At 48.2% G+C, this 57588-nt stretch carries 41 protein-coding genes and 1 riboswitch; of the genes, 18 read left to right on the top strand and 23 right to left on the bottom strand.

The window, feature by feature from the left end; translation table 11 throughout:
* Positions 1-123: 123 nt before the first annotated feature.
* The 4 genes from HMPREF3091_RS21445 (at position 124) to HMPREF3091_RS21460 (ending at position 5069) form a co-directional block, all read left to right on the top strand.
* Positions 124-1689, top strand: a complete 1566-nt coding sequence (locus HMPREF3091_RS21445) for an MFS transporter (RefSeq protein ID WP_070718937.1) — start codon at positions 124-126, stop codon at positions 1687-1689.
* An 11-nt stretch (positions 1690-1700) separates the two neighbouring features.
* Positions 1701-3170, top strand: a complete 1470-nt coding sequence (locus HMPREF3091_RS21450; protein WP_070718939.1) for a mannitol dehydrogenase family protein — start codon at positions 1701-1703, stop codon at positions 3168-3170.
* 10 nt (positions 3171-3180) lie between these two features.
* Positions 3181-4206 (top strand): 3-dehydro-L-gulonate 2-dehydrogenase, encoded by a 1026-nt coding sequence (gene yiaK, locus HMPREF3091_RS21455; protein WP_070718941.1) that lies wholly within the window; start codon positions 3181-3183, stop codon positions 4204-4206.
* 155 nt (positions 4207-4361) lie between these two features.
* Entirely contained in the window at positions 4362-5069 is a 708-nt protein-coding gene (locus tag HMPREF3091_RS21460; protein ID WP_118937827.1) for a GntR family transcriptional regulator, read from the top strand.
* Positions 5070-5105: 36 nt separating this feature from the next.
* Here HMPREF3091_RS21460 and HMPREF3091_RS21465 read toward each other — a convergent pair whose 3' ends face one another.
* The 5 genes from HMPREF3091_RS21465 to HMPREF3091_RS21485 all read right to left on the bottom strand — a co-directional run bounded on the left by HMPREF3091_RS21465 (position 5106) and on the right by HMPREF3091_RS21485 (position 13013).
* Positions 5106-6062, bottom strand: coding sequence for a LysR family transcriptional regulator (locus HMPREF3091_RS21465; RefSeq protein ID WP_070718943.1), 957 nt, complete (start codon positions 6060-6062; stop codon positions 5106-5108).
* A gap of 225 nt (positions 6063-6287) precedes the next feature.
* On the bottom strand, positions 6288-6965 hold the full coding sequence (gene narI, locus HMPREF3091_RS21470) for a respiratory nitrate reductase subunit gamma (protein ID WP_004091873.1): 678 nt from the start codon (positions 6963-6965) through the stop codon (positions 6288-6290).
* Complete coding sequence (gene narJ / locus HMPREF3091_RS21475; protein WP_070718948.1) at positions 6962-7684, bottom strand: nitrate reductase molybdenum cofactor assembly chaperone; 723 nt, start codon at positions 7682-7684, stop codon at positions 6962-6964. The genes narI and narJ overlap by 4 nt, the downstream gene beginning before the upstream one ends.
* Positions 7684-9240, bottom strand: a complete 1557-nt coding sequence (gene narH, locus HMPREF3091_RS21480; RefSeq protein WP_070718950.1) for a nitrate reductase subunit beta — start codon at positions 9238-9240, stop codon at positions 7684-7686. The genes narJ and narH overlap by 1 nt, the downstream gene beginning before the upstream one ends.
* Positions 9237-13013: a nitrate reductase subunit alpha gene (locus HMPREF3091_RS21485; RefSeq protein WP_070718953.1), complete on the bottom strand. Its 3777-nt coding sequence runs from the start codon at positions 13011-13013 to the stop codon at positions 9237-9239. Before HMPREF3091_RS21485 ends, narH begins: the two co-directional genes overlap by 4 nt.
* Positions 13014-13485: 472 nt before the next feature.
* Between HMPREF3091_RS21485 and HMPREF3091_RS21490 the strand changes: the two genes are divergently transcribed.
* Positions 13486-13938 (top strand): hypothetical protein, encoded by a 453-nt coding sequence (locus HMPREF3091_RS21490; RefSeq protein ID WP_070718954.1) that lies wholly within the window; start codon positions 13486-13488, stop codon positions 13936-13938.
* A 99-nt stretch (positions 13939-14037) separates the two neighbouring features.
* Here the strand turns inward: HMPREF3091_RS21490 and HMPREF3091_RS21495 are convergent, their stop codons facing one another.
* Positions 14038-15453, bottom strand: coding sequence for a NarK family nitrate/nitrite MFS transporter (locus HMPREF3091_RS21495; protein WP_070718958.1), 1416 nt, complete (start codon positions 15451-15453; stop codon positions 14038-14040).
* Positions 15454-15781: 328 nt separating this feature from the next.
* Here HMPREF3091_RS21495 and narX point away from each other — a divergent pair, with 328 nt between their 5' ends.
* Both narX and narL read left to right on the top strand, forming a co-directional pair.
* Positions 15782-17560, top strand: a complete 1779-nt coding sequence (gene narX / locus HMPREF3091_RS21500) for a nitrate/nitrite two-component system sensor histidine kinase NarX (RefSeq protein WP_070718961.1) — start codon at positions 15782-15784, stop codon at positions 17558-17560.
* 31 nt (positions 17561-17591) lie between these two features.
* Entirely contained in the window at positions 17592-18254 is a 663-nt protein-coding gene (narL, locus tag HMPREF3091_RS21505) for a two-component system response regulator NarL (RefSeq protein WP_004091859.1), read from the top strand.
* Between the two features lie 66 nt (positions 18255-18320).
* Here narL and HMPREF3091_RS21510 read toward each other — a convergent pair whose 3' ends face one another.
* Positions 18321-18956, bottom strand: a complete 636-nt coding sequence (locus HMPREF3091_RS21510; RefSeq protein WP_210403583.1) for a DsbA family protein — start codon at positions 18954-18956, stop codon at positions 18321-18323.
* Between the two features lie 234 nt (positions 18957-19190).
* A complete protein-coding gene (locus HMPREF3091_RS21515) occupies positions 19191-19652 on the bottom strand; it encodes an inhibitor of vertebrate lysozyme family protein (protein ID WP_035503059.1) in 462 nt (153 codons plus the stop codon).
* 196 nt (positions 19653-19848) lie between these two features.
* Here HMPREF3091_RS21515 and HMPREF3091_RS21520 point away from each other — a divergent pair, with 196 nt between their 5' ends.
* Positions 19849-20703 carry a hypothetical protein gene (locus HMPREF3091_RS21520; RefSeq protein WP_070718971.1) on the top strand — a complete coding sequence of 285 codons (855 nt, stop codon included), beginning with the start codon at positions 19849-19851 and terminating at the stop codon, positions 20701-20703.
* A gap of 68 nt (positions 20704-20771) precedes the next feature.
* Here HMPREF3091_RS21520 and HMPREF3091_RS21525 read toward each other — a convergent pair whose 3' ends face one another.
* The 4 genes from HMPREF3091_RS21525 to HMPREF3091_RS21540 form a co-directional block, all read right to left on the bottom strand.
* Positions 20772-21650: an endonuclease/exonuclease/phosphatase family protein gene (locus HMPREF3091_RS21525; protein WP_070718973.1), complete on the bottom strand. Its 879-nt coding sequence runs from the start codon at positions 21648-21650 to the stop codon at positions 20772-20774.
* Positions 21651-21870: 220 nt separating this feature from the next.
* On the bottom strand, positions 21871-22671 hold the full coding sequence (thiD, locus tag HMPREF3091_RS21530; RefSeq protein ID WP_004091852.1) for a bifunctional hydroxymethylpyrimidine kinase/phosphomethylpyrimidine kinase: 801 nt from the start codon (positions 22669-22671) through the stop codon (positions 21871-21873).
* Positions 22668-23504: a hydroxyethylthiazole kinase gene (thiM, locus tag HMPREF3091_RS21535; protein ID WP_070718977.1), complete on the bottom strand. Its 837-nt coding sequence runs from the start codon at positions 23502-23504 to the stop codon at positions 22668-22670. Before thiM ends, thiD begins: the two co-directional genes overlap by 4 nt.
* A 32-nt stretch (positions 23505-23536) precedes the next feature.
* Positions 23537-23633, bottom strand: a riboswitch (TPP riboswitch).
* 455 nt (positions 23634-24088) lie between these two features.
* Positions 24089-30391, bottom strand: a complete 6303-nt coding sequence (locus HMPREF3091_RS21540) for an adhesion domain-containing protein (RefSeq protein ID WP_168168202.1) — start codon at positions 30389-30391, stop codon at positions 24089-24091.
* A gap of 948 nt (positions 30392-31339) precedes the next feature.
* Here HMPREF3091_RS21540 and sinH point away from each other — a divergent pair.
* Together sinH and HMPREF3091_RS21555 are read left to right on the top strand one after the other, a co-directional pair.
* A complete protein-coding gene (sinH, locus tag HMPREF3091_RS21550) occupies positions 31340-33538 on the top strand; it encodes an intimin-like inverse autotransporter SinH (RefSeq protein ID WP_070718985.1) in 2199 nt (732 codons plus the stop codon).
* 53 nt (positions 33539-33591) lie between these two features.
* On the top strand, positions 33592-34560 hold the full coding sequence (locus HMPREF3091_RS21555; protein WP_070718987.1) for a SinI family autotransporter-associated protein: 969 nt from the start codon (positions 33592-33594) through the stop codon (positions 34558-34560).
* A 129-nt stretch (positions 34561-34689) separates the two neighbouring features.
* On the opposite strand, the gene hda is transcribed toward HMPREF3091_RS21555, so the two are convergent.
* The 3 genes from hda to upp form a co-directional block, all read right to left on the bottom strand.
* Positions 34690-35397, bottom strand: a complete 708-nt coding sequence (gene hda, locus HMPREF3091_RS21560) for a DnaA inactivator Hda (RefSeq protein ID WP_004091837.1) — start codon at positions 35395-35397, stop codon at positions 34690-34692.
* An 81-nt stretch (positions 35398-35478) separates the two neighbouring features.
* On the bottom strand, positions 35479-36771 hold the full coding sequence (gene uraA, locus HMPREF3091_RS21565; RefSeq protein WP_004091836.1) for a uracil permease: 1293 nt from the start codon (positions 36769-36771) through the stop codon (positions 35479-35481).
* Positions 36772-36991: 220 nt separating this feature from the next.
* On the bottom strand, positions 36992-37618 hold the full coding sequence (gene upp, locus HMPREF3091_RS21570; RefSeq protein WP_035503097.1) for a uracil phosphoribosyltransferase: 627 nt from the start codon (positions 37616-37618) through the stop codon (positions 36992-36994).
* A gap of 302 nt (positions 37619-37920) precedes the next feature.
* On the opposite strand from upp, the gene purM reads away from it, so the two are divergent.
* From purM to speG, 3 genes are all read left to right on the top strand, one after another.
* Positions 37921-38961 (top strand): phosphoribosylformylglycinamidine cyclo-ligase, encoded by a 1041-nt coding sequence (purM, locus tag HMPREF3091_RS21575; protein ID WP_035503095.1) that lies wholly within the window; start codon positions 37921-37923, stop codon positions 38959-38961.
* Between the two features lie 12 nt (positions 38962-38973).
* Complete coding sequence (gene purN / locus HMPREF3091_RS21580) at positions 38974-39612, top strand: phosphoribosylglycinamide formyltransferase (RefSeq protein WP_004091830.1); 639 nt, start codon at positions 38974-38976, stop codon at positions 39610-39612.
* Positions 39613-39778: 166 nt separating this feature from the next.
* Positions 39779-40336 (top strand): spermidine N1-acetyltransferase, encoded by a 558-nt coding sequence (gene speG / locus HMPREF3091_RS21585; protein ID WP_035503055.1) that lies wholly within the window; start codon positions 39779-39781, stop codon positions 40334-40336.
* A gap of 67 nt (positions 40337-40403) precedes the next feature.
* Here speG and dld read toward each other — a convergent pair whose 3' ends face one another.
* The 4 genes from dld to cysJ all read right to left on the bottom strand — a co-directional run bounded on the left by dld (position 40404) and on the right by cysJ (position 46608).
* Positions 40404-42149: a D-lactate dehydrogenase gene (gene dld, locus HMPREF3091_RS21590; protein ID WP_070718991.1), complete on the bottom strand. Its 1746-nt coding sequence runs from the start codon at positions 42147-42149 to the stop codon at positions 40404-40406.
* 155 nt (positions 42150-42304) lie between these two features.
* The gene (cysH, locus tag HMPREF3091_RS21595; RefSeq protein WP_070718994.1) at positions 42305-43036 is read right to left on the bottom strand and encodes a phosphoadenosine phosphosulfate reductase; all 732 of its coding nucleotides are present in this window, start codon (positions 43034-43036) and stop codon (positions 42305-42307) included.
* A gap of 39 nt (positions 43037-43075) precedes the next feature.
* Entirely contained in the window at positions 43076-44806 is a 1731-nt protein-coding gene (gene cysI, locus HMPREF3091_RS21600) for an assimilatory sulfite reductase (NADPH) hemoprotein subunit (protein WP_070718996.1), read from the bottom strand.
* On the bottom strand, positions 44806-46608 hold the full coding sequence (gene cysJ / locus HMPREF3091_RS21605) for an NADPH-dependent assimilatory sulfite reductase flavoprotein subunit (RefSeq protein WP_070719001.1): 1803 nt from the start codon (positions 46606-46608) through the stop codon (positions 44806-44808). The genes cysI and cysJ overlap by 1 nt, the downstream gene beginning before the upstream one ends.
* Before the next feature lie 557 nt (positions 46609-47165).
* Here cysJ and queD point away from each other — a divergent pair.
* Positions 47166-47525 carry a 6-carboxytetrahydropterin synthase QueD gene (gene queD, locus HMPREF3091_RS21610; RefSeq protein ID WP_008814216.1) on the top strand — a complete coding sequence of 120 codons (360 nt, stop codon included), beginning with the start codon at positions 47166-47168 and terminating at the stop codon, positions 47523-47525.
* 64 nt (positions 47526-47589) lie between these two features.
* Here queD and HMPREF3091_RS21615 read toward each other — a convergent pair whose 3' ends face one another.
* Positions 47590-47904, bottom strand: a complete 315-nt coding sequence (locus tag HMPREF3091_RS21615) for an ElaB/YgaM/YqjD family protein (RefSeq protein ID WP_070719003.1) — start codon at positions 47902-47904, stop codon at positions 47590-47592.
* A gap of 291 nt (positions 47905-48195) precedes the next feature.
* Between HMPREF3091_RS21615 and alaC the strand changes: the two genes are divergently transcribed.
* Entirely contained in the window at positions 48196-49410 is a 1215-nt protein-coding gene (gene alaC, locus HMPREF3091_RS21620; RefSeq protein WP_070719006.1) for an alanine transaminase, read from the top strand.
* A gap of 58 nt (positions 49411-49468) precedes the next feature.
* Here alaC and HMPREF3091_RS21625 read toward each other — a convergent pair whose 3' ends face one another.
* Together HMPREF3091_RS21625 and dcuC are read right to left on the bottom strand one after the other, a co-directional pair.
* A complete protein-coding gene (locus tag HMPREF3091_RS21625; protein ID WP_070719010.1) occupies positions 49469-51163 on the bottom strand; it encodes an NAD-dependent malic enzyme in 1695 nt (564 codons plus the stop codon).
* A 28-nt stretch (positions 51164-51191) separates the two neighbouring features.
* On the bottom strand, positions 51192-52559 hold the full coding sequence (dcuC, locus tag HMPREF3091_RS21630; RefSeq protein ID WP_070719013.1) for a C4-dicarboxylate transporter DcuC: 1368 nt from the start codon (positions 52557-52559) through the stop codon (positions 51192-51194).
* Positions 52560-52911: 352 nt separating this feature from the next.
* Between dcuC and HMPREF3091_RS21635 the strand changes: the two genes are divergently transcribed.
* Positions 52912-53805 carry a MurR/RpiR family transcriptional regulator gene (locus tag HMPREF3091_RS21635; protein WP_070719016.1) on the top strand — a complete coding sequence of 298 codons (894 nt, stop codon included), beginning with the start codon at positions 52912-52914 and terminating at the stop codon, positions 53803-53805.
* A gap of 45 nt (positions 53806-53850) precedes the next feature.
* Here HMPREF3091_RS21635 and HMPREF3091_RS21640 read toward each other — a convergent pair whose 3' ends face one another.
* Positions 53851-55221, bottom strand: coding sequence for a class-II fumarase/aspartase family protein (locus HMPREF3091_RS21640; protein ID WP_070719018.1), 1371 nt, complete (start codon positions 55219-55221; stop codon positions 53851-53853).
* Positions 55222-55629: 408 nt separating this feature from the next.
* On the opposite strand from HMPREF3091_RS21640, the gene HMPREF3091_RS21645 reads away from it, so the two are divergent.
* Positions 55630-56670 carry a porin gene (locus HMPREF3091_RS21645; RefSeq protein WP_070719025.1) on the top strand — a complete coding sequence of 347 codons (1041 nt, stop codon included), beginning with the start codon at positions 55630-55632 and terminating at the stop codon, positions 56668-56670.
* A 10-nt stretch (positions 56671-56680) separates the two neighbouring features.
* The gene (locus HMPREF3091_RS21650; RefSeq protein ID WP_070719029.1) at positions 56681-57457 is read left to right on the top strand and encodes an SGNH/GDSL hydrolase family protein; all 777 of its coding nucleotides are present in this window, start codon (positions 56681-56683) and stop codon (positions 57455-57457) included.
* The last annotated feature ends 131 nt before the right edge of the window (positions 57458-57588 follow it).

Below are 57588 nucleotides of genomic sequence, written 5' to 3' on the forward strand. Positions count from 1 at the left end.
CGATGAGCTTACTCTAGTCAGTGATTCGGGTAAGTGAACATAGCCAACAAAAATACAGCTTGAAGTATGACGGGTATACACAGAATCGAATTCATATCGACATTAACCAGTAAAGGATTTTATATGTCGCGTATCACTCGAAAAATAACCATCCCCGTCAGTATTGGTTATGGACTTACCGATATTATGGGCGGTGGCGCTTTCACTATCATTGGTGCATGGCTGTTGTTCTTCTATACCACTTTCGTTGGGTTAACCCCCATTGAAGCAGCCTCAATTGTAGCGATTGCGCGCATTGTCGATGCGATAGTCAGTTTATTTATGGGTAGCTTTACCGATCACTTCTATAAAACCTATTTAGGCAAAAAATTTGGTCGCCGCCGTTTTTTCCTGTTAATTGGTGCTCCGCTGATGCTGGTGTACTCGTTGCTATGGATAACGGGAATGAACTACTGGTTTTATCTCACGATCTATCTCGCTTTTGAAATTATCGCCGCTATCGTGTTGATCCCTTGGGAAACATTACCCTCTGAGATGACTAAAGATTTCAACGCCAGAACTAAACTCTCCACCTGCCGGATGTTTATTTCAGCGTTAGGTACTTTTTTAGCGACTTTTATTCCTAGTTTGCTGATTAAACATTTTGGTGAAGGAAATGCCAATGCTTACTTATTCAACGGAATCGCCTTTTCGATTGTCTTTATGGTATGCGTATTTATTTCTTGGAAGGTCACATGGGAACGTGAACTGACGCCTGAAATGTATGCAGAACTGGAGAAATCTCAAATAAAAAGATCGGCCAAGGAGAAAATAAAAGCGGTAGGAAATTTATTTAAAGACTATATTTCAACCTTAAAAGTGAGAGCCTTCAGAAAACACCTATCCATTTATCTACTCTCATTCACCGCCAAAGATGTCTATAACACCGTTTTCGTATTCTTCTGTGTCTATTGTTTAAGTATTTCCTCGTCATTTGCCGCAAGTCTACTTTCTCTGAGCATTGTTGGATTACCTGTCACCCTGCTCGCTGGGGTTGCCATGATTCAATATGGCCCTGCTAAGCTGTATGTTTTCGCCTATTCAATCATGCTTCTCTGTCTTGGGGGATTGCTCTGCGTCTATCTGTTCCCAATATTAAATCAGGCCATTGTCCTTATTGCGCTAGCGGCATTCTATCAGGTTGGCCGCTGCATATTAGAATTCACCCCGTGGAACGTTTTCCCATTCATTCCTGATGTGGACGAAATGATCACACGCCAACGCCGAGAAGGGCTATTTGCCGCTGTAATGACCTTCTCACGCAAAACCACCGTCGCTATCGCCACTTTTATCGTTGGCATCCTGCTGCAAACTGGCGGTTTTGTAAAAGGCAGCTTGGTACAGCCCCCTGAGGCAACTCATACCATCGCCATGGTGTTATTTATCGGCACCACGTTGCTGTTGGTCGGCGCACTCGTTCAGGCGCTTTCGTTCCGCCTAAATAAGACCACCCACAAAATTCTCGTGGATGAAATCGATCGCCTAAAAGCCGGTGGGTCAAAACTCAGCGTGGAGGCAAAAACCAGAAGCGTTATAGAGGATCTCACCGGCTATCGCTACGACACGCTGTGGTGTGGAGAGCCCAATAACGCCACTCAAGATGTCGCGGTTCCTGAGTTAACAATCCCAGCATCACTTCGTCAAGATTAATGGATATCACTATGAAACAGACCTTATTGCAGGCTAACGCCGTCGTTCCCACCTACTCTCGCGAACGACTGACTCCGCGCATTGCACATATTGGCTTTGGTGCCTTTCATCGTGCACATCAAGCGGTCTATGCCGATCGGTTAGCTGCCGAACACGGCAGCGACTGGGGATACTGCGAGATCAACCTAATTGGCGGCGAGCAACAGATCCAAGACTTGCACCAGCAGGATAACTTATTCAGCGTCGCAGAAATGTCAGAGCAAGGTTGGCAATGTCGGGTAGTGGGCGTGGTTCGCGAAGCATTACATGCGCAAATTGACGGTATTGATGCCGTTCTTGACGCTCTCTGCCAGCCGGAAATTGCCATTGTCTCTCTGACAATCACGGAAAAAGGCTACTGCCACTATCCCGCCAGCGGCGTGCTTAATCTTGAACATCCGTTGATCATTCATGATATTGCGCACCCACAGCATCCACTCTCTGCCGCAGGCGTTATCGTCGCCGCGTTGGCTAAACGTCGCGCCGCTCATTTGCCCGCATTTACCGTGATGTCATGTGACAATATGCCGGAAAATGGTCATGTCACCCACAATGTCATTTGTGGATTAGCCGCTGCCCAGTCGCCAGATTTGGCTGAGTGGATCGAGAAAAATGTGACTTTCCCGTCAACCATGGTCGATCGCATCGTTCCGGCAGTCACTACCGCAACGTTAGCGCAGATAGAACAACAGTTAGGCATGGCCGATCCCGTTGGCGTAGCCTGTGAGCCATTTCGCCAATGGGTCATCGAAGACAATTTCGTCGCAGGTCGCCCCGCATGGGAAAAAGTGGGGGCTGAACTGGTAAGCAACGTATTACCTTATGAAGAAATGAAGCTGAGAATGCTAAACGGTAGCCACTCATTTTTAGCTTATCTCGGTTATCTGGCTGGTTATGAACACATTAACGACTGCATGCAGGACGAAAACTATCGCCTCGCCGCTCGCACTCTGATGCTGGATGAACAGGCCCCCACCCTAAACGTGCCAGACATCGATCTCACCGCCTACGCGGATTCACTGATAGCTCGCTACGCGAATCCAGCGTTGAAACATCGCACCTGGCAAATTGCCATGGACGGTAGCCAAAAACTGCCGCAGCGCATGCTGGACTCTGTACGTTGGCACCTCAGTCACGGCTCTAGCTTTGAGCTGCTGGCGCTGGGCGTGGCCAGTTGGATGCGCTACGTAGGCGGTATCGACGAACAGGGTAATCACATTGAGATCAGCGATCCGCTGCTGGCTGAGCTCCAAACCGTCGTCAATGGCTCTTCGCAGGGGGTGAACCGCATAGATGCCTTGCTGTCGCTAACCGCTATTTTTGGTCACGACCTCGCCAAACAACCTCGATTCACTCAAGCCGTTCACGCAGCCTATCGCGCCCTGTTGGAAAAAGGGGCAAAAGCCACCGTCGCACACTATCTGGTTCTGCTCAAAAAATAAGGTGTACAACATGCAAAGAATTACATTCGATGTAATGAAAAACACAGTCAAACAAGCCTTCATGAATGCGGGATTAAACGCAGCACAGGCCGATATCTGTGCTCAGATCCATACTGAATCTAGCTGCGACGGCATTTATTCTCACGGATTAAACCGCGTTGCGCGTTTTGTGGATTACGTGAAGCAAGGCTGGATTGCTATTGATGCCGAACCCAGCTTGGTTAAATCGCTTGGCGCTATCGAAATTTATGACGGTCAACGTGGAATTGGCGTCACAAATGCCCTGTTTGCCACAGAACAAGCCAGTAAAATAGCGAAAGAGAACGGTATCGGTATTGTCGCACTGCGCAACACCACCCACTGGATGCGCGGCGGAACCTACGGGTGGAAAGCCGCTGAAAAAGGGCTGGCGGCAATTTGCTGGACCAACACCGAATCCTGTATGCCTGCTTGGGGCGCGAAAAATACTCGCCTAGGCAATAATCCGTTTGTGATGGCAGTACCGCGAGAAAGCGGCCCTTTGGTGCTCGACATGGCAATGTCACAATATGCCTATGGCAAACTACAGGTCACACGCTTAAAAGGTGAAAAACTGCCCTTCCCCGGTGGCTACGACAAAGACGGCAACTTAACCGATGAACCGGGTCCGATTGAGCAATCCATGCGTATCTTACCGACGGGCTATTGGAAAGGTTCGAGCATGGCAATACTGCTGGATGCGATGGCGGCGCTACTGTCTGCCGGAGAGCCCACCAACGGGATAGATAAGATTCAAAAAGGGAGCTGCACCGGCGCTAGCCAAATATTTATGGTTTTTGATCCGAGCCAACTGGGTGGTCATGACTTTACCAATAAAATGGCCGACAGCGTGGCCGCCTATGTGAAAAGCTCAGATCCCGCAGAGGGACAAACTGCCGTTTATTATCCGGGTGAACTCGAAATCAAAACGCGCAGAGAAAATCTCGCCGAGGGCATTCCAGTAGACGATGGCGTTTGGGATGACGTTCTCAAACTCGCGGCGACAAACGCGCGATAAAAGCACACACATTCCGGCTCCTCATACGCCAGTGAGGAGCCATGATCCAAGCGATTTATTCTCGCTAAATCCCTGTATCAACAACGGCAAATCTTTAGCAAACTTATGCTAGACTGATGCGACTTCCCCCTTAAATACAAAATGACGCCATACGCATGTCAATGCTTACTCCGCAGCAGAATTATGACCTAAATGGCAATTTGCCAGTCAATCAGCAAATTTATCGCTACCTGCGTAAAGACATCGTTGAATGCACGATCCCGCCGGGTACATTGTTGTCAGAAAAGGAAATATCGACCCGTTTCAATGTGTCACGTCAGCCGGTACGAGAAGCATTTATCAAATTAGCTGAAAATGGTTTAGTACAGATTCTGCCCCAGCGTGGCACTTTCGTGCAGAAGATTTCCGTGAAACGCGTTGCTGATGGACGTTTTATCCGCAGTGCCATTGAGTGCAGTATCGCACGGCGAGCCGCTGAGTTAGCCACCGCCGAGCAGTTGCTGATGCTGGAACACAATATTAGTCGACAAAAACTCGCGGCTCAGCATCATCAAACCAGCGAGTTTCTTGCGCTTGATGACCAATTTCACCAGCTATTAACGGAAATAGCCGATTGCCCACTCGCTTGGGAAACCATTGAAAATATAAAAGCAACGATGGATCGGGTCCGTTTTCTCACGCTTAGTAAAGTCTCCCCTCCTGAAAGCCTGATTACGCAGCATGAAAAAATCTATCAGGCGATTGCCGATCACAATCCAGAATCCGCTGAAAAGGCTGTGCTGGTGCATCTTCAAGAGATGATCCACACCATCACCCCAATCGAACAGCAGAATCAGGATTGGTTCGAGCAAGAAAATTTATAGAACAACCGTTAAGTTTATAGTGTCTTGATAACAGACTTAGCTATCTTCAACTGGCCTATTTAACGTTGTCGGGATCTCTCTCTTTAGACGATCCAACATGTGTGTAAACGCTCGGTTTTGCAGAGAGCTTTTATTATAAATCATATAAATAGTGGTTTTTGGCATATCAAACTCGGTTTTTAGCGTGCGAACTTTAAATGATGAGCCAAAGCGATCCAATAAACTTTGTGGAACGATACCGATGGCATCGGTATTTTCAATAACGCTAATAATCCCCAACATAGAATTACTAGAAAATAAAAAGTGACGTTCCCCTAAAAATTCGCTCAACATTACCTTATGCGTTAACAGTTCAGCTTCTTCCAAATTCATCGAAGTAAAACGCTCATTGGCCACATCATGTTTAGTTAACGTATCGCCAAGCCGTGGGTGATCATTGCGGCATATAAATGCCATCGGTTCTACTGAGCATGGCGTACAAACCGTTGAGAAGCTCACATACGGGCTTGGGCTAAAAATAATATCGGCTTTACGGAAGTTCAGTAGTTCTTCTGTACCACTACGTTGGGTGTAAGAGCTGTAGTGCACGATTTCATAATCCATCCCATCATTTTGCAAACTACGTACCACGGTAGGTAACAACGCCATACTCATAAAAGGTGGCGCGTAAACCACAAATTTAGTTTTTAGAGCCATATCTGGCGTTGGGTTAATCGCCTTATTTAACTGCCCCATACTCTGAGCCAGTTGCTCATGCAGGTTCGCCGCCACGGTGGTCGGTGAAATCCCTTTACCTTCTCGAATAAACAGAGGATCCGAGAAATGATTACGCAGTTTTTGTAGCGACTGGCTCACTGCTGAAGGCGTCATCCCTAAGGAGGCTGCCGCATTGCTAACACTGGAATGGATATAAACCATCTCAAAAATGGTTAATAGATTAAGATCAAAAACCTTAATTTTATTAAGTGAATTACGTTCAGTACGCTCAGCCATATAGGATATGCTCTTATTTAAATGATCATTAATTTGATTGGTTTCATCCTAATTGATAATTAAATTAAATCCATTAACTGGAACTACATGTCTCATTAAGCAATTATAAACAACTAAACGAGGTTCAGTAGCAAGAGCAATGAGCAAAAGTCACTAAGTTTTATAAGAGATAAAAAAAAGCCCCGTATTCTTAATGAGATACGAGGCTTGTTAAAAATCAGAGGATTAATGGCGATTACGAACGAGCTGGTATCGACGCGTTAAATATTCCACAGGAACACTCCAGATGTGCACTAAACGACAGAATGGAAATAGCACAAATAGCGTAAGTCCCAATACAATATGTAGCTTGAAAATGAGTGCCACGCCGTCTAAATGTTCTGCCGCACCGGTATGGAAAGTCACAATTGACTGTGCCCATGCCACCAGCTTCATCATTTCACTACCGTCCATATGCTGAGCTGAGAATGGAATCGTCAGCAGCCCCAAGCACACTTGCACCACCAGCAGCGTCAAAATCAGAATATCGCCAACGCTTGAGGTCGCGCGTACGCGTGGGTTAGTTAAACGACGTTTCAGCAGCATTACGCCGCCAATCAACATCATCACACCACATGCACCACCTGCAAACATCGCCATTTTCTGCTTAACCGGCACGGGAAGAAACGACTCATACATCCAATGCGGCGTCAGCATGCCAAGAAAATGCCCTGCAAAAATGCCTAAAATCCCAATATGGAATAGGTTAGAGGCCAGACGCATTCCCTTTTTATCCAGCATTTGGCTAGAGCCCGCACGCCAGCTATATTGCCCATAGTCGTAGCGTATCCAACTGCCAATAATAAAAATGGCACCCGCCATGTAGGGATAGATATCAAAAAAGAACTGGTTGAGATAATTCATTGGCGTTCTCCTGCCACCGGCGTGGCGTCCAAACTAAGATACTGCGGCGCTACCGCTCCGGCAAAGCGACGTTGATGTGCATTTTGCTGTGCCGAAGCACAGCCTTCCTCACCAAGAAACTTCACTTGTTCCTCTTCCCACACCGCATCCAATGCCGCTGGAGTATCGTCCCGCGCTTCCTGAGCTACTTTGTCGCTAAGCTGTTCACTTTCAACATGAGTGCCGGAAACCGCCAACAACAGATCTAATAGCGTCGCGTAATGACTTTGACGATCTTTTAAACGCGCGCCCAGCAAAGCAAGAATTGGCACGATATCCAGTAAACCTTGGCGCGCCGTTTCACGATCGCGGCTCGCGAGGAACTCGAGATACATTGGCAGAAAGTCCGGCAGTTCACGGCTATCGATCTCTAAACCTGCCGCGCTGTATTGCGCCATTAAATCAACCATCGCCTGACCGCGATCTCGAGACTCGCCGTGCACATGCTCAAACAACAGCAATGAAGTGGCACGCCCGCGATCGAAGAGCTCACAGTACTGCGCCTGTACATCCATCAGATCATGGCTTGTGAAGTCAAGAATGTAAGCCATCAACTGAGCGGATTGCGCCAGCGTTAACTCATTCGCATCATCCAGCGCGGCGATCAGCTCCTGCTGGTTTTCCCATAGGGCTTCATCGGGATAATCCAGCAGACGAGCCACAATGCGTAGCGTCATCATCAGCGTTTCTCCCCATGAATATCCGCATCACGCGGCGTTTTTTGCGTCACGTCGATGGCATCAATACGGCGGCTATTAAACAAATTAAACTGGGTATCACTGCCGTGGCAGCCATCACCAAAGCTGAAGCCACAGCCCTTACTTTCAGGGAAGGCCTCACGCGCCTGTTCACGATGGCTTGATGGGATCACAAAGCGATCTTCATAGTTGGCGATTGCCAAATAGCGATACATCTCTTGTGCCTGAGCCTCCGTTAGCCCCACCTGTTCCAACGCGCTGGTGTCGATGACGCCGTCCACGGTTTCAGCCCGTTTGAAATGACGCATTGCCAACATACGTTTTAACGCCAGCAACACCGGCGCGGTATCACCAGCGGTCAATAAGTTGGCGAGATACTGGACGGGAATACGCAGACTTTCGACATCAGGCAGCACGCCAGAATGAGGTAACGCCCCAGCATCCGCCGCCGACTGAATAGGCGACAACGGCGGCACATACCACACCATCGGCAACGTACGATATTCAGGATGCAATGGCAGAGCGAGTTTCCAATCCATCGCCATTTTGTACACCGGTGATTTCTGGGCAGATTCAATCACGCCCTGCGGCACGCCATCTTTTAACGCCTGTTCGATCACTGCAGGATCGTTAGGGTCGAGGAAAATATCCAACTGACGCTGATACAAATCCTGCTCATTCTCTGCTGAAGCGGCGTCGGCAATCTTATCTGCGTCATACAGCAGTACGCCCAAATAACGAATACGCCCCACGCAGGTTTCCGAACAGATCGTTGGCTGTCCGGATTCAATGCGTGGATAACAGAAGATGCACTTCTCCGATTTGCCACTCTTCCAGTTAAAGTAGATTTTCTTGTATGGACAGCCGGTCAAACACATGCGCCAGCCGCGGCATTTATCTTGATCGATCAATACAATGCCGTCTTCTGAACGCTTGTAAATTGCACCACTCGGGCAGGTCGCTACACACGCCGGATTCAGGCAGTGTTCACATAGGCGCGGCAAATACATCATGAAAGTGTTTTCGAACTGACCATACATCTCTTTTTGCATGTTGGCGAAATTCTGGTCTTTAGCGCGTTTTTCAAACTCACCGCCCAGAATGTCGTCCCAGTTCGGACCATTTTCGATTTTCTTCATGCGCTGACCGGTGATCAATGAACGCGGGCGCGCAATGGGCTGATGTTTGCTTTCTGGCGCGTTTTGCAGATGATGATAATCGTAGTCAAACGGTTCGTAATAATCGTCTAAGCCCGGAACATCAGGGTTGGCGAAGATTTTAGATAGTAAACCAACGCGGTTCCCCATGCGTGGTTCGAGTTTACCGTTGATCTTACGGATCCAGCCGCCCTTCCACTTTTCCTGATCTTCCCAGTTGTGGGGATAGCCCACGCCCGGTTTACTTTCGACGTTGTTGAACCAGGCATATTCGGTGCCTTCACGGCTAGTCCAGACATTTTTACAGGTCACAGAACACGTATGGCAGCCAATACATTTATCGAGATTTAGCACCATACCGACTTGAGAACGGATTTTCATTTGGCCTTCTCCTGCTGGCTATCCTTTTGATCTTGCGTGTAATCGTTACCTTCATCGTCTAACCAGTCGATACGATTCATCTTACGTACCACGACAAATTCATCGCGGTTAGAGCCCACGGTGCCGTAGTAGTTAAAGCCGTAGGCCAGTTGAGCGTAGCCGCCAATCATGTGTGTCGGCTTCGGTGAAATACGTGTCACGGAGTTATGAATCCCCCCTCGCTGGCTAGTGATTTCCGAGCCCGGAATATTCACGATACGTTCTTGCGCGTGATACATCATGGTCATACCCGCAGGGACACGCTGACTGACCACCGCACGTGCAGTCAGGGCACCGTTGGCGTTAAAGGCTTCAATCCAGTCGTTATCCTCGATACCTAACTCTTTGGCATCTTCTTCACTCAGCCAAACAATTGGGCCTCCACGGCCTAGGGTCAGCATCAACAGGTTGTCGCTGTAAGTAGAGTGGATCCCCCACTTCTGGTGCGGCGTCAGGAAGTTCAACGCTTTCTCTTTATTACCGTTGGGCGTTTTCCCCATGACCGGCGACGCAGCGCGAGTATCAATAGGCGGACGATATACCAATAGGCTTTCCCCAAAGGCACGCATCCACTCATGATCCTGATACAGCTGCTGGCGGCCACTCAGCGTACGCCAAGGAATGAGCTCATGAACGTTGGTGTAGCAGGCGTTGTAAGATACATGTTCGTCTTCTAAGCCAGACCATGTTGGACTAGAGATAATTTTGCGTGGTTGCGCCTGAATATCGCGGAAACGAATTTTCTCGTCTTCCTTGTTTAACGCCAGATGCGTATGGTCGCGACCCGTAATATTGCTTAAGGCCTGCCATGCTTTCACCGCAACTTGGCCGTTAGTTTCAGGGGCTAGCGACAAAATGACTTCCGCGGCATCAATCGCCGTTTCAATTTTAGGACGGCCGGCTGCTGCGCCGTCTGGCTGGGTGTAATTCAGCTGTTTGAGGAAATCGACCTCAGTCTGTGTGTTCCAACTGATGCCTTTACCGCCGTTGCCCAGCGTATCCATTAATGGGCCGAGAGACGTGAAGCGCGCATAGGTGTTTGGGTAGTCACGCTCCACTGCGATAATGTGCGGCGCGGTTTGCCCTGGAATCAGGTCGCATTCACCTTTTTTCCAATCTTTCACGCCAAACGGCTGCGCCAACTCTGCGGCAGAATCGTGCTGAATAGGTAAGGTGACAATATCGGTTTCTTTACCCAGATGTCCTTCACACAGGCGCGAAAACGCGTCGGCGATACCTTTATAGATTTCCCAATCGCTTTTAGATTCCCAAGCAGGATCGACGGCGGCAGACAATGGATGAATAAACGGATGCATATCCGAGGTATTCATATCGTCTTTTTCATACCATGTTGCCGTTGGCAGCACGATATCCGAATATAAACAGGTGCTCGACATGCGGAAATCCAGAGTCACCACCAGATCCAACTTGCCTTCACCGCCGTTGTCTTTCCATTCAACCTCTTCAGGCTTGACGCCACCCGGCTGCCCCAAATCCTGCCCCTGAATTCCGTGTTCGGTACCCAGCAAATATTTGAGCATATATTCATGCCCTTTACCGGAAGACCCCAACAGGTTGGAACGCCATACAAACAGGTTACGAGGGAAGTTTTTCTCATCGTCAGGCTGCTCAGCGGCAAAGCGAATTGAACCGTCTTTCAGGCTTTTTACCGTGTAATCAACCGGAGACATCCCTGCCGCGCGCGCCTGCTCGGCAATGTGCAGCGGGTTAGTTCCCAACTGTGGTGCTGATGGCAACCAGCCCATGCGCTCGGCGCGCACGTTCAGATCAATCAGGCTGGCGCTGAAGCGGGTTTTATCCGCCATTGGCGATAACAGCTCTTCGGTACCCACCGTTTCATAACGCCACTGGCTTGAATGGTTATAGAAGAATGAGGTGCTATTCATGTGGCGCGGTGGACGCTGCCAATCTAGGCCAAACGCCAGCGGGGTCCAGCCGGTTTGCGGACGCAGTTTTTCTTGTCCAACATAGTGAGCCCAACCGCCGCCGCTCTGCCCCACGCAGCCACAGAAAATCAGCATATTGATAAGACCGCGATAGGTCATATCCATGTGGTACCAGTGGTTGACACCGGCCCCCACGATAATCATCGAGCGTCCGTGCGTTTTTTCTGCGTTTTGTGCAAACTCACGCGCAATACGTACGATGTTTTCTTTGCTTACGCCGGTGACCAATTCAGCCCACGCCGGAGAATAGGCTTTCACATCGTCATAGCTCTGCGCGCAGTTGTTATCGTTTAAGCCGCGCTCAATGCCATAGTTCGCTAATGTCAGATCGTACACGCTGGTCACTAAGGCACTTGAACCATCGGCTAACTGAAGGCGTTTTACCGGCAGTTTATGCAGCAGAATGTCCTGCAGCTCAACGCTGTTAAACGGATCGCTCTCACCGGTTTTGATACCACCAAAGTAAGGGAAACCGACTTCAGCAATTTCGTCATAATTATCCAGCAGACTGAGCTGTAGCTTAACCTCTTCACCGCTGGTGCCATCGCGTTGTTCTAAGTTCCATTTCCCTTTTTCGCCCCAGCGATAACCGATAGAACCCTGTGGAGCGGTCAGTTCGCCATTTTGGTTAATTGCCACGGTTTTCCATTCAGGGTTATTTTCCTGACCTAAACCATCAACCAAATCTGAGGCGCGCAGCATACGACCAGCGGCATAATGTCCGCCCTCGCGCTGTTCCAACAGCACCAGCATTGGCATATCGGTGTATGTACGCACGTAGTCGGCAAAGTATTCTGTCTGACGTTGTACGTGGAACTCTTTCAAGATCACGTGCCCCATCGCCAGCGCCATCGCGCTGTCGGTGCCCTGTTTAGGGTTAAGCCACTGATCGCAAAGTTTGGCAATTTCTGCGTAGTCTGGTGTCACAGCTACGGTTTTGGTGCCCTTGTAACGAACTTCGGTAAAGAAGTGCGCATCAGGAGTACGCGTCTGTGGAACATTCGAGCCCCATGCGATGATATAAGAAGAGTTATACCAATCAGCGGATTCAGGAACGTCGGTCTGCTCACCCCAGGTCATCGGTGATGCCGGTGGCAAATCACAGTACCAGTCATAGAAACTCAAGCATACGCCACCGATTAATGACAGATAGCGAGCACCAGCGGCATAGGAAACCATCGACATCGCTGGAATCGGTGAGAAGCCGATAATACGGTCTGGGCCATACTGTTTGGCGGTGTAAACGTTAGACGCCGCAATCAGCTCGTTGACTTCTTTCCAGCTAGAGCGAACGAAACCACCGCGGCCTCGCGCCTGCTTATATTCTTTCGCCTTTTCGCTGTCGCTGACGATAGAAGCCCATGCATCCACCGGATCGCTATGCTGTGCTTTTGCTTCGCGCCAAAGCTTCATCAGGCGTTTACGCATCATCGGGTATTTCACGCGGTTAGCGCTATACAGATACCAAGAGTAGCTTGCGCCACGCGGGCACCCGCGAGGCTCATGGTTAGGCAAATCAGGGCGTGTACGAGGATAGTCCGTCTGCTGGGTTTCCCAAGTGACTAGGCCATTCTTGACGTAAATCTTCCAGCTGCATGAACCTGTGCAGTTTACCCCATGGGTAGAACGAACGATTTTGTCATGCTGCCAGCGGCTACGGTATCCGTCTTCCCAGTCACGATTTACGTTCAATTCTTGGCCGTGGCCGTCAGCGAACGTTTCACCTTTCTGTTTGAAATAACGGAACCGGTCAAGAAATTTGCTCATCCGGAGTTCTCCTGATACGGGGATTAAAGCCCCTGTCATTATTGTGAAATATGCATGATGCATTGCTCAGATTGGGCTCAGCCTACCGACCGTTACGCGCGCGGAACTTGATTGCGATCAAGGCAGAATGGGAGGTCATAACGTCAAGGTGCGCGAAATACCACCAAAGGATAACAACAGAAAAATCATGTATTCATATGAAAAATAAAGATTATTTAAAATCATTTAGATTTTATTGAGTGAAATTTGAGGTAGGAGACTATTTGGGGGTAGGTAGCCGTTTTTAACGCTGAAAATAAAAAATGGGGGGCTGAATTAAAGCAAACTCAGATAATATTGGTCATAATAGTAACAGTATGAAAATAACGTATTGTGTTTTTTCGCCAGACATATCAGCATCTCGCGGCAAAATATCCGTTTCTGGACAAAATATCTCTTCCAGAAGCTGTTTTCATCCTTGAGGTTGATCCTAATGATCACGATAAAACCCGTGCTGCTATCCTTTTTAATCGTGTTTCCACTGTTCGCCAGTGCTATTGAACCCGATACGAGTGCGCCCATTGAACGCCAGAAGTGTGGCAAAAATATCAGCCTGACGGTGCGAGACGTCGATAGCGGTCATGCCGTAATAGGGTTGATTAATCATAAAACGAAGTCATGGGATTACTTCTATTCACAGCATGGTTTTATTAACTACCGTAAATATTCCCAATACGTCCCCGTTTGGTATGACGCTAAAGCGAATAAATATGAACTGGTTAAGCAAACGTCTCCCACTAGCACCAATATCTTTTGGGGAGCAGATAAATCCGGTAATTATTTGCTTTCTCTCGGGGGGCATAACTATCGCTGCGGCGCTTTGAGCGCGCCTGAAGCAAACTCACGCACTACCAACGAAAACTTAAACGCGGTCTACGGCGAATAATAAGTGTGATATTAGATAAAAGACCCCAAACAATTCACGCTAGCTATAAAAAATCCCCAGCCATTTTAGCCGGGGATTTTCTATATATTGATGAAAAAATTAGCGTGGTTTTTTAGTCGCTAACGTCTTCAAATTACGCCCGTAAACAAACCAAGTAATCAGAATACAGACCACATAAAACACCACGAAAACTTTCATTGCGCCTGCAGGTGACCCCGTCAGCGCCAGAGAAGTACCAAACGCTTTCGGAATGAAGAAACCACCCGCTGCCCCAATCGCAGAGATAAAGCCCAATGCTGCCGCAGTGTCAGTGACCGCTTCGCGTTGAGCCTGCTCATCGCTCCCTCCGCGTGCCTTGACGCTATCTATCGTGATTTTACGGAATACCACGGCGATCATCTGGAAAGTAGAACCACTGCCCAACCCCGCGGTTAAGAACAACAACATAAAGACGCTGTAGAACGCGATAAATGATCCACCGATACCATGCGTTGGTAAGGTCAAGAACAGCAGCGCGGCAAAAATTGCCATCAATACGAAGTTAATCAGAGTGACGCGAATCCCCCCAAAGCGATCGGATAACGCCCCACCCACTGGGCGAGCTAACGCACCTAAGAAAGGCCCAAAGAACGCATAATGCAAAATCACCACATCCGGGAACTGTGTTTTCGACAGCATGGCAAAACCGGCAGAAAAGCCGATAAATGAACCAAAGGTCGAGAGGTAGAGCACGCTCAGTATCCATAGATGTGCACGTTTTAATACCGGTAACTGCTGGCTCAAAGACGCTTTAGAGGCCGCCAGATCGTTCATTCCAAACCAGGCAAACAGCGTGGCAATGATCAGGAAAGGAACCCAGATCCAAGCCGCATTCTCCAACCACAAACTGCTGCCGTCGGGCTGAGTATGACCCGTACCACCAAAAATACCGAAAATGCTGATTGAAATAGCGATAGGCGCAATCAACTGCATCACGCTTACGCCCAAATTGCCCAAACCACCGTTTAGACCCAGCGCTCCGCCCTGTTTGTTTTTCGGGAAGAAGAAACTAACGTTAGCCATACTGGAAGCAAAGTTTGCCCCAGCAAAACCGCACAGCAGGGAAATCGTCACAAACACGCTAAACGACGTCGAGGGGTCCTGCACGGCAAAACCCAGCCATACGCATGGGATCACTAAGAAAATGGTGCTGATTGCCGTCCAGCGACGCCCGCCAAACATAGGGATCACAAAGGAGTATGGCACTCGCAAAATAGCGCCAGAAACAGACGGTAGCGCAGTTAACATAAACAGTTGGTCGGTCGTGAAGTTAAAACCGACTTTGTTAAGATTTACCGCCACTGCGCTGAATAACATCCAGACGCAAAAAGCGAGTAATAAACAGGGAATTGAAATCCATAGATTACGCTGAGCCGTTTTCTGGCCGATTTTCTGCCAAAACTCAGGCTCTTCAGGGCGCCAGTCCTGAATCACGCCCCCTTTTTGCTTTAAGTCTGGAGCGGATGCTTGTGTCATATAAACCTCTGCGTTTATCCGGTTAAGTAGCGGAGTTGTACGCATCACGCACCTGAGCAAACTTGATACAAATCAAGCTGCTGTAAGGTAGCAATTTACCGTAATTAGCCATAACTCCCTTAATGAGTAGTCGGCTTTATGGTAAATATTTCTGAAGAATCATCTGGTTAAAAGCGGGAAAAAATGGCATTCACTGTGTGAGTAGCATAGGCAAATATTAAGGGTTACTTCCTTATGGGTATGGGGTTATGCGCTAGGATGATTTAAAAAGACTTTTTAAGGGCATCTTTTCCCTTTGTTGACTCATTTCGACTGCCGGTAAATCGCTATGAAACATTTCTGTGCCCGTTTTTCAATTGTCAGTCAGGTGGCAGTTTTAATGCTGTTGCTGGGTGTCATCGGCATTGCAGGAATGAGCGTTTCAGGTTGGATGGCACAAAGTATTCAGGGTAATGCCCATGCGATTAATACGTCTGGCTCTCTGCGTATGCAGAGTTATCGCCTGTTATCGATGGTACCGTTAAACAACAGCAATCAACGCTATCTCGATGAGCTAGAGAAATCGTTAAATAGCCCAGTCTTGCTCTCTGCGGTTAGAGAAGAACATCTCAACGATCAGTTCACTGCGCTACAGCGTTACTGGCAAGAGCAGCTGCGCCCTGCGCTGATTGCATCTAAACACCCCGCTGACGCCAGAGAAAATGTAGTGAGATTTGTTGGGCATCTCGATGAGTTGGTTTCCTCTATCGATCATCAAACCGAACAACGTTTAACCATGGTCGGAGTGGTACAGAAAATCTTTATCCTGCTGACGTTGCTACTTCTGGCTGGAACCGTTTTCTATTTACGCCGCCGTTTGCTACACCCTTGGCGTCAGTTGGTGAGCATGTCGCAAACTATCGGGCAAGGAAACTTCAGCCAACGCTTTCAGCAAACCGCGCATCAAGATGAGATGGCCATCCTTGGTTCAACGCTGAATGCCATGTCATCAGAACTTTCGCTGATGTATGGCAAACTTGAGCAGCTCGTCGAACAAAAAACGAATGACCTGCAAAAGAAAAATCAGGTGCTTTCTTATCTTTACCGAGCCAGTCGCCAGTTACATTCGCGTGCGCCACTGTGTTCCCGCTTACTCCCTGTTCTGACCGAGTTACAGGAACTCACTCCGCTGCACTCGTTACAAATTCGCCTTTATGAAAATAACAGCGATGAGCAGTTTGATGAACTGAACTGTGTTGAGACGGAGCGCCCATTGCGCTGCCCCGATACGCACTGTGTGCAGTGTCTCAATCAGCCCGAGCGCCTGCATACTGCGCCGAGTCACACCGTAAGCTGGCGGCTCAACGATCAGGCCGGTAAGTATGGTCTGATACTTGCGCAACTGCCTGACGGATTTAGCCTTCAGCCAGAGCAACAACAGTTGATGATGACACTGGCAGAACAGATCACCAGCACGTTGGCGTTAGAGCAACAGGCTGACCAGCAACAGCAGCTTGCGGTGATGGAAGAGCGCTCCGCCATCGCGCGCGAACTGCATGATTCCATTGCGCAGTCTTTATCCTGTCTCAAGATGAAAATCAGTTACTTACAGATGCAATCGACGACTCTGCCCGATAATATTCGGGAGCAGCTTCAAGAGATGCGTGAGGAGCTAAATGCAGCTTACCGTCAGCTACGCGAACTGCTCACCACTTTCCGACTTAAGCTCAGCGAACCTGGGCTGCTGGCAGCGTTACAGGTCACCGTAGCCGAATTTAATCAGCGCTTTGGCTTCGATATTCATCTGGATTATCAGCTTCCCGCTAAGTCTGTACCACCGCATCAGGCAATTCATCTAGTACAAATAGCCCGCGAGGCACTCAGCAACATTCTTAAGCATGCGCAGGCAACGCAGGTAGATATCAGCGTTGCGATGCAAAATGACGACATTGTTATGTACGTTCGAGATAACGGCCTAGGCATAAGCGACACACCTGAGCGACACAACCACTATGGGTTAGTGATTATGAGTGACCGCGCCAATAGCCTAAACGGGGAATGTACCATTTCGCGCCGAGAGAGCGGCGGCACGGAAGTGCGCGTCATCTTCCCGCAGGAATCACGTTAATTCCGCGGCATCTGGTTTAGAGGAGAGAGTGATGAATTCCGAATTAGCCCCAGACGATCAATACACCATTTTATTGATTGACGATCATCCGATGCTGCGTAGCGGCGTAAAACAGCTCATTAGCTTAGAGCCACAGCTCAAGGTGATTGGCGAGGCCAGCAATGGCCAACAAGGTATCGAATTAGCTGAAAAACTCGATCCTGATTTGATTTTGCTCGACCTCAATATGCCTGGTATGAATGGGCTTGAAACGCTGGATCAACTGCGCACCCGCACGCTTTCTGGCCGTGTGGTGGTGTTTAGCGTTTCCAACCATGAAGACGATGTGATCAGCGCGCTAAAGCGCGGTGCCGATGGCTATCTGCTGAAAGATATGGAACCAGAAGATCTGCTGCGCTCTCTACATCAAGCCGCCGCTGGACAGGTGGTGCTCAGCGAGGCACTCACCCCCGTTTTAGCCGCTAGCCTGCGTGAAAGCCGACCTTCCTCTGAGCGTGACGTCCAGCAGTTAACACCGCGCGAATGTGACATTTTGAAGCTAATTGCCCAAGGGCTACCGAACAAAATGATCGCACGCAAACTCATGATTACCGAAAGCACGGTAAAAGTTCACGTCAAACATTTGCTGAAAAAGATGAAGTTAAAATCACGGGTGGAAGCTGCCGTTTGGGTGTTACAAGAAAAAGTATTTTAGTTTGAGATTTAAATAACCAAAAAGCCCGCTAGATGACCTAACGGGCTTTTTTATTAAAAGAGGGTTTTATTTATTGTGATCGATTAGGAATTTCACTACATCGGCATACTCGGTGCGGTAGCCTTCTACCGTCTTCGACTGCATACCATCATTTTTAATCTGATATTGACCATCGACGTAGAATGACGGAGTGCCGCGCACACCGAAGGCTTCAAGTGCATTTTTTTGCTTAGCGGTAATCGATTTCACCATAAAGCTATGCGCTGCCCCATCATATTCTTCGGCAGGAATACCTGCTTTAATAAATACCTGGCGGATATCTTCTTTGCTATTAATTGATTTATTCTTCTGCACGGCGTCAAAAAGTGGCTGTTCAACTTTGTCTTCAACGCCTAAAGCAATCGCAATAGACCATGCTTCGGTAAGCTCTTCTCCCATCACGCCCAAGAAGCTAGCGTGATACTTCACCACCTTTTCGCCCTGAGGTAAGCGCTCATTCACCGCTTGCCCTACTTTGTATACGTTGGCAAATTGGTTGCACGGCGGACAATAAAAGGAGAAAAACTCAACAACTGCTGGGGCATTCGGTACTTTATTCTGCAGTTTTACGTACTGTTTGCCTTCTTGGTAATCCGCTGCATGCGACGCAAAAGCGAATAATGAGAATGCGCTGAACAACGCCATCAAAAGATACTTTTTCATATGTTTGAGCATTACCGTTATTAGAGAGTGAAACAACGGCAAAAATGTTAGCATCAACACGAAAAAAACCACGCCTTATTTACGGTTAATTACACAGAAATACAAACCTGAGTATTAATTGCTCGCTGATAATTTCGATAGAAATAACCATAAAAAGAGTCGAAATTTAAAACTTTTATTTCCCGAGCACTCTTAATACTCGGGAAATATATAACAAAAGTACGTTATGACAGATTATTTCCAGTCTGGCTTGCTTTCAATTTGGTTAGTGAGCATCGCCTTCACCTGCTCGTTCGGCTTACCCAGCCACTGATATTTTGCATACTTGCTTGGGTGTTCAAGCGCATCTGGAGTATCCGTGATTTCCACACGAACGCCCCATGCCTGCTTCTTATCGCTACTAAATGCCACATACATAAAGTTATTGGCGCAGTCGTGGGGTTTGCAAATATTCCCGATCTGATATTTTTTGCCCTGCCACGTTACCCACTCAGGAGGGCTTGAGGTACCAGCACCTTTACGGGCCCAAACGGGCAAATTTTTCTGCCCCTTCACCATCTTTTGCCACGTTTGTTGATAGCCTGATTGCTGTACCAGCTCCGACGTTGAAATAGGGATATCTACAGCAAAACTGGACGAACTGATCCCCAGTACGGCACCAAACAACGCGATTCTAAGCATTTTTTTATCAATCATAGTCAACATCCTTTGCTGCTTTAATATTGAATGCAAATCTAACCATTAAAAACATACAGATATTCTATATGACCACGCGACGAGTCAAAAGTTGATCCATACCACGAAAGTTAGGACAAAAAAGCGGGAAATTCACGTTGGTATGACAACTTAAGGTAAGCTATCAACCAACAGAATCGACTTGAGAAACAGGAATATGTTCACGCTCCCATCGTTGCCACCACTTGATAAAAGCCTTCACAGCGCCGAGCTTGCGCACCCACTGAATAAGCTCGAGGAAGATAAGATCTCACAAATGGTGGCCGATCTGGATTTGAACGGCTCGATGAAAGAACATTATCTAACGGGTTGGATGGGGCTTTGTCCACTGGTGATGATCCGCAATTACCAAGATAAGCGCGGTACCTCAAACGGTTTCATGCTTACTCGGCCGGGGCATTTTCGCTTTAGCGTGCAGGCCATCACCTTCCGTATTCCCAAGTTTCTACTGTGGGCAACATTTCGACGTAAGCCTCGCATCATGGCATTAATTGCCTACCAGCAGCTAGGCGAAAACGGTGGCGGACTGATCCAGTATCGCAATATTCTGGATGCAGAGATGAAAGAAACCGTGAACCAGCAGTGGCGAGATATTAACGACTATCTTGGTGCCGCCTGTTATCAGGTTGAAAACGACTACCCGCTCTGGCAAGCGCTTGAAACGGAAGTTACCGAAGATAAGGCTGATGCTCTCGCGAATACGTTGGCCAGTAATGGGAAAAAGCTGCAAAAAGACGATGAATTTAGTGGTCTATGGCAGGGAGAGCTTTTTATTGCAACCCGACCGGCTGGAGAAACCTCGCCGTGCACATCGGTCATTATTAGCTGGCACGACGGAGACGAAATTGGCAGCTATCTTTATGGCTGGCTACGGGATGAACAGGGGAAGAAACAGTTAGCCTTGGCGATTCGCCCCGGGAAAAACGAGCAATTTTTCACGCTCAATCGTTTCGATGCAGCACACATACAAAGAGCCAAAGCGCTATTTAGCTTGGTGACTACCCGGGAATAAAGGCTGGGCATGAATATGTCTGAGGAAATTCTCGATGAAGAGAGAGATCCTCAGACAATCACGTCATCTTATTGCTCTAATAGCTTCATCTTAACAATCACTGGAATATGATCGCTGGCAACCGGCCAATTCACGGCCTTCCATTCTGCTTTCTTATTCGGAACCGTAAGCTCTTCAATTTTCCACTGCTGTCCACGGAAAGCAAAAAGGTGATCTAAGTCGAGAGCAGGATTCGCTGCAGGCCACGTTCTCATATCAGCCCCTTCAACAACCAACGGGTTCCAATAGCGTTCAAGCTCTTTAATTGCAGGCCCATTGTAAGTATCGTTGAAATCACCAGCCAAAAGTTTAATCGATGAAGCGATATTATTGAACGACGAGTCGGTATTCCCGATCGTCACATTTTCTATCTCACGTATTTGCTGTAAACGGATCGTAGGGTCTTCTTGCCAATCAAGATGCGTACTCATCATGATGATAGGGGAATCAAAATGTGGCACCTGAATTTGGGTCACGAGTAAAACTCGCTGCTCCCCATCTCCTGATGGCAGAGGAAACACCTGTTGCTTATCGATTGGATATTTGGAAAGCAGCGCAACGCCGTACTCACCGCCTTCGAAATCAATCGCCTTACCAAATGCAGCATGCATACCCGTTAACTTAGCGAGCTCGGCAACTTGATCGACCTTTCCGCTGCGCTGTGTATTTTTATCGACCTCATTCAACGAAATAATGTCAGCATTCATCGCCTTAATCGCTTTAGCAAGCGTGCTGAGATCGGATACTCTTGCCGCAGCCATATTGTAGTTAGCAATAGTCAGTTGAGGAGCTTGAGATTCGCTATAGATTTTATTTGGCGTGCCATTTTTTTCCGGAGTCAGAACCTTTGTATCGGCATGGGCTGCAAAAACAACAAATGGAATAAGGCCTAGAATTATTTTTTTCATTAATGTCACCTGGTTAATTTATTTGCCAGTACATGATAACCACGATTTCCAAGCGAAAACTGTTTGGTATCAAAGATGAAGAAAGGTCACACTTAACTCGGAGGGCTAAATATCTAAACCTCGTGTTACATCACAGTTTTCATGCAATTTCGCTTAAATTTACACAATATAAATCAGCGAGTTACACAAAAATCCTCTCTTCATTTGGCACCTCAGCCTTTTACCACCACTGATGAAAATGATGCACCGGCCCAATCCCTTGCCCGACCTCTAATGAATCCGCGGCTTCCAGCGCATTTTGTAGGTAATTTTTCGCCATGAATAACGTTTCACTCCAACTATGGTGCCGAGGACGCAGCGCAGCTAGCGCCGCAGATAACGTGCATCCGGTGCCATGAGTATGTCGGGTGTTAACTCTGGGAGCCGTAAACCGTTGCTCACCGTCAGCGCTAAACAGCCAATCAGGACTTTCGTTATTGCTTAGGTGTCCGCCCTTCATCAACACCGCTTGGCATCCCATCTCAAGCAACGCGTACCCTTGTCGACGCATTTCATCTTCATTTGTCGCCATTGGACAAGCTAACAAGGCCGCGGCCTCCGGCAAATTAGGGGTAATCAGTGCCACGTTGGGCAGTAGCAGTTCACGGACCGCTTGTACGGCCTCAGGTGCCAGTAGTGGATCGCCGCTTTTTGCCACCATAACGGTATCTAAAACCACAAAGGGGATCGTGTAGCGCTCTAACGCCTGAGCAACCTGCGCAACAATTTCAGCATTCGCCAACATGCCGATTTTCGCGCTGTCGATACGAACATCGGTTAATACAGAATCTAGCTGTGCCCCAACAAACACGGGATCAATCTGGTAAACCGACTGTACTCCACAGGTATTTTGCGCCACCAGTGCGGTAATCACGCTGGTGCCATAGGCTCCCAGCGCTGAAAAGGTTTTTAAATCAGCCTGAATACCCGCACCACCGCTCGGATCCGTTCCTGCAATAGTCAGTGCATTAATTCGCTTCATTGAATATCTCCTGAACGTGAAAAATCCTGCGGGGAAAGTTGATACAGAGAGTCGAGAAAAGCGGGAATGAAACTGCCGGGACCGGATGAATGACGCACCGCTCGCTCACCGGCCAGCGACATCACTCGGCACGCAGTCGCCACCGCCAACAACCTATCTGGCTGTTGAACGCTAAACGCCGCCACCACGGCGGAGAGTGCACAACCAGTGCCGACAACGCGCGTCATCAATGCATCACCACCGTTAACCGCGTAGGTTTTATCTCCATCAGTGACGTAGTCCGTCACGCCGGTGACAGCAACGATAGCGCCCGTTTGCTGCGCTAAAGCCTGCGCTGCAGGCAAGGCATCCAAAGAGCCATCAATACTATCAACACCGCGGCCACCGGGAGCTGTTCCGCTTAACGCGAGAATTTCAGAAGCATTCCCGCGAATCACCGCAGGTTGCAGAGATAAAAGATGATTAGCAAATTCGGTACGATAGGTCAGCCCCCCAACGGCTACGGGGTCTAAAATCCAAGGTTTTTGATTTTGCTTGGCCGAGGCAATGGCTGCCAGCATCGACTGCGCTCGTTGCGCATGCAGTGTCCCAATATTAATCAACAAAGCGTCAGCTATGGAAGAAAACTGAGCAGCCTCTTCAGGCTCGACCACCATTGCGGGTGATGCTCCCAAAGCCAGTAAGACATTGGCGGTGAACGTCTGTACGATTTCGTTGGTGAGACAGTGCACCAACGGGGCACAAGCGCGGAACTGAGTAAAAACGGCTACGGCACGGTCTGCGGGAAAATCGATGGGTAAGTCGGTGGGGCATATATTGGACGTGATAGACATATTCCTCCCAACCGGCGGTCAAGAAGACGATGCCTTAAAGCATCTGACTTCCCTACGCTGGCATTATCCAGATCAGGTAATACGGGTATTTCTCAGCCTTCACAAAGAAGGGCACCCCGAGTCATTTAAATCAAAATCAACGTATTGCGATTAATGCTTCTCATTAATCCTTGCTCAGGATAGTAATGCCAGCGGGAAGTCTTGTAAACCAAGTTAAGCTAATCTCAGTTCATATGGATTTAGCGTATTTTTATCACACCGTAATGTTTGTTATTCAGACTATTTAAACGAAACGACGTTAATCTTTCTGCCCTAAATACGCCTGTGGAACTCACCACATAGAGCGTTACAAGAAAAATAAAGATAGGGGGTGGGTTACTGAATTGAGGTGTTTCGTTAATAATCAGAACCCTGTAGCGCAATATATCTATTACATGACTTTCAAGAAAAAAACCTTTCTTTAATCACATCATGTTTGATGGCTAAAACTTTTTCACTTTTAATTTGCGTAATACATTACCGCTACGAATGACTGAAAACGAAGAGCGAATAAATCGCTCTTCGTATATTCAGCACATAACAAATTACTTCGCTGGGCAAGTGACCAGTACGCTATCGTTCGCCGACACGGTCGTTACTGCACCAAACGACATATCAACAAGTTGATATCCATCGGTATCCGAGTTCCAAGCTAGGTACCGTCCTCTATTGTCGCCATTCGCAGCATAAGGCCATCCCGCTGCGGCACCGCTTCCAATCAGTTTACTACTATACATCGCTTTGATATCCGCTATCTGCGGGTGAGCATTTTTATTGGAAGAGCCACAGGCATCACTCACATCCACTTTCGATGAACTCGGCAATGTGAAAGTCGCCCACAACTCCTCTGAAATTAAGGCGCTAGACGCGGTTTTCCCCGCTGGGGGCGTACCAAACTCTGCCGCCAATACGGGACGTTTATAGGTCACGCCATTGACTTCTATTGTCTCCGCCATTGAGCCCCAATTGTTGGCATACGGTGAGTCGGGACTGTTACTCGTCGTAGCAATGAAATCCTGTGTTTTAACGTCACTTACCGTATCAAGAGAAAATGTCAGCGTTGCTTTCGACGCGGAGTATGGCTGGTCGATATCAAAGACAGCCTTACCATCATCGCCAGTAATGCCGTTATAGCCCCCCCCGGGGGACACATACCCCATCCCCTGTATCGGCAATGTTTCCGTCACTCTCTTGTAAGTATTAGCAATAGAGACGCCTTGACGGTTAAAAGTTGCTCCCGACGATATTCTGACAAGAATGCCGGGGATCGGCTTCCCAGAGGCATCTGTTACTGCCACAGTCGCGGATACTTGTTCATTAGTCTCTACGACAGTCGCCTGTTTTTCCGTGCTCCATTTATCAGCAGGGAACGAGACCGTAAATTTTGCTCCGCGCGGTTTCGCCAAACACAGCGGCGCCAATTCTGCTGACGTGGAAGTTGTTTTTCCGACTGTCCCCCGGCTCAAGCTCGCATACTGATAATTTAACGCTGAAGCCGACACGCTGGTAGCACTCTGGTTTGCCGCCCACACAGGTTCATCAACGGGCAGCCCCAGATCTGTCTTTATTTTGCCATCTGGGTGATCGTTATACAGCGTTTGAAGATCGCTTAGCAGCGGCATTTGATCTCGACTGCACACGCTCGGACCTAATTGCCCATAGGTAACCAGTGGCCATCTTTCATTGCCTTCATAGGAACTAAGATCGCTGACGGCGGATGCCGGATATTCGCCATACAGCAACGGGCGGCTGAAAACAGTGCCGTTGCTAGCGGTAAAGGTTTCCGGCATATGCCCCCAGTAATTCGCTTTGTCGGAATCTGGGCTGGTGATGACGGTAAAAATCACTGGCATGGTCTGCGTCACGGCAGCATTGCTATCAAGTGTTGCCGTAATTGGGGTTTGCAACCCGGTTGAGTTATCCTGCGAAATATCCAGCTGCGCCTGACCGCGGTTATCAGTCGTGAGGTATAGCGTACTATAAGTGCTTTGCCCACCTGCATAGCTGGTCGTGATGAAGGACGCTGACGTTGTATTCTTGGTGCCGGCGCGGTTAGTCGTGGTGCCACGCGTCAGAATAAATGCGGTATTGGGCGCAGGCTTGCCCTGAGCGTCTTTGGTGGTCACTATCAGCGTAATTTTATCCCCTTTTGGCGCTTTGGCTGCGTTGAGCGTATCGACATATTGCGCCGAGGAAAGCACTAACTGGCTGGCTACAGGGTTATTGTTAGCCTCGCTCTGGCAAGTCAGCAACGAATATTGAGTTAAAGATACTTTGCTACTCACATCGTTACCCAGATTCACTACCTTATAATAACGACTCGTTACCGACGTATCATCAACGGTATTACTCAAGTAGCTGAGGCTTGACGGCCATCCCTGAGTGCTTGTTATCGCACCATTAGGCCAAGCACTATACAAGGAATCCAGCGCATCCTTATCAGGAACGTAACCTGCACCGCATCCACCCGCGCTGCTATTCTGCGCCAGCGCATATTGGAAATCCGCCCATTTCTCACCATTAATTAATGAGTAGGAGACACCGGTCGTTTGCGGTATTTCGTCCGACAGCACCGGGCGTTTAAATACTGTGCCGTTCGCGGCGGTCAGGGTTTCTGGCATATGGCCCCAGTACTGCGCTTTGTCGGAGTCTGGGCTGGTGACGACGGTAAAGATCATCGCCATACTCTTTGTCACAGAGGTGTCATCATCAAGCGTGACGTTCACCGCTGTTTTCAACCCTGAGGTATTATCTTGGCGAATGTTCAACATCGCTTGGCCGCTATCATCGGTAACACCGAAAAATTTCGTGGTGGTTGTCGATAATGACTGCACCTGTCCACCCGTATTAGCCACGGTGATATAGCTATTTGTGGTGGTATTGGCCGTTCCCGCACGGTTTACGGAGGTGTTGCGGGTCACATAGAACGGTACATTAGGAATCAGGTTACCCTGCGCATCTTTAGTTTTTATCAGCAACGCAATGTCGCTGCCTTTTTGCGCTTTAGCGGCGTCCAATATATCAACATACTGCGTGGATGAGAGTTCGATCTGCTGGACGGCAGGTTTCTCCTTGCTCAGACAGGTGAGCAAGCGCGCCTGTGTAGGTGCCTCACCGGAGCTCGTATCGTTGGTCAGATTCACCGTTTTATAATAACGGCTGCTTCCACTACTGCTATCCGCAGTGCCGCTCCAGTAGTTCACATCTGCTGGCCATCCCTGCACGGAAGATATGCCACCGTTCGGGTAGGCGCCGTAGAGGGAATCCAGAGAACTTTTTTCCGGTATATAGCTATTACCACAGCCGCTGGCGCTGCTGGTTTGCGCTTGGGTATAGGTGAACCGCGCCCACTTCTCATCATTGACGGTTCCAGAAGAGAAACCGCTGGTCTTCTGTAATTCCTTAAACAGTAAAGGCCGTTTAAAGACCGTCCCATCCGCTGCGGTCAGGGTTTCCGGCATATGGCCCCAATAGGCGGCTTTATCTGAATCTGGGCTGGAGGACACGGTGAAAATAGTGTTCACATTTGTACTCACCTTAGGGTTATCCAACAGCTTTGCAGTAATATTTGTCTCCGTACCTTTTTTATTGGAGCGCTCCACGTTCAATATCAGGCTACCGTCATCACCGGTTGATGCATATAGCAGGCTGGTGGTGCTCGCGAGCGACACGCCATTTATTGTGATGGGCAGAGGTGAGCTTTCTTTGACGTACTGGCGGGATTCATCATCGCCGCGCGAGATAACCAGCGGTGTATAGGCGACCGGATTCCCCGCACTATCTTTTGCGGTGATTTTGAGTTGCAGCGTGTCGTCCATTTTGACCTTTGCGGCGTTCAGGTCATAGAACCACTCGGCGTTATTTACCGCCTCTGGAGTTAACCGCACTGCCGTGGGGTTGGCGTTTTTCAGGCAGGTAAAATAGTCATACTGATTACTCGCATTAGGCAGGACTTTACCGGATGTCAAACTGACGGCATCCCAGTTGTCCGTCGATCCAGCCGATAATACCGATGACCAGTAGCTGTAAGAGACTGGCCAGCCAAGTTCGGTATGAACCTTATTATCCGAGTAAGCATTGTATAGCTTGAGCAACTGGTTGGTGTTCGGCAGATGACCAACCACACATCCGCCAGCATCCGAGCTAGCGCTGGCATTCGGGTGAGTCAACCTGCCCCAGGTTTCATTAGCCTCTGTATTCGTGACTCCCGGCTGAGAGGGAAATTCATCCGCTAGCCTTGGACGGGAAAACGTATCATCCCCTACGGTAACGGTTTCGGTCATATGTCCCCACATATGCGCTTTATCGCTATCTGGGCTAGTGGGTACGGTAAATATCACATCATAATTCACCGCGCTGGCAACGCGAGAATCGTCCAAACTGATCGTTAATGGCGTTTTGACACCCGGCCCTGTCGGCTGCTCAATAACCAATTGCGCCTTCCCCTGCGCATCCGTTACCCCTTGAAACGTACCCGTCGCAGCACTGTTGTTGCCAAATGATTGCCCGTTAATGATGAGCGGACCGCCAGAATCAAATCCCGTCGCCTGTTCCCGACGATTGGTTGAGGCTTTCGAGGCCACAGTGAAGGCCACTTCAGGTGCCGGACTGCCGTTTATCGCATTGATGGTCTGCACCATCAGAGTCACGGTTTCACCCACTTTAGCTTTCGCCAGACGCTGACTCGCATCTCCGTTTGTCGTCACCTGAATTTGAGCCACCAGCCCCGTTTCTGAGCAAACCAGCGCGTTTGCCGATTTGCCAGTAAAGCTACTCTCACTGCCGTTTTTCAGATCAACACGGTGATACTGGGTTCCATCCGTGTTTGCCGCCAAATAACTGTATGTGTTGGTCGGCCAGCCCCATTCAGTTGCAATCTTATTGCCAGAATAGGTGGCATAAAGATGCTTTAATGAGGCAACAGAGGGCACCTGCCCGTGTGCGCACATGGATTCAGCATTATCGAGCGAATCAAATATCGCCCAAGATTCATTGTTTTCCTGAAAAGAACCTGAGGTATATTGCCCCCCCTCGTCGACCAATAATGGGCGGGTGAACAGGTTCCCCTCTTCTACAATCCCGTTTTTCATATGACCCCACATTCGAGCCTTGTCCGTATTTGGGCTCGTCAGGACGGTAAAAATCACGTCCTTGGTGTCGGTGGTGTCATACCCCGCGCGCATTTCTGCGGTGATTGTCGTGCGAACCCCCGCCCCCTGCGGCTGGCTCAGGGTCACGGTAGCCTCGCCGTTAGCGTCGGTCACTCCCTGATAATCATGGGGATCTTGCACGCGAATATACTGACCGCTCACCACCACCGGCGTCGTATCCCAGACAGCATCGGTTTCATTACTTCGGCTGTGTGCGGTGCCAATATTTAGGTTGTAGTAATAGTAGGGCAGCGACTCCCCAGTAGTACTGTCCGTCACCGCTACCTTCATCAGAATAGTGTCGCCGACTTCGGTTTTCGAGGCATTCAACGTAGTGTCGAAATTATCTGGAGTCAGAGTGATCTTTGGAACCACCGCCGGTACGGCTTTGTCCAAACAGCTAACGATATAGCGTTCGCTGTCCGCAACGGGCTGCGCGCTTTTATGGCGCATGTCCACGGCCTGATGCTGTCCCGCCTCTCCTGTCGAAGACGACCAGTAATCATCGCCCTCCAGTGGCCAGCCGAGGGTATCCTGAATACTTTGTGCTCCCTGTGCCGCCACCAACGCGCTCAGCCGACGGATATCCGGCAGTTTTGCACTACAGTGACTGTCGGCGCTGCTCCAATCAAACTGTGCCCAGATTTCATTATGATCGGTAACCGTTACGTCCCCATCAGACGTCTCCTGCGCTAGCACCGGACGAGAAAACGTGTAGCCCAGCACCGTGGTACTTTCCGGCATATGGCCCCACATCTGCGCCTTGCTGCTGTCTGGGCTGGTCAGCGTGGTGAATATCACATCCACATCCTCTTCCAGTGCGCTGCTTTCCGACGGTTTTACCCTCAGCGTAGTTTTCACCCCCGGCCCGTCATCCTGAGTCACCGTTACGGTCGCCGCACCGTTAGCGTCCGTGACACCATGATATTCGGTGTCGGCGCTGGTCAGTTCGGTATTGCCGATATGCACCGGCTCGCTATTGTTAGCCGCACCCTGTCGGCCAAGCGCATTACTGCGGGTAATAACAAAGGGGACGTTGCTCAACACATGTCCAGCGCAGTCATGGGTGGCAATGGTCAGAACGATGCTTTCACCCGCCTTCACTTTTGCCGCTTTCAGCGTCTCATCATAGTGGCTGGCGCTGACCGTCAGCGGCGCATTCTGCGACGGCGCGATATCAATCGTCACCCGCTGATCCTTTAGCTCAACCGTGCCCGTGGTGGGCGTGCCGGTGAGGCTGGAAAGGAATAGCTGTGGCAGCGGCGTAGATTGATCTACCGTAGGCCACACCACTAGATGTCTTCCCGCCAGATGCTGAAAGCAAAAAGTTTTATTGTTCAGTGGCTGCGGGTCCAGAGGTACATCCGGCGTAGCCGCATCGGCCCACACCAGCTCTACACCGGGTTCCTGCTGATTTTCCCACTGCAAATCCGGCGGCGTAGAAAACATATCGCCTTCGATATCGTGGGGATTATTCAAAATAAGACGATTAGCCGCCGTATCCACGCTGAAATCGCCGGGCATAGCGCTAAAGGGAACAGAGTGAGGTTGTGTGGGATCAAGCTGTACGCTGCCCTGATAAACAGGGATAACTGCGCTATCGGCCAATGGTCGAGTACCGTTGATTTCACCCGTGGCGTCGGGCGTCATTTGCCATGTGCCGGATTGTAGCGCCGCTTGTACAGAAAATATCGACATGCCCCAAAAGACAGCCAGTAAAGACAGGAGTACGAATATTCTTTTAGTTTTCCGATACCTAAACATAAATAGTCCCTGCCTTACCATTTGATTCTGTTCAGTTGTCCGGTAGCACTGTGATAAAAGGCAATATCCAATCAACAGGTAGCACTAGACTAATTTTAGTCAGATATTTTAGGTAAACAATATTCACCACAAATTCATATAATGAGTGCAACGCTCGAGCATCATAATGCGGTCATGATGAGTGGCTGAATAAGTTAGCCAACGCCACTCGCCAAAAATGAACAGGCCACGATAAGATACCGACAACAAACTGAAGGATAACGATATCAGATTGCCCTGTTGCATGCAGAAAATATTAACACCATGAAAAACAGCAGACATGTATCTGTAAATAAATCCACAATTCATCAATATTAAATACAACAGAATAACTAATGTATGTTGCCCCACTAGAGCTAAAATCGGGTGATATATCTAACGATCATCAGCGGAAAAGAGGATAAATCAGGCGACGGTATATGTTGCTGAGTGTGCGCCAAGATTGAAGCTAGAGCTGGAGAGCATGGCGCGAGTTGTCCCCTGAACGGCTCGTTCTGCCTGCCAGTCATGAAAAGTTGAAGGGTAACTGAGTAACATTCACAGTTCGGTGCGGAATTTATGAATCTAAAAATGAATAAACAAGTCGTAAAATGAGAAGTGTAAATGTAGCAAAAATAACACCAGGCAAAATATGGCGAAACTTAATTTATTAAGGCGTTATTAAGAGATTATAAAGAGGCAGCAAAAACAGATTAAGATATTACAAACTTATTATTAAGTTAGCCTAAATAGAAAACAAATAAGACTGAATTATATGATGCCTTTACATTGACTAATTATTATACTTAGCCCACTATCTACACCGCGATTTACTTTCATAATATTTGTTTTTTGAAAAAATGAATGAATTACTTTAATTTTTTTATTCTTCTAACTTTTATTTCGTGGACTGCAACTGCAGCAGAAGATTCCCCCACAATAAATAGTACATTGCCAGCACAGGCATCAACGCCAGATTTACCCGATCTGGGCAGTCAGGCTGCGCAAAAAGCAGAGAAAGAAGAAAAAGGTAAATCGTTTAAAGAACAAACCGCAGACTATATGACAGATTCGGCAACCCAAGGTTTTGAGAACCTTACGCCGGAAGCGCTGGAATCACAGGCGCACAGCTATTTACAAAATCAAGTCACCTCCTACACACAGTCCTATATTGAAGGGCTGATGTCGCCTTATGGCAAGGTACGCACTAGCCTATCCATTGACGAACGCGGCTCTCTGGAAGGCAGTTCCCTCGATTATTTTGTTCCTTGGTTTGACGATCAGAAAACAGTGCTGTTCAGCCAGTTTTCTACGCAGCGCAAAGAGGATCGAACTATTGCCAATGCGGGACTAGGCATTCGCCAGAATGTAGGGAGCTGGCTTTTAGGTAGCAACGTCTTTTATGACTACGATTATACCCGTGGCCATCGCAGGCTAGGTTTAGGCACCGAAGCTTGGACTGATTTTCTGCGATTCTCTGGAAACTACTATCACCCGCTCTCCGGCTGGAAAAACTCGCCGGATCTCGATTTTTACGAAGAGCGCCCTGCACGTGGCTGGGATGTGCGCGCTGAAAGCTGGCTGCCGTTTTATCCGCAGATAGGCGGGAAACTGATCTATGAGCAGTATTACGGGGATGAAGTCGCATTATTCGGCTCGGACAACCTGCAAAAAAATCCCCGTGCAGTCACGCTAGGATTAAGTTATACCCCCGTTCCACTATTCACGGTAAGCGCAGACTATAAAGCCGGTACGGGAAATAATAACGACCTGAGCGTTAGCGCTATGCTGACCTACCAGCCGGGTGTGCCACTCAATGCCCAGCTTGATCCTGAGAACGTCAAAATCCAGCATTCTTTGGCGGGGAGCCGCCATGACTTTGTCGATCGTAATAACTTTATCGTTCTCGAATACCGTGAAAAAAATCCACTGGACGTGACTCTGTGGCTGAAAGCCGATGAGATCAACGAACATCCGGAATGCGTACTAAAAGATACGCCGGAAGCAGGTGTTGGGCTGGAAAAATGTAAGTGGACTATCAATGCGTTAATTAACCATCACTATAAAATCGTCACCGCATCGTGGCAGGCGAAAAGCAACGCGAGCCGTACCTTAGTGATGCCCGTAGTGAGAGCCGACACGCTGACCGAAGGCAACAATAACCGCTGGAATCTGGTGCTTCCCACTTGGCAAAACGCGCCGACAGAAGCCGAGCGCACGGCCATGAATACCTGGCGCGTCCGGATTACACTGGCGGATGAAAAAGGCAATAAACAAAACTCAGGCGTTGTGGAGCTGACCGTACAGCAAAATCGTAAAATCGAACTGGTGGTCGATAACGCCACCGATGCCGATCTCAGCACACATAAACATGAAGCCAGCGCTCAGGCCGATGGTATCGACGGCGTGGTGATGGCGCTGCTGCTGACGGACGCTTATGGCGACAATACAGACAGCAAAGGCGATAAGCTCACAGACGACGCAATCATGCCCGAGCTGTACGACAGCAACAATAAAAAAGTGACGCTCTCCGATAAGCCCTGCACGAATGAAACCCCCTGCGTGTTTATCGCCAGCCGCGATCAACACAGTGAAACCATCACACTGGCAAGTACGCTGCCTGGCTCCTTCCGCTGGAAATCAAAGGCCAACGGCTACGATGACAGCAACTACGTCGACATTACCTTTCTCGGGCAAAGCGCTGACGACGTGAGCGCCATTATCTATCAAACCAGCATCAGCCATCCGGTGAATCTGATTGATAAAGAGAATATGCATCTGCCCTTGAATAACACCTATCGGTTTGTGCTTTGGCGAGACAACAACAAGGATGGCGTTTTCCAGATGTCGGAGCAGCTTAATGCCGAAGAGATGGCGCAGTACGATTATCGCTGGGAGTTCTTTGGCAAAAGCGTCAGCGGAGATACCGGTGCGCAGGCTAACACCGAAAACCAAGATTTAGCGCTTCCGAGTACAAATCTCGAAGCACAGCAAAAGTTCGGAGCCAGCGAAAAAAGCGGCATCCAAGGATATGGGGTGCGCGTGGCGTACCGTAAAAAATAATGGCGTGGCGATGCATAAAAGCGAGTCGCGAATATGTCATAGAGGAGTATTTTATGAAGCAAACAGCAAAACGACGTCTAACCAGCATCGCGTTAGCAATAACCGTCGCTGGATATTGTGCTGTACCTACCGCGATAGCTGCCAACGAAGTTGGAAATCTGAAGGATGCGGCTGGCTGGCAGATCAGCGGCAACACCGGAAGCATTCTAGGTACCGTTCCGAAAATTAAACTGCCGGGTGGAGCACCTACCGACGACGGTCAGCATGTCAAAGTTGAGATTGATCGTTCTGGCCGCACCGGCGGCGCAACGGCGTCGACCGATGGCGAGAAACAGCTGCACGTTGGCGATAAAATTACCGTCTCTTGGGATATTAACGATACCGAGGGCGATACCGACGCCACGGGGTTAACCAAAAAGACCATCAAGTGGATGTGCTATAGCGATCAGAATAAATCCAATGGACGTGAGCTACAGGGCGACGGCACGAACGGTTCCGACTCTTACACCATCGTACAGGCGGATCAGAACTGCTATATCGGGTTGCAGATTACCCCTAATACCGAAACGGGCGATCCTCGTACTGGCGTACAGGTAGATTTGGCGGATCTGTCAACAGACGCCGGCGGCGGCTCGGATAGTGATGATATTCCAGAAGGGCCAGTCGTGGACGATGAACTGAGCGTGATTATCTATGACGCTGCGGACACCACCGTCAACCTGCTCAAAGATTCCACCGTTAAATTGCATACCGGTCATACCTATAAGGTCAAACTATGGCGGGATACTAACGGTAACGGCACCTATGACAGCGGCGTCGATACCGATGTTACCAGCGATTACGACTATATGTGGGTATTCTCTGGGCAGAGCGCAACGGCGGCCACCTCCGGCGACTCTAGCGTTAAAAACAAGGATTTAGTAATCCCAGTAACCAACGCTGACGCGACGAACGTGCTATCAGGCGCGGGCGCAGACGGTGTACAGGGTAATTCTCTGGCCATTAAATACAAACGTAAGTAATTACGCTCTTATGCCATTCCCATCTGGGAATGGCATCTTTTCTGACCCCGTCTAGTTCAGGCAAAGCCGCCTGAAGCCCAATGTGATTGATCATTCTACGCAGTCAATCACCCACGTTTAATCTGCTCGTTACAGCGACAATATCTCTTTCACAAACGGGATCGTCAGCTTGCGCTGTGCGGTGATCGACGCCCTATCCAACTGATCCAACGTCATAAACAGCGTACGCATTTCACGATCCAGACGCTTTAGCAGGAAACGTCCGACATCCTCTGGCAATTCAAAACCGCGCAATTTAGAGCGTAGCTGTAATGCCAAAAGTTTATCTTCATCGCCGAGTGGCTGGAGTTTATAGATTTGTCCCCAGTCCAGACGCGAGGCCAAATCGGGTAAACGCAGATTCAGTTGGCGTGGAGGGCGATCGCCGGTGATCAATAGGCGTGTGCGGCCGGTTTCAAGGATGCGGTTATAGAGATTGAAAATTGCCATCTCCCACTCCTCTTCTCCCGCGATACATTCGATATTATCGATACACACCAGAGAGAGTTGCTCCATGCCATCGAGAACCTCTGGCACAAAGTAGGCGCGTTTATCCAAAGGCACATAGCCCACGGCTTCTCCGCGCTGGGAAAGTTCTGCGCAGGCCGCATGCAGTAGGTGGCTTCGCCCCCCGCCCTCACGCGACCAAAAATAGATATAGGTACCATGCTCCTGCTGCAAAGCGCCCTGCAATGCAGCTAACAGAGAAGAATTCTCTCCCGAATAGAAACTTGCGAAAGTCTCGTCATCAGGTAAATAAAGTGGCAGTGAAAGCTGTGCCGGCGTATTCAGAAGCACCTCAAACCAAAACAGGCAAAAAAACGCCGCCAGTTTAACACATAAACCAGCGGCTGTTGAGTTAGGATCTGAAGGATCGAATTAACGCGCAGGCGTTTGCTCTTCTTCCTGTTCGTCGATGATCACTTCTTCACCACGCACCATGCTGATCACTTTGAATAACAAGCTCATCGCGATACCCACGATCGTTGCCAAGGCCATGCCTTTCAGCTCAGCCGCACCAATATGGATCGTCGCGCCACTCACGCCGATGATCAAAATAATCGAGGTCAGGATCAGGTTCTGCGCTTTGTTGTAGTCCACTTTAGACTCAATCAGTACACGGATACCAGAAGCACCGATTACCCCGTACAGCAGTAGGGACACCCCGCCCATCACCGGTACAGGTACCATTTGGATCGCCGCAGCCAGTTTGCCGATGCAGGATAATAGAATCGCCAACACCGCTGCGCCGCCGATGACCCATGTGCTGTACACTTTGGTAATCGCCATAACGCCGATGTTTTCACCGTAAGTGGTATTTGGCGTTGAGCCAAAGAAACCAGAGAACATCGTGGACAGACCGTTAGCAAACATCGAACGATGCAGCCCCGGATCGCGTAGCAAATCTTTCTTCACAATATTCGCCGTAACAACTAAATGGCCAACGTGCTCTGCAATAACCACCAGCGCAGCGGGCAGAATCGTCAGAATCGCAAACCACTCAAATTTCGGCGTATAGAACGTCGGCAACGCAAACCAGTGCGCTTCACGGATCGGCGTTAAATCGACAACGCCCATCGCAAACGACAGGGCATAACCCGCCAGCACACCAATAAGAATAGGAATAATTGCCAAGAAACCACGGAACAGAACCGAACCCAACACGGTCACGCCAAGAGTGACCATAGAAATCGTAATCGTCGTGCTATCTACGGAAGCCCCGTTGGCAGGCAGCAATCCAGCCATGTTAGCCGCGACCCCAGCCAGCTCCAAACCAATTACGGCCACAATCGCGCCCATCGCCGCGGGTGGAAACATCACATCCAGCCAGCCGGTGCCCGCTTTTTTCACAATCAGCGCGACCAAACAGAACAGCGCGCCACAGACGATAAAGCCCCCTAACGCAAGTTCATAGCCCAAAGGTAAAAGCAGCATCACAGGGGAAATAAAGGCAAAGCTAGAGCCCAGATAAGCGGGAATTTTGCCCTTACAGATGAATAAATACAGCAGCGTACCAATACCGTTAAACAGCAAAACCGTCGCAGGGTTAATCTTAAATAAAATAGGCACGAGCACCGTTGCCCCAAACATGGCAAACAGGTGCTGAAAGCTCAACGGAATCGTTTGCAAAAGCGGTGGGCGTTCGCTTACTCCGATGACGCGACGAGTCATGGTTACATCCTCTAAGTGATTTTATTGAATTATCAGGTGTTGTGTTTTGAACTTGGCCTCCCCCTAAATAGTGGGAGTGGCATCCAATCGACTCGGCAGCACATTCCGGCTCACTAACTCTCGTTAGTGATTCAAGAGTGAACCTAGGCAATACAAATGCGGCTTCACGTATGAAGGGGACAGGCCAAAAAAAAGCCGACTCTCAAAGTCGGCTCATCTTTTATTTAGTACCAAATATCTTATCGCCCGCATCGCCCAAGCCAGGAATGATGTACCCCTTCTCATTCAAGCCCTGATCGATAGATGCGGTGTACAGCTCAACGTCTGGATGTGCTTTTTCCAGTGCGGCAATACCTTCAGGCGCAGCAACCAATACCAGCACTTTAATGCTATGGCAGCCCGCTTTCTTCAGCAGGTCGATGGTCGCAATCATAGAACCGCCGGTTGCCAGCATTGGGTCAACCACCAGAGCCATACGCTCATCGATGTTAGAAACCAGTTTCTGGAAATAAGGTACAGGTTCCAGAGTTTCTTCGTCACGGTAAACGCCAACGACGCTGATACGCGCGCTTGGTACGTGCTCCAAGACGCCTTCCATCATGCCCAGACCTGCGCGCAGGATTGGAACCACGGTGATTTTTTTGCCTTTGATCTGATCTACTTCGACCGGACCGCACCAACCATCAATAGTGACTTTTTCTGTTTCTAGGTCTGCGGTCGCTTCATAGGTCAGTAAACTCCCGACCTCTGATGCCAGCTCGCGAAAACGTTTAGTGCTAATATCGTTCTCGCGCATCAAGCCCAGTTTGTGTCTTACGAGCGGGTGTTTTACTTCGACGATCTTCATCATTTCATCTCCCAGGTAGCGGTCAGCGCAAAAAAAAATCGCGAGATTATACCGCCTTTTAATTTCTGCGCCACCGTTAAAATCATGATCCAGATCAGCTTAGATGAGATCTACATGGATTACAGGAAAAAACCAGATCCCCTTCACAAGCCGCTCGCAAACGTTTGCCTAGACTGTTAGAATTGCCGCGCTCTTGAATATTTCAGGGTGATTTCTGTTATCCGATGTGAGCTTAAGCCACGCGTCCACTCGCTTTATCACGGATACCAGAACTCATCCTAACCGCCATGGGGATTTTCGCAGTGACCGACAAAACCGCTCTCAGTTACAAAGACGCAGGTGTAGACATTGATGCTGGCAATGCCTTAGTTGATCGCATTAAAGGTGTGGTAAAAGAAACTCGTCGCCCAGAAGTCATGGGGGGGCTGGGTGGATTCGGTGCGCTTTGCGCCCTACCACAAAAATATCGCGAACCAATTTTGGTTTCTGGCACCGACGGCGTCGGCACCAAGCTACGTCTGGCGATGGACTTGAAACGTCACGATACTATCGGCATTGATTTAGTCGCGATGTGCGTCAATGACTTAGTCGTACAGGGTGCCGAGCCACTATTCTTCCTCGATTACTACGCTACGGGTAAACTGGACGTAGATACCGCGGCTAGCGTTATCACCGGTATCGCTGAAGGCTGCAAACAGTCTGGCTGCGCATTGGTCGGTGGCGAAACCGCTGAAATGCCGGGGATGTATCACGGCGAAGATTACGACGTCGCCGGCTTCTGTGTTGGCGTGGTCGAAAAATCAGAAATCATCGACGGCAGCAAAGTTGCAGCGGGCGATGTATTAATCGCACTCGGCGCAAGCGGCCCTCATTCGAACGGATACTCTCTGGTTCGCAAAATTCTTGAAGTCAGTCATGCCGATCCACTCACCGTAGAGCTGGAAGGCAAACCACTCGCCGATCATCTATTGGCTCCCACTAAAATCTACGTAAAATCAGTTCTGAAACTGATTGAAGAACACGACATTCACGCCATTGCCCACCTAACCGGCGGTGGTTTCTGGGAGAATATCCCACGCGTTCTGCCGGAAGGTACTCAGGCCGTCATCGATGAATCCAGTTGGCAGTGGCCTGCGGTCTTTAGCTGGCTCCAGCAGACCGGTAACGTCAGCCGTCATGAAATGTATCGCACCTTTAACTGTGGCGTGGGCATGATTATCGCGCTGCCAGCCGTAGAAGCCGATGCTGCTATCGCACTCATGAATGCCAACGGTGAAAAAGCGTGGAAAATCGGTACAATTGCCGCTTCCACCGGCGAAGAGCGCGTAGTGATTAACGCATAAGCGGTTCATGTTATGAAAAACATCGTGGTTTTAATTTCCGGCAACGGCAGCAATTTACAGGCGTTAATCGACGCCTGTCATGAGGGTCGGATCCGTGCTCGTATCAGTGCCGTATTCAGCAACAAGGCCGATGCCTATGGGCTTGAACGAGCGGCGCATGACGATATTCCTGCTCATTATTTAGATCCGAAAGCCTTTGCCGACCGCGATGCTTTCGATCTTGCCTTGATGCATGAGATCGACAATTACCATCCCGACCTGGTCGTTCTCGCTGGGTATATGCGTATTCTGTCGCCGCGTTTTGTTCAGCACTATAATGGTCGGATGCTCAACATCCATCCGTCGCTGTTACCAAAATATCCGGGTCTGCATACGCACCAACAAGCGTTAAACAACGGCGATGAAGAGCATGGCACCTCAGTGCACTTCGTCACCGATGAGCTCGACGGCGGCCCCGTCGTTTTGCAAGCCAAGGTGCCGATCTTTGAGCAGGATAGCGAAGACGAGATTATCGAACGCGTTCAGGTTCAAGAACACGCCATCTATCCACTGGTTGTCAGCTGGTTTGTCGAAGGCCGTTTAACGACGAAAGATGATGCAGCTTGGCTAGACGGCGTTCGTTTGCCACCGCAGGGATATGCGCCGGATTAGTATCGTTACAATCACGAATATTCCTTTAAATCCCCAGTTTTAGCTGGGGATTTTTGTATTTACGCTTCCATGGCTTTTTCTGACATTAACTAACGCTATAATAAAACTCGTAGTATTCACTACATCGGCTATTCAGCTGAAAATTATGACAGTGAGAGGAATCAACATGTCCAGCGACAACAACGTCAGATTACGTCCCCTGGAACGGGAAGATTTGACGTTCGTTCATCAACTCGATAATAACGCCAGCATCATGCGTTACTGGTTTGAAGAACCCTATATTGCCTTTGTAGAACTCTCTGAGCTGTATGACAAACATATCCACGATCAGAGCGAGCGTCGCTTCGTCGTTGAGCATGACGGGGTAAAAATCGGTCTGGTAGAGTTGGTAGAAATTGACCACATCCACCGCCGAGCAGAATTCCAAATCATTATCGACCCAGCCCATCAAGGCCACGGCTATGCCAGCAAAGCTGCTAAGCTGGCAATGGATCACGGATTTTCCGTGCTCAATCTCTACAAGCTGTATTTAATCGTCGACAAAGAAAACCAAAAGGCGATCCATATTTACAGCAAGCTTGGTTTTGAAATTGAAGGCGAACTGATCCACGAATTCTTTATCAACGGTGAATATCGCAATGCGATCCGCATGTGTATTTTCCAGCCTGACTATTTGGCGAAGTACAAATCACCAACGCCGCCGGTGAACCCAAACGGATTCTGATTTTAGTTCGCCGGATACAGCAGAGCCCGACTTTATCGGGCTCTGTTTGTTCATCTCATCCTAATATTTACTTCTGGTGGTGCTCACAACCACAGCCCCAGTTTTTCAATTTAGATGTTTTACCAATACCGGGATTCAATGTATTAGTAGGATCGTTTTGCTGATAGAACGCTTTTAACTGCGGTTTGGCCTGATATAAGTGGCCCACGTTATGCTCCGCAGGATATTCCGCACCGCGCTGATCCAGCAGCGCCAGCATTTTATCTTTCAGCGCATGCACATCGACGCCTTTTTTGACGATGTAATCCTGATGGAAAACGTAGCACATGAAATGCCCGTAATAGAGGCGATGTACCAGCGCATCATCAAACTCTGCTGGCAATCGTTCAAACCAATCATGATCGTTACGACGCAGTGCGATATCCAGCGCCAAAATATCCTCAACCTCTTTGCTGTGCACCGCGTTATAGCGTATTGCGGCGCCTGCCGCGGCAAAACGGTGTAAGAAAGCCTTCGCCCCTTCTTCCGGTGTACAGACAAAGAATTCACCTTCGGCCTGAGCAAAGTAAGATTCCAACCATGTGCGGGCTTCTTCAATACCTTCGCCTGACATTTTTAGCATCAGGTGATGTTCAAAACGGTCACGGTACTCTTTCAATCGTTTAGGCAAATGTGATGGCAACAAATGACTCAAGGTTTGCATCGTACGATCGACCAGATGCGAAGGTAAGAAAGGCACTTTGCCAAATAGGGCATCCATGCGACCTTTGAGCGTGAAGAAAGTCGGCATTTTGTCGGTGCCTAACTTGTCGATCATCACAAAGGTGTCTTTCCCGTAGACTTCAGCGATATCAAATATATCGCGGTGCATGTATTCACCCGCGACCGGCAAATTTTTAAAGTTTGCCAACATATGACGGCGCAATTCAGTCAGCACCTGCGGCTGGTTAGTACCGATATAAAACACCTGCGAAGATTTTTGCGCCGGAAAAGTATCTAAACGAACCGCAAATACCGCTAACTTGCCTGCGCAACCCGAGGCTTCAAACAAACGGCGCTCGTCTGCGTTAAAACGCGAAGGCGTGTCTGCATCAACATCACGAATACGCTCAGCGTAATCATGGTCTGAAGCCTGACGCTCGTCATGTTCGACGTCTTGTGGACTGTACTGTTGCGCCTCTAAACGTGTCAGGATCTCTTCTGGCGTGCAGCCTAACTCAATGCCCAAGTGGTTGATGAGCTCAACCTGTCCCTGCTCGTTTACTCGGCCATAAAGCGCCATTTCGGTATAGGCAGGGCCACGGTGAACCAAGGAGCCACCCGAGTTATTGCAGATCCCACCCACTACGGATGCGCCGATACACGAAGAACCAATGACCGAATGTGGTTCGCGCCCAAGCGGTTTTAACACGCGTTCCAGATGCCACAGCGTGCTGCCAGGCAAAGCAACCACCTGTTTACCTTCATCTAGCAACTGAATTTTATCCAAACGTTGAGTGCTGATAATGACGATCTCTCGGTCATAATCATTACCACTCGGGGTAGATCCTTCCGTGAGCCCGGTATTGGCTGCTTGCATCAATACAATTTTATCGGCCTCTACGCAGGCTTTGAACACCTTCCACTGCTCCAGCAGACTGCTTGGAAAAACGACCGCAAGCGCATCACCTTGCCCTGACCGAAACCCCTTGCGGTAGCGCTCGGTCTTGCGAGCATCGGTAAGAATATGGGATTTTCCCACGATCTCCGTGAGTTGATGAATGAGCGCACGTGAGTCAGATAACTGATTTCCAGCGTGAGGTTGTACCTGCATAGCCATCGTCCTTTTATTAGTATGATGAATCCTTTCGAGAATACCGCTTTTTGAACGAATGTGAAAAAAATTATACTAATTAGTTAAATAAATAATTTACCCGCACGACAAAAAAAGCCCGACACAAGGGTCAGGCTTTTGAAGTAAAAAGACGGCTACTCATGCAGCCCGCATTCGCGTTTTAGGCCAAAGAATCGCGTTTCTTCCTCCGCCATCCCCGGTTCCCATTTGCGCGTGGTATGCGTATCGCCGACGGAGAGATACCCCTGTTCCCACAGCGGATGATAGCTCAGACCGTTTTGCTGCAAATATTGATAAATTTGCTGATTATCCCAGTCGATGATCGGCAGAATTTTAAATACGCCACGCTGAATAGCCAACACAGGTAAATGTGCTCGGCTACCCGACTGCTCACGGCGTAGGCCTGCAAACCACGTTTGCGCTCCGAGCTCTTGCAGCGCGCGGTTCATCGGCTCAACTTTATTCATATCGTTATAGCGTTCTATGCCTTCAACGCCCTGTTCCCAAAGTTTGCCATAGCGCGCTTCCTGCCATGCCGGTGACTGTACTGCGCGGTAAACTTTGAGATTCAAATTCAGCTTTTCAGTAAGCGAATCAATAAATTGATAAGTTTCAGGAAAGAGATAACCCGTATCCGTCAGAATCACGGGAATCGTGGGCAGTTCACGCGTGACTAAATGCAACGACACCGCAGCCTGAATCCCAAAGCTGGAAGACAACGCAAACTCGGCAGGCAAATGCTCCAACGCCCACTGCACTCGCTGCTGCGCACTGAGCCTCTCCAACTGAGTATTGATTTCAGCTAAAGCCATCACCTGTTCAACTTTTGGGAGCGCTTTTAATTCGTTCAGATCAAATTGGGACATAATCAAAGTCCTCCACATCAATGCGCCCTAGCAAGCGACTTAGTCATAGAAGTCTCTTGCCGGATCGAGTACTGGCCGCACAATTCCTGCTCGAATCGTAAAATCGCCAAAACCTTCATCTGCATGGCGCTCTTTTGCCCAGCGGCCAACCAGCTCGTCAATCACAGCAAGAATTTCTGCGTCACTAATATTCTCTCGATACATGCGCGGGATACGGGTTCCAGCGCGGTTGCCGCCGAGATGGAGGTTGTAGCGACCAATCGCTTTACCCACCAAACCAATTTCCGCCAGCAGTGCACGACCACAGCCGTTCGGGCATCCGGTCACGCGTAGCACAATGTGCTCATCGCCCACGCCGTGGCTTTGCATAATTTCCTCAACCTGCGTAACAAACTGAGGTAGAAAGCGCTCGGCTTCCGCCATTGCCAGCGGGCAAGTAGGATACGAAACACAGGCCATCGAGTTTTTACGTTGCTCGCTGACGCTGTCATCCATCAACCCATGTTCACGTGCAATTCGCTCAATACGGGCTTTGTCTTCTTCAGCCACACCCGCCACAATCAGATTCTGGTTGGCGGTTAAGCGAAAATCACCGGTATGGATTTTGGCTATTTCAGCCATGCCCGTTTTAAGAGGACGATTTGGATAATCCAAAATGCGTCCATTTTCGATAAACAGCGTGAGATGCCATTTTTTATCGATGCCTTTTACCCAGCCAATACGATCGCCACGGCCAGTGAATTCATAGGCACGAATCGGTTCAAAAGTGACACCCGCGCGCTTTTCCACTTCGGCTTTAAAGTTTTCTACACCCACGCGTTCCAATGTGTATTTGGTTTTGGCATTTTTACGATTGGTACGGTTACCCCAATCACGCTGGGTAGTCACTACGCCTTCGGCCACAGCCAGCGTATGCTCAACCGGGATAAAGCCTAACTCGCTGGCAGTTCGGGCATAGGTTGCCTTATCGCCATGCGCAATAGAGAGCCCGCCGCCAACCAATACGTTGAAGCCAACCAGCTTGCCGTTTTCAGCAATCGCCACAAAGTTAAGATCGTTAGCGTGCAAATCGACATCGTTCTGCGGTGGAATAACTACCGTAGTTTTAAACTTACGCGGCAGATAGGTCGCGCCTAAAATCGGTTCTTCGTCGGTAGTCTCTACTTTCTCCTGATCCAGCCAGACTTCCGCATAGGCTCGAGTACGTGGCAAAAGATGCTCAGAGAGGTTTTTCGCCCACTCATAGGCTTCTTGATGCAGTTCGGACTCCACTGGATTTGAAGTACAGAGCACGTTACGGTTAACGTCATTAGCCGTTGCTAACGCATCCAGCCCCAGACGATTAAGCAACTGATGCACCGGTTTCACGTTCTGTTTGAGAATACCGTGGAATTGGAAAGTCTGGCGGTTCGTAATACGAATGCTGCCATAAAGGGTGCTTTCATCGGCAAACTTATCAATACCTAACCACTGCTGCGGCGTCATCACCCCGCCCGGTAAACGGCAGCGCAGCATCATGGCATGACGAGGCTCCAGCTTTTGCTCGGCGCGCTCTGCTCGGATATCGCGATCATCTTGCTGGTACATGCCGTGAAAACGAATCAGCAAGAAATTATCGCCGTTGAATCCACCGGTTAGCCCGTCATTTAAGTCTTCGGCGATAGTACCGCGTAAAAAGTTGCTCTCGCGCTTCAGGCGCTCAGCGTCGGCCAATGGTGCATCTACCACCAACGGCCCCGGATGTTTACTGCTAAAGGTATAGTTGCTCATTAATAAACGTCCCGCTGATAGCGGCGCTCAACGCGCAGCTCACTTAAAAATTCATCGGCTTGTTCGGCGTCCATTCCACCGTGTTCAGCCAATAGCTCCAGTAACGCCTGTTCAACATCTTTCGCCATGCGGTTGGCGTCTCCGCAGACGTAAATATGTGCGCCCTTTTCAATCCAGCGCCACACTTCGGCACCTTGTTCACGCAGTTTGTCTTGAACATAGACTTTGTGATTTTGATCGCGTGACCAAGCTAGATCGATACGGGATAGAACCCCCTCTTTGACATAGCGTTGCCACTCCACCTGATAGAGAAAATCTTCGGTAAAGTGTGGGTTGCCAAAGAATAGCCAATTGAGCCCTTCAGCCCCCTCAGCCGCACGTTGTTGAATGAAGGCTCGAAACGGTGCAATACCGGTGCCTGGACCAATCATAATCACCGGCGTTTGTGGATTTGCAGGCAAGCGGAAATTATCGTTATGTTCAATAAATACGCGTAACTCCCCATCTTCCTCTAGACGATCGGCCAGATACCCCGAGGCGCCACCGGTGCGAGCGCGACCTTCAACGTCATAGCGCACCACCCCAACGGTGATATGAACTTCACTACCTACTTCTTCTTGCGCAGAGGCAATGGAATAGAGGCGTGGCGTCAGTGGACGCAACAGTGCAACCAGTTGCTCAGCGTCCAAATCGGCCGGGGCTTGGCGGATCATATCCGGCAGCGGCGTTGTCTGAGCATATTGTTGCAGCTGGTGTTTATCCGCCAGCAGCTCAATCAGCCGTTCATCGCGTGACAGAGAGGCATATTTCTCTACGATCACGGTGGTATTTTGCGTAAGTTCCAAATGGTCAGTCAGCGCTTCGCGCAGCGTCAGCGTTTGCCCATTAAGCGTGATTTTTTCATCGCCCGTGCGCCACACCAGTCCGATAATCTCTTCAACTAAATCAGGATCGTTGTGATACCACACGCCCAACGCATCACCCGGCTGGTAACTTAAGCCCGAGTCGCCCAGATCAATTTCGAGATGACGAACGTCTTTATCAGAGTTACGTCCCGTGATTTTTTGATTTACCGCGAGCGTCGCAGTCAACGGCGATTCTTTGCTATAAGGGCTGCTGAGTACCTGCGCCACACTACCGGCAACGCTGGCCTGAGCCTGTGCGGGTGTAACCTGTGGTACGCGCTGTTTAAGCACCTCAACAACCTGCTTACGCCATGCTTCAGCGGCGGCCTTGAAATCGACGTCTGCATCAGCGCGATCTAATAAACGTTCAGCGCCAAGTTCACCTAAACGCGTATCAAAATCTTTTCCGGTCTGGCAGAAATTTTCGTAGGATGTATCACCCAAGCCAAATACCGCAAACGCCGTTCCTGCCAGCTGTGGGGCTTTTTTCGAGAACAAATATTTATGCAGCGCTACGGCTTCCTCTGGCGGTTCCCCTTCTCCTTGCGTAGAAGCGACGACCAGCAGCAGTTTTTCCTGTGCAATCTGCTTGAATTTATAATCACCGGCGTTAACCAACGTAACGCTCAGGCCAGCAGCGGTGAGATCGTCGCGCAGCTGTTCTGACACGCGCCGAGCATTGCCCGTTTGCGAAGCAGAAATCACGGTGATTGAAGCCGCTACCGCAGGTGCTGGAGCAACGGCCACAGCACCTGGCTGTTGATTGACCATTCCCCAGAAATAGCCGGACAGCCAAGCCAGCTGGTTTGGTGAAAACTCACCAATCGCCGACTGGAGCTTTGCCAACTGCTCGGGCGTCAGTGGCAGCATAGAAGTAGGAGGAGCCTGAGTCGTCATTGCTAAGTTTTCCTTGCACAGTGATCCCTGTGGTACTTCAAGCAGCCTCAGACTGAGCTTTTAGAACCATGGGTGTGACGAATGATGTAGCGTTTTTTGTAAGGTTACCTAGCTGGATAATAACAATTAAATAAGTGATGGAAATAACAAATAACGATTTGAACTAAACACTAATTCTGATTGGTGATAGAGGTGGAAGTGTTTTCAATAAAAATCATTAAAATCAGTTACAAACATATATTTAATGAATAAATTGATGCATTTCACACTCATTAATTTATATATCCTGCACATACCAGAGTCTTAGCAATGTAAATAAAAAATAGACTTAGCGCTGGGCTGACATTGATAGGAAGGATGAGAGGGAAGAAAATGAGGGGAAATGTCTTTGAGATAAATGAACGGCCAATCGCCTATACTGGTTGAATGGTCGCTGTCCCTGCTCGCTTTTTTCCACTCTTTAAAGCAATAAGATTAAACCATAGATGCGGTAAAACTACCGCCAACGGGCGCTTTCCGGTAGTATGCGCAGGTTTTTTAGGTTACGAGGCGTCATCATGACAACCACCCTGTTTAAAGATTTCCAGTTCGAAGCTGCGCACCATCTGCCACATGTTCCAGAAGGACATAAATGTGGACGCCTGCACGGTCATTCGTTTTTAGTTCGCATTGAAATTACCGGCGAAGTTGATGCCTATACCGGCTGGGTGATGGATTTTGCCGAGCTGAAAGCGGCGTTCAAACCGATTCTGGATCGCCTCGACCATTATTATCTAAACGATATCCCTGGTCTGGAAAATCCAACGAGCGAAGTCTTGGCACAGTGGATCTGGCAACAGCTCAAGCCTGAACTCCCTCTGCTAAGCGCGGTATTAGTGAAAGAAACCTGCACTGCTGGCTGTACCTATCGCGGCTAATGGCGCGAATGCGTGACCGGTATTACACCGGTCACATTCATTGAGTTAACGACCTGACATTTTATCAGCGTTTCGAAAGCAGCAACCCAAGAATCAGCCCCGCTGTCGCTCCAATTCCTACGCTGTGCCATGGTTTATTGCGCACGTAGCCGTCCACGTCACAACAGGCACTTTTCACTCGTTCGGTGACTGGACACGGCGTATCGCCGTTAATTCGCGCTTTTACTTCACGCAGCGTATCTTGCGCACTTCGACGTAGCGATGCGATTTCATCTTCCGTTTTATCTGCGCCTTCTTGCAATACGCCTTCCAATGCATCTGCCAACAATGACACTTCTTCTTCGATTGTGCGTTCAACTCTGTCGGTTTTTCTAAACATAGTGCTCCCTCTTTGCTGTATCAAAATCATGGTCACATGCCTGCCGAAAAAACGGTGAGCAGATTTAACGTTAGCTAATAAGCATAGTTGAAAAAAAGGAGAAACTCGGTAATTAAGACTCGGACTGTTCTGGAAACGCCGTGAAACGCGAAAAATCATCGGTTAAAAAATCCTCTCGACAGTTCCCTCGGCTTCGCTTATTTTCGTTAATAGCCAGTTTGCAATGCTCCAAGCTTAAACAGGCAGCGTCGCTCGGACGGTCCGGGCGCTAACGTAATCTCTGAGGTATCTATGACAGATTCACGCACTCCGCGTCGCTTTACCCGTATTGATCGTCTTCCCCCTTATGTATTTAACATCACCGCTGAGTTGAAAATGGCTGCGCGTCGGCGCGGCGAAGACATTATCGACCTGAGCATGGGGAATCCCGACGGCCCGACGCCGCCACACATTGTCGAAAAAATGTGTACCGTGGCGCAGCGTGAAGATACCCACGGCTACTCGACCTCGCGCGGTATACCACGCTTGCGTCGTGCGATCTCCCACTGGTATCAGGAGCGCTATCAGGTAGACATCGATCCTGACAGCGAAGCCATTGTCACCATTGGCTCCAAAGAAGGGCTGGCGCATTTAATGCTAGCAACGCTAGATCATGGCGATACGGTTCTGGTTCCTAACCCAAGTTATCCGATTCATATCTATGGCGCTGTTATCGCAGGCGCTCAGGTGCGCTCTGTGCCTCTGGTGTCCGGTATCGATTTTTTCAACGAGCTGGAACGTGCCATTCGTGAAAGTATTCCTAAACCGAAGATGATGATCTTAGGTTTTCCTTCCAACCCTACCGCACAATGCGTTGAATTAGATTTCTTCGAGCGCGTTATTAAGCTAGCAAAAGAGCACGATATTTTAGTGGTACACGATTTGGCCTATGCCGACATCGTGTATGACGGATGGAAAGCACCGTCTATCATGCAAATCCCTGGTGCAAAAGACGTGGCGGTGGAGTTCTTTACGCTGTCAAAAAGCTACAACATGGCAGGCTGGCGTATCGGTTTTATGGTGGGTAATCCAGAACTGGTGAGTGCCTTGGCGCGTATCAAAAGCTATCACGATTACGGCACCTTCACCCCCTTGCAGGTTGCGGCTATCGCCGCGCTCGAAGGCGATCAACAATGCGTCCGAGATATTGCCGAGCAATACCGTCAGCGCCGCAATGTATTGGTAAAAGGCCTGCACGAGGCGGGCTGGATGGTTGAAAATCCAAAAGCCTCAATGTATGTGTGGGCCAAAATCCCTGATGCGTATGCACATCTAGGCTCACTCGAATTTGCCAAAAAACTGTTGGCCGATGCCAAAGTGTCAGTTTCACCCGGTATTGGTTTTGGCGACTACGGTGACACCCACGTTCGCTTCGCCCTGATCGAGAATCAGGATCGCATTCGTCAGGCGGTACGCGGGATTAAAGGGATGTTTAGGAAGGATGGAGTGATAGCAGCGAAAAGCTAAATTATCGCCCCTCTCCTTGATGTCATCATGCACAGGGAGAGGGGCTGAGTTAGCTTTGTTAGATCGCCCTACGTTTATAGAGGCGATAGTGCGGCAGCCAAAAAGTATCCCTGATGTTTTGGTGAAGTACCACGTCACTCATTTCATCCGCCACACCGGATCGCTGTGCGGCTTTGCCAACTGCAAATGCAATGAGGCAAGTAACTTCGCATATCGTACTGATTTCCGGTAGTAATCCCCCAGATCCTTTACAAACCAACGGCGAAACATCGGCAAGTGCACGACTCGCCGCCATCAGCATCTCTTCAGTCACCCGCGTTGCACCACTGGCAATCGTCGCCAGACCAATAGCAGGAAAAATATACACGTTATTACACTGCGATATTGGGAACCTGCTACTGCCAAAATCAACCGCTTCACATGGGCTTCCCGTGGCGATAATTGCTTGTCCTTCAGTCCAATCGATTAAATCCTTCGGCGTAGCCTCCATCCTCGATGTTGGATTAGACAATGGCATAATAATCGGTCGCTCGCAGTGGCGATACATAGTGCGCACAACCTCTTCAGTGAAAAGCCCGCCCTGACCAGAGACTCCCAGCATAAGAGCTGGTTTTGCATTTTCAACCACCTCTATCAGAGATGGCGTTTCCCCTACATATTGCCAACCTCTGAGTTTCTCTGGTGGCTGCGCTAATGGGATCTGAAAATCTACCAGCGATGTACTCGTAGAAAGCACTAACCCCTCTCTATCTACCATAAAAATAGTCTGACGGGCCTCAGCAACACTCATCCCCTCTGCTACACGGCAGGCAACTATATGCTGAGCAATACCACATCCAGCGGCGCCTGCCCCTACAATGACAATGGTTTGCTGGCAGAAATCACGTCCACTACTCCGACATGCGGCTAATATCGTTGCCAATGCCACCGATGCCGTACCTTGGATATCATCGTTAAAACAGCAAAGCTTGTCCCGATAACGGCTCAACAGCGGCACCGCCGTATGCTGTGCAAAATCTTCAAACTGCACTAAAACATCTGGCCAACGTCGTTTGACTGCGGCAATAAACATATCAATAAATGCAAAGTAATCTTCCCCCGTAATACGCGGGTGTCGCCAGCCTATATAGCGGGGATCGTCCAACAACTGCGTATTATTGGTCCCCACATCGAGCATAATTGGTAACGTATTCGCCGGGTTGATCCCTCCACATACGGTATAAAGCGACAGTTTACCAATCGGGATCCCCATACCGCCCACGCCCTGATCGCCCAAACCTAAAATACGTTCACCATCCGTGACGACAATCACTTTGACATCATGTCTAGGGATATCATGCAGAATATCATCAATGTGTTCGCGGTCTGGCCATGAAATAAATACGCCTCTGGCCCTACGATAAATCCAAGAAAATTTCTCACATACCGCACCAACAACCGGCGTATAAATAATCGGCAACATTTCCGAAAGATGTTTTTTTAAGAGATAATAAAATAGCGTCTCGTTGGTATCCTGAATATTACGCAAATAAATATGCCGGGCATTATCAGATTCAGCTTCTATATATTGTTGATAAGCTCGCTCTGCTTGCTCATCAATATTTTCAACAGCAGACGGCAGTAATCCATTAAGATTAAAATCATTTCTTTCTTGCTTAGTAAAGCTACTTCCCTTATTCAGCAATGGGGATTCTAACAGCAATTTTCCAGTAAATGGGACATACAAAACATCGTTTATCACGTTGCTATCCATAGGTGACGACCAAATAATAAGAGAGGTTTCAAATCAACACATAATTCGCAATCAACATCGCAACCATACCTGCCAGTGCAGGGAACATCGTCCTTCTCACGATCATAAATGGTGAGCATTCACCCGCCTTACTGACGGCGATAATAATGCCGGCTACGGGAGAAATTGAACGTCCCATACCTGCCATCATCTGCATAGGAAGAATCATGTTAACCGCATTTTCTCCAAATTTTGCCGCTATTGAAGGAGCTAATCCTGAGAATGAGAAGAATGCAGCAACACCAGAGCCCGTTAATACCGCAGTGATCCCCACCAGAGCCGTCATGACCAGAGTCATACTCGTGAAGCCTAAACCCGCGTTTTGCACTGACTGAAGGAGGTAATCCACTGCGCCAATTTTCTGCAATCCCTGAGCATAAATATCTGCGCATACCAGTAAGGAGACAATGCTGGTGAACATGCTCCCCATCCCTTTAAAGAACACCTGCATTCCCTTGCAGCAAGCTTTGAAATCTCTCGTTGTCAGCCATTCACAGAAAAAGGCGACGACGGTGCCAAGGATCATCGCTGTAACAACATCAATCTTAATCTTATTAATCACCAATGGGCTGAATACCAACACGAGCACTACAGGTAAGATCGGTAATAACGCATAGAATATAGGAACTTTACGCCCTTCTTCTTCAGACTCGACAACGCTCTGTTCACCAGAAACAAGGCCTTCCTTTTTATCGTAATACTTAGCTGAGAAGAAAATGACTATAGCGACAACGAGCATCACAACGCACGCCACTGGCATCTGGTAATGAGCAAAGTAAACCGCACTTTCCATACCAGCATGTTTTGCCGCCAGATTTGCGGTACCCACAGCAGGCCCGAGATCCATAAAAGCGCATAAACCGATCATGGCTGCCGCAGAAGCCTTACTCACCCCTAAACGCACAAGAACGGGAAAAAAGGTGACTAACAATAACATCGCTAGCCCTGCTGCGCTGGAGATGGCCACATGCAGCAATTGGGCGCAAATATAGCCAAAGGCGAGGATGAGATAAGGCGCTTTTATCACCTGCAAAGGGCGAATGCACATATTGACCATCGCATTCGAAGCTTTAATATGGTCCATGTAGCTGGCAAATCCGCCAGCGGCCATAATAATTAAACCGATACCCGCGATTTGTGTAGTCAGAGACTCTTTTGCAAAGCTAAATATATCTAGCCAGTTCGAACCTGTTGATTTGGCTTTATCATAAAGAATACTATTTTCTGGATAAAACAAAATAGTAATGGTTAATAATGCAAGACCAGCGAGTAATAAAACAGTTTGCGGTTGGTAATTTTTCACAATCAGCCAAGCAGCAATCACTGTTATTACTATTGCTATGATAAGCGCAGCCATAATAACAATCCCTATGCAGTACAAACAAAATATATAAATACCATGATTTAAATATGCCTCATTGAATATCACAAGGCACTCCGAAGAGTATTAACAAGCTAAGTAAATCATTAATTGCCAGCATTAATCGCTTTGATATTAAGGTTTGATTATATTTGTTCTCATTGCCATGAAATACGGGAAAAAGTTTTTCCCACCACTTTTTGTGAAGAAGATCGCATCTTCTCTAAATGAGAGTACATATGGCTGCAAAAGGCTAATTTCTCTTTGTATTTATGTTTACTGGATGATTGACGACTGAGGGAGATTAACTTATAACAACCTTGTTATAAATAACCACTGGATAACACATATGTTCCAAAAGAATGCATTAAGTTTGGATGAGTACAATTTACTGACAAAAAACATTGGAAACCTAACCGAGTCAGAGCATAGACTTAATGAATATATTAATAAACACTTTAACGAATTATCGTATCACGGCATTGTCGATCTTTCGAAAAATGCGGCAGTGAGCAAGGCAACCATCGGACGTTTTCTTAACAAGGTCGGTTTTACTGGCTACTCTGCTTTCAAAAGAGCGCTCAACACCTCATTATCCCAAAATAAAATATCTGCGCCTTTCGAGCAAAATACTCGTCTACGCAATAACACCAGTATCACGACAGAACATATCGTTAATGAATTCACCCAAAAAGTCACATCACTTTTTTCTGAATTTAAGCAAAACATAAACATTGAAACGCTTAATGAATTCACAGCACTTATCCTGAACAATCAACGCCATATTTATGTAGTTGGCCCCTCGTCATCTCACGCTATGGCAATTCACTTTTGCACCTTGCTAAAATATTTTCGAAGCAACATAACGATTCTACCCACCGATATCAGCGAGCTGCCTAAATGTTTGATAAATATTAAGGAGAATGACATCCTTATCGTTTTCTCCTACTATCGATTCAATCGGGTTGCGCTCAACATTGCAAAATGGTTTAGGAAAAAAAATGCCGTTGTTGTGCTAATTACCAACTCAGAAGCAAACCCCTATGGTAAATTCTGTGATCTTCAATTCGTGCTACCAAGCGATGTGCAGTCCGTTTTTCAAAGTCGCATTCTCGGTTTCTTTTTTATAGAACTAATTTTACATCTGGCTTATGAAAAAGGCGATCAGGAGGGAAACTTTGCCCAATTAGAAGAGCTGTTTGTGTTTTTTGAGGCATTTTCTGCCTCCTCACATAATGCATAAAGGAGGCAGTTGATGGAATTATGTCTACTATATCAGAAAGAGAGATCAAGCTAGTTTTATGGCTTTCACTCTTTCAAATTCAGCGATGGTTTCTGTAATTAACTCATTATTACATCCGATATAAGACATCGGTTCACAAGCCTCAGCAATCTCAGCTAACGATAAAGAGTTTCGAATATCTGGGCTGGATTGCACAATATCCATGAAGTTTTGTTCACCATTGGCATGTTTCAAAACCTCTTTAACGAGATTATAAGCAGATTTTCTACCAACTTTAGCGGCAAGCTTCATTGTCAGTGATTCCGACATGATGAAATATTTTGAACTAGCAAAATTTTCACGCATTTTCTCTTCATTAACAATGAGATGTGATAGCAGCTTTTCTGCTCGTTTTAGGCTTGTTGATAATGCATTAGATGCTTCAGGTAAGATCGTCCAATTCAGTACTCGCATAGAGGCAGCTCGAACATCCTGCTGATCTAGCATCGCTGGCGCACCAGAAGCATACATCCACCCCATTCTGGCCAACGTTTGGATCATATTGCTCGCTCGTGGATTAGACTTATGTGGCATGGTACTGGAGCCTCCACCACCTTCCCCCTCCCAAACCTCCGCGATTGGGGCTCGCCCCATAGTTTCAACGTCATTAGCCAAACGACACAAGGTTCCATGAATAAGTGCAAAAAACTGCACAACTTCAACAATCGTATCCTGACTAGCATTATTGATTCCGCAAGGAACATTCAGCCCCAATGCAAGCATCAGTCGCTCACGCATCTCCATTTCCTGCGAACCAACGGAAGCAAGGTTCCCTACAGCGCCTCCAAAAAGGCCAGTAATCGCTCGTGGATAAACCTGCTGAAGTCTGACTAAGTGGCGATTAACTTCTGTTAGATAACTGGAAACCTGAAGCCCCCAAGTTGTAGGAGAAGCGTCCACCGAGTTAGTGCGTGCAACCATGACTGTGCGAGAATGCCTTATGGCCATGGACTTCAGTTCTTCTCCCACATTAAGCAACTGCTTATGCAAAAGCTGTAGCGTTTGCTGGAGCCGCATCGCAAGACCAGAATCCAATAAATCCTGGGTGGTGCATCCCCAATGCAAATACTGGCTAACCAGCGGAGAGCCGAAAGCTGAAACCTGATCTATCAGTGGTTTAATGGCCATTCCTACCGATTGGGTACTTTGTGCTAACGCCTGCCAATCCAGCTTTAACTCTCGACACGCTTGCTCAATATCGTCCGCGGCCTGCTGAGGTATGATCCCTAAGTCGCTTTGCACTCTCGCCACCGTTGATTCAAAACGTAACCAACAACGAAGCAGGTTGTCGTCAGTCCATATCTCCCGCATCTGTTCATCGGTGAAGAGTGATGAATACAAGTCAGAATCAAAGACCGTTGTTTGCTTACCGTACATACCGAGACTCTCCGGCAATAAAATATCTAAATAAAGAATGTGATTAATAAATACTGCTGGATCTACCCGTCGATTTATAGGGGAAAATGATATTCCCATGCCAAAAAAACGTATGAGAAAGTCACATTCCCTTTTTCATTTTTCTCATGCACTAGAAATGAGAACTCTCTCTCATAAATTTCTCAATTATATTAAAAACAGATAGAGAGACCATTTTTTTATCGACTCCAAGTAATGAAAAAATTAATAAAAAGAAGTTATAACCCCTGTATTATGCGTAAAAAGTCACACTTTCTCCTGAGAAAAAACAATTCCCATATAACACTTATCAACTTCACTCAAATAATTACCCAGCAACAACATTTCATTTTTATGGCTAGGATTATTGACGATTGGTTGAGGGATTAAATGAAATTAAAACAGATTACACTATTACTTCTTTTCGGAATAAGCTCATCGACATATGCCATGAATGTCTACAATAAAGACGGCAATACACTGGACATTTATGGGCGACTAGAGGGACAAATGGCCAGTGGTGAAAACTCATTTGCCGGCAGTGAAACTCGTAACGATCTGGGTGGGCGATTAGGGATTTACCTGACTCGAGATTTAGATTTTTTACCCGAAACAAAAATTGTTGGTCGATTAGAATGGCAGGTTCGAACCGAAAAAAATGATAACAACACTGACGAGAGCGATTTAGAAGCGCGTTACGCCTATGTTGGCCTATCTAACAAAACATGGGGAGAACTTATTACCGGCAGAACTAAAAACCCACTCTACCAAGTCATAAAAATGACGGATAAGTACAAAAACTTTACACCGAATATTTACAGTTATGGGATAACCACCATTGATGACTCGTATCAATTCAACCGTCAGGATGGTACGGTGCAATGGAATGCTAACTTCGCAGGAAATGAGATCCAGCTTGCGTGGGTATCTGGTAATGGCAACAGCAATAATGAAGCATTGGACTATGGAGCCATGGCAAGTTACCGAAATACATTCAAGCTTGGTGAGATTAAAATAACGCCTGCGATCGCAGCCAGTCGCTACAAACGACAAGATGGCGTTGTGACGACTGATGGACGTAACCAAAACGATCAGATCATGGCCGGTTTGCAAATCGGCTATAAAAACTTTGAAGCCTCCTTGACTGCATTAAAAACATCAATTGCCAGAGATAATAAGAGTGATAATGACTATAAAGGCATGGACTCGTTAATTTCATATAAATTTGGCAATCTGAAATTTCTTACCGGTTATAGTTTTTTAAATGAAAAAGATAAAAATATCGATGAAAAAAAAGATTGGCGTGCTGAGGCACAACTAACGCTGGCAAGAAACACGTGGTTGTCATTTACTTACGATAAAGCGCTCGCAAGTAAAAATGAAAAAATAAATGATGATGCACTCATCGTTGGGCTACGCTACGATTTTTAAGGGATGATATATGAAAAAATTAACTTTATTTACCGTTGCCACCATGTTTACCTTAAGTAGTTTCTATTCTTATGCAAATACTTTGTTAGCTCCATCCCCACATGCAAAAATGGATGGAGAAAATAAAATTATCGCACTTTATGGGAACTCTTTTACGTTTTATAACAATAACATTAATACCCGACTGCGTGATCTCACTCAGTCTCTATTACCAGACCACGCCAAAGGATATCAATATCGGGGGATAACAATTTCCAGTGGAAATTTAAGCTGGCAAATCAATAATTTGGCATATCAGAACAGTTTGCAAAAATGGGATGTCGTTATCTTGCAAGGCAACTCAACGGAGACAATTTCAAAGAAAGAAAGCACACGGCAAAATTTCATTGACTCCGCCGTTAAGATGGCAGATATGGCTCATCAGGCTGGCTCGAAGGTTGTCTACTTTATGACCTGGGCGAAGAAAAATAAGCCAGAAGACACACAAAAGCTGGCTGACGCCTACGTATCTATCGCGCAAAAAACAGGCGGTTATATCGCCCCCGTAGGTTTGGCTTTTGAAAAGGTTCGTCAAACACATCCAGAGATTAATATTTACTACCATGATGGCGTTCATCCCTCAATGGAAGGAACATATTTGGCTGCCTGCGTATTTTTTGCCACGCTATATAACCAATCTCCCGTTGGCGGTGCGCTTCCCGTGGATACGAATATGACACCTGCAACCGCGAAAATATTGCAACAGGCCGCATGGGAAACTGTCACTGAATTTCAAAAACAGCAATAGCCGAGAAAGAAAGGCGATTTAGCAACCAAGGCGTAATACTTCCTTCATTTATTAGGCCTATATAAAAAGTGCCATTTCCACTCCGGCTTACGTCAATATCCTATGGGATTACGGTGAAGTGTTTTGGTCAC

Source organism: Hafnia sp. HMSC23F03, assembly GCF_001816025.1.
GTDB classification, from domain to species: Bacteria; Pseudomonadota; Gammaproteobacteria; order Enterobacterales; family Enterobacteriaceae; genus Hafnia; species Hafnia paralvei.

Excerpts from the sequence above, each read along its gene's own strand:
- HMPREF3091_RS21445 (WP_070718937.1), top strand. The coding sequence starts at position 124 with ATGTCGCGTATCACTCGAAAAATAACCATCCCCGTCAGTATTGGTTAT.
- HMPREF3091_RS21450 (WP_070718939.1), top strand. The coding sequence starts at position 1,701 with ATGAAACAGACCTTATTGCAGGCTAACGCCGTCGTTCCCACCTACTCT.
- yiaK (WP_070718941.1), top strand. The coding sequence starts at position 3,181 with ATGCAAAGAATTACATTCGATGTAATGAAAAACACAGTCAAACAAGCC.
- HMPREF3091_RS21460 (WP_118937827.1), top strand. The coding sequence starts at position 4,362 with ATGTCAATGCTTACTCCGCAGCAGAATTATGACCTAAATGGCAATTTG.
- HMPREF3091_RS21465 (WP_070718943.1), bottom strand. The coding sequence starts at position 6,062 with ATGGCTGAGCGTACTGAACGTAATTCACTTAATAAAATTAAGGTTTTT.
- narI (WP_004091873.1), bottom strand. The coding sequence starts at position 6,965 with ATGAATTATCTCAACCAGTTCTTTTTTGATATCTATCCCTACATGGCG.
- narJ (WP_070718948.1), bottom strand. The coding sequence starts at position 7,684 with ATGATGACGCTACGCATTGTGGCTCGTCTGCTGGATTATCCCGATGAA.
- narH (WP_070718950.1), bottom strand. The coding sequence starts at position 9,240 with ATGAAAATCCGTTCTCAAGTCGGTATGGTGCTAAATCTCGATAAATGT.
- HMPREF3091_RS21485 (WP_070718953.1), bottom strand. The coding sequence starts at position 13,013 with ATGAGCAAATTTCTTGACCGGTTCCGTTATTTCAAACAGAAAGGTGAA.
- HMPREF3091_RS21490 (WP_070718954.1), top strand. The coding sequence starts at position 13,486 with ATGATCACGATAAAACCCGTGCTGCTATCCTTTTTAATCGTGTTTCCA.
- HMPREF3091_RS21495 (WP_070718958.1), bottom strand. The coding sequence starts at position 15,453 with ATGACACAAGCATCCGCTCCAGACTTAAAGCAAAAAGGGGGCGTGATT.
- narX (WP_070718961.1), top strand. The coding sequence starts at position 15,782 with ATGAAACATTTCTGTGCCCGTTTTTCAATTGTCAGTCAGGTGGCAGTT.
- narL (WP_004091859.1), top strand. The coding sequence starts at position 17,592 with ATGAATTCCGAATTAGCCCCAGACGATCAATACACCATTTTATTGATT.
- HMPREF3091_RS21510 (WP_210403583.1), bottom strand. The coding sequence starts at position 18,956 with ATGAAAAAGTATCTTTTGATGGCGTTGTTCAGCGCATTCTCATTATTC.
- HMPREF3091_RS21515 (WP_035503059.1), bottom strand. The coding sequence starts at position 19,652 with ATGATTGATAAAAAAATGCTTAGAATCGCGTTGTTTGGTGCCGTACTG.
- HMPREF3091_RS21520 (WP_070718971.1), top strand. The coding sequence starts at position 19,849 with ATGTTCACGCTCCCATCGTTGCCACCACTTGATAAAAGCCTTCACAGC.
- HMPREF3091_RS21525 (WP_070718973.1), bottom strand. The coding sequence starts at position 21,650 with ATGAAAAAAATAATTCTAGGCCTTATTCCATTTGTTGTTTTTGCAGCC.
- thiD (WP_004091852.1), bottom strand. The coding sequence starts at position 22,671 with ATGAAGCGAATTAATGCACTGACTATTGCAGGAACGGATCCGAGCGGT.
- thiM (WP_070718977.1), bottom strand. The coding sequence starts at position 23,504 with ATGTCTATCACGTCCAATATATGCCCCACCGACTTACCCATCGATTTT.
- HMPREF3091_RS21540 (WP_168168202.1), bottom strand. The coding sequence starts at position 30,391 with ATGTCGATATTTTCTGTACAAGCGGCGCTACAATCCGGCACATGGCAA.
- sinH (WP_070718985.1), top strand. The coding sequence starts at position 31,340 with ATGAATTACTTTAATTTTTTTATTCTTCTAACTTTTATTTCGTGGACT.
- HMPREF3091_RS21555 (WP_070718987.1), top strand. The coding sequence starts at position 33,592 with ATGAAGCAAACAGCAAAACGACGTCTAACCAGCATCGCGTTAGCAATA.
- uraA (WP_004091836.1), bottom strand. The coding sequence starts at position 36,771 with ATGACTCGTCGCGTCATCGGAGTAAGCGAACGCCCACCGCTTTTGCAA.
- upp (WP_035503097.1), bottom strand. The coding sequence starts at position 37,618 with ATGAAGATCGTCGAAGTAAAACACCCGCTCGTAAGACACAAACTGGGC.
- purN (WP_004091830.1), top strand. The coding sequence starts at position 38,974 with ATGAAAAACATCGTGGTTTTAATTTCCGGCAACGGCAGCAATTTACAG.
- speG (WP_035503055.1), top strand. The coding sequence starts at position 39,779 with ATGTCCAGCGACAACAACGTCAGATTACGTCCCCTGGAACGGGAAGAT.
- dld (WP_070718991.1), bottom strand. The coding sequence starts at position 42,149 with ATGCAGGTACAACCTCACGCTGGAAATCAGTTATCTGACTCACGTGCG.
- cysH (WP_070718994.1), bottom strand. The coding sequence starts at position 43,036 with ATGTCCCAATTTGATCTGAACGAATTAAAAGCGCTCCCAAAAGTTGAA.
- cysI (WP_070718996.1), bottom strand. The coding sequence starts at position 44,806 with ATGAGCAACTATACCTTTAGCAGTAAACATCCGGGGCCGTTGGTGGTA.
- cysJ (WP_070719001.1), bottom strand. The coding sequence starts at position 46,608 with ATGACGACTCAGGCTCCTCCTACTTCTATGCTGCCACTGACGCCCGAG.
- queD (WP_008814216.1), top strand. The coding sequence starts at position 47,166 with ATGACAACCACCCTGTTTAAAGATTTCCAGTTCGAAGCTGCGCACCAT.
- HMPREF3091_RS21615 (WP_070719003.1), bottom strand. The coding sequence starts at position 47,904 with ATGTTTAGAAAAACCGACAGAGTTGAACGCACAATCGAAGAAGAAGTG.
- alaC (WP_070719006.1), top strand. The coding sequence starts at position 48,196 with ATGACAGATTCACGCACTCCGCGTCGCTTTACCCGTATTGATCGTCTT.
- HMPREF3091_RS21625 (WP_070719010.1), bottom strand. The coding sequence starts at position 51,163 with ATGGATAGCAACGTGATAAACGATGTTTTGTATGTCCCATTTACTGGA.
- dcuC (WP_070719013.1), bottom strand. The coding sequence starts at position 52,559 with ATGGCTGCGCTTATCATAGCAATAGTAATAACAGTGATTGCTGCTTGG.
- HMPREF3091_RS21635 (WP_070719016.1), top strand. The coding sequence starts at position 52,912 with ATGTTCCAAAAGAATGCATTAAGTTTGGATGAGTACAATTTACTGACA.
- HMPREF3091_RS21640 (WP_070719018.1), bottom strand. The coding sequence starts at position 55,221 with ATGTACGGTAAGCAAACAACGGTCTTTGATTCTGACTTGTATTCATCA.
- HMPREF3091_RS21645 (WP_070719025.1), top strand. The coding sequence starts at position 55,630 with ATGAAATTAAAACAGATTACACTATTACTTCTTTTCGGAATAAGCTCA.
- HMPREF3091_RS21650 (WP_070719029.1), top strand. The coding sequence starts at position 56,681 with ATGAAAAAATTAACTTTATTTACCGTTGCCACCATGTTTACCTTAAGT.